Consider the following 55192-nt stretch of genomic DNA (forward strand, 5'->3'; position numbering starts at 1 on the left):
GGCAGGCGCGGGCTCTACGTGCGCGGCGACGTGCAGGTGCTGAGTGAGGCGGTCGGCAACCTCATCGCGAACGCGATCGCCTACTCGCCCCAGGGCTCGAGCGTCGGCGTGGGCGTGAAGTCCGTCGACGGCGTCGTGGAGATCGCGGTGACCGATCGCGGCATCGGCATCGCCGAGGGCGACCAGGACCGCGTGTTCGAGCGCTTCTACCGCGCGGATCCCGCCCGCGCCCGGCGCACGGGCGGCAGCGGACTCGGCCTGTCGATCGTCAAGCACGCCGTCCAGCGCCACGGCGGCGAGGTGCGGCTGTGGTCGCGCCCCGGGCGCGGCTCAACCTTCACCATCCGTCTTCCCGAGACCGCCCCGCCCGTGCGCGAGCCCGCCCCCAAGCGCGGTCGCAAGAAGAAGCGCGCGCAGGCCGAGGCATCCCGTCCCCCTTCGTCGAACGGAGAAACCGCATGACCCGCGTTCTGATCGTGGAGGACGAGCCCGACCTCGCCGACCCGCTCGCCTACCTTCTGCGCCGTGAGGGCTACGAGGTCGAGATCGCCGAGGACGGCCCCGCCGCTCTCACCGTCTTCCGCGAGCGCGGTGCCGACATCGTGCTGCTCGACCTCATGCTGCCCGGGATGCCGGGGACCGAGGTGTGCCGGCAGATCCGCACCACCTCGACGGTGCCGGTGATCATGCTGACGGCGAAGGACTCCGAGGTCGACATCGTCGTGGGGCTCGAGCTGGGCGCCGACGACTACGTGACGAAGCCGTACTCCGCCCGCGAGCTGCTCGCCCGCATGAGGGCCGTGCTGCGCCGGTTCTCGCAGCTCGACTCCGACCTGGACGACCGCGTGCTCGAAGCCGGCCGCGTCGTGCTCGACATCGACCGCCACACGGTCGCCGTCGACGGCGCGGAGATCAGCATGCCCCTCAAGGAATTCGAGCTGCTCGAGGTGCTGATGCGCAACGCGGGCCGTGTTCTGACGCGCGGACAGCTCATCGACCGCGTGTGGGGGAGCGACTACTTCGGCGACACGAAGACGCTCGACGTGCACATCAAGCGCATCCGCTCGCGCATCGAGGTGAACCCGAGCGTGCCCGAGATGCTGGTGACGGTGCGCGGGCTCGGCTACCGCTTCGAGGGCTGACTCAGCCGCTCACGACGAAGCCCGCCCCGCGTTCGCGGGACGGGCTTCGGATGTCGTGGGGCGAAGTCAGCCGCCGATGCCCGACGCCGCCGGGCTCGGCACGAGCGGGGCGAGGTACGGCAGCTCTCCGTCGAGCACGGGAACGGGGATGAGGGAGCCTTCGGCGTCACCCGACTGGAAGTAGCCGGGGATGTCGGCGCCCGGAAGGGTGTCGAGGTTCTCGACGAGGATGGGGTCTTCGCCCTCGGCACCGAGGCTGATCGTCGTCTTGGCGGGCACGCGCACCGTGAGGGGGATCGCCCCGGAGCCTTCGCCGAGCTCGATGCGCAGCGTGTGCGACTCGTCGGTCTGATTGACGATGGCGGCGACGAAATTCCCCGTCGACCCGTCCTCGTTCGCGACGATGAACGCGTTGCGCACATCGAGCGGACCGTCGTTGTGGACGTTCACGCCCTCAGCGGCGGAGTACTGGATCGTCGTCGCCTGCGGCGAGATCATGCTGCAGCCGGTCGTGCCCAGAGCCAGAGCGGCTCCGACGGCGATCGACGCGATGAGGCGGCGCGAGTTCACAGATCCTCCCAGGACGGATGACGGCTTCCTCAGCATTCTAGGGGGTCGCCGCGTCGGTCGTGGGCGCCGCCTCAGGGCCTGGGGTGGAGAACCTTAGCGTATGTCGCCTGTGGTATCCTAGAGGTTGCCGAAAGGACATAACTCCATGCTTTTTGAGGTTGGCGAGACGGTCGTTTACCCCCACCACGGCGCGGCGACGATCATCGAGGTCAAAGACCGGATCATCAAGGGCGAGACGAAGAAGTACCTGAAGCTCAACGTCACGCAGGGTGATCTCATCATCGAAGTTCCCGCTGAGAACGTCGACCTGGTCGGCGTCCGCGATGTGATCGGCAAGGAGGGCCTCGACAAGGTCTTCGAGGTGCTGCGCGCCCCGTTCACGGAGGAGCCCACGAACTGGTCCCGCCGCTACAAGGCGAACCTCGAGAAGCTCGCCTCCGGAGACGTCATCAAGGTCAGCGAGGTCGTGCGCGACCTGTGGCGCCGCGATCAGGACCGCGGCCTGTCGGCCGGTGAGAAGCGCATGCTCGCGAAGGCGAAGCAGATCCTCGTGTCCGAGCTCGCGCTCGCAGAGAAGACCGACGAAGAGAAGGCCGGCGTCATCCTCGACGAGGTCCTCGCCTCCTGACGGAGTGAGCCCGATGGAGCCCACCCGCTAGCGTGGGTGGCGTGACCATCGCACCCGTTCCCCGCGTCGGCATCATCGTGGTCGCGGCCGGTTCCGGCACGCGTCTGGGTGCCGGCGCGCCGAAGGGGTTCGTCGGCATCGACGGGCACACCATCCTGCGCCACGCGCTCGAGCGCGTCTTCGATGCGCCGTCCGCGCAGGTCGTCGTGGTCGCTCCGCCCGGACGCGAGGGCGACGCGCTCAGCGAGGCGCTCGAGGCTGCGGGCGACCGCCGAGACCTCGTGACCGTCGTGGCCGGCGGGCAGACGCGACAGTCGTCGGTGCAGGCCGGACTCTCGGCGCTGTGGGCCGACGTCGAGATCGTGCTCGTCCACGATGCCGCGCGGGCGCTCACGCCTCCCGAGGTGTTCGAGCGGATCATCGAGGCGATCGACTCCGGCCGGGCGGCGGCGATCCCCGTCCTGCCCGTGGTCGACACGATCAAGCGCGTGTCCGGACCGGAGGTCGTCGGCGGCGTGGATCGCTCCGAGCTCTCCGCCGCGCAGACCCCCCAGGGGTTCCGCCGCGAGGTGCTCGACGCCGTGTACCGCGATGCGACTGCGGAGTTCACCGACGATGCGGCGCTCGTGGCCGAGGCGGGTCATTCCGTGGCGGCCGTGGCGGGGCATCCGCTCGCCTTCAAGATCACGACGGCAGCCGATCTCGACCGCGCCCGCGGGGTGGTCGCCACGCAGCCGATCCCGCCCGTTTCCGCGCGCCTCGATCATGATGCGGCGATTCCGCGGGTGGGTGTGGGCACCGACGTCCACGCGTTCGGCGGCGACGGCGCGCTGTGGCTCGCCGGCCTCGAATGGGCGGGGGAGCCCGCGCTTTCCGGCCACTCCGACGGTGACGCCGTCGCGCACGCCATCGTCGACGCGCTGCTGGCGGCTGCGGGGCTCGGCGATATCGGCACGCACTTCGGCACCGATCACCCGGAGTACGCCGGCGCGCACGCCGACGTCTTCCTCGCGCGCACGCTCGGAATCCTCGGCGAGGCAGGGTGGCGCGTCGGCAATGTGTCGGTGCAGGTCCAGGCGAACCGGCCGCGGTTCGCGGCGCGACGTGCCGAGGCCGAGGCTGTGCTCTCGGCCGCGCTCGGCGGGGCACCGGTGGCGGTGTCGGCGACGACCACCGACGGGCTCGGATTCACGGGTCAGGGCGAAGGGGTGTCGGCCTTCGCGGTCGCCCTCGTCGTGCAGGCCTGACGCCGCCTCAGAGCGCGCGGGTCATGAAGATCGAGAACGGGTCGAGCGCGTAGTCGCCGAACGGTCCGCACGGCGTGAACCCCTCGCTCTCGTAGAGGCGCTGCGCCGGGAGGAACTCCTCGGTGCTCCCCGTCTCGAGCCACAGGCTCGTCATGCCGCGCGCACGGGCGTCGGCCATGATGTGCCGCAGCAGTGCGCGTCCGACGCCGAAGCCGCGGTATCTGTCGTCGACCCGCATCGACTTCAGCTCGCCGCGCTCGGTGTCGATCGCCTTGAGCGCCCCGATGCCGGCCACATCCTCATGGACCCACGCCGACCAGAACGACACCGCCGGGTCTCGCAGCGCGTCGATGTCGAGCGCGTGGACGCTCTCGGGTGGCGAGGTGTCGAGCATTCCGGCGAGGTGGAAGGCGATGAGGCGCCGGGTGGCGTCGCCGCTCAGGTCGTCGGGCTGGATGCGGATCGTCGCTTGCATGTCGCGGTCAGTGTGCCACCCGCGCATTGCGGGCACGTTTCGTCAGGCCTCGACGGCGAACGGCCTCGGGTCGCGGGGTGCGCGCGAGCCCCACGCGAGCAGCGCGAGACCCGCCGCGAGCACTGCGAGACCGATGATCGCGAGCGCCGACAGGCGCTCGCCGAGGACGGTGATGCCCAGGATGCTGGCAGTCAGCGGCTCCCCGAGCGTGAGGGTGGCGGCGGTCGCGGCGGTGAGCCCGCTGAGTCCCCACGTGAACAGGACGTATGCGATCGAGATCGTCGCCAGGCCCAGCCACAGCGCCATGACGACGCCGCTCGTCGTGCCGAGCCAGGCGACGTCGACGAAGGGCAGCGCGAACGCGCACAGCACGGCCGACGAGGCGCCCATGGCGCCGACGACGGTGAACGGATCCCAGCCCTCGTCGAGCAGGCGTCGCTGCGCGTTGGCGATGACGGCGAACGACGCGCCCGCACCGACCGAGCCGAGGAGTCCGAGGGGGTCGGTGCCGCCTGCGCCGCCGGCCTCGCCGCCGGAGCCGAGGAGGATGACACCGAGGGTCGCGAGCGCTGTCGCTCCCATCCACGCCGGCGACGGCATCCGCCGGGTCAGCGCCCACTCCAGCAGGCCGGCGAGGATCGGCGCCGAGCCGAGGGCCACGACGGTGCCGACGGCGACGCCGTTGAGCGACGTGCCGAGGAAGAACAGCGGCTGGTAGATCGCCAGGCACGCGCCGGTGAGGACCATGAGCGAAAGCGGTCGCAGTCCCAGCCGGGGCGGGGGAGCGGCGTCGACGGGGCGGCGACGGGCGTGTCGCGCGGCGAGGAGGAACGCGATCGCCGCCAGGCCGGTGCCGCCGATGACCATGCGCATCACGCCGATCGACAGCGGAGTCGTGCCCTCCGGACCGAGCGCCTGCGATGTGCCCGTGGTGCCGAAGAGCATTGCGGCGGCGAGGACGGCGAGCACATGCATGACACTCAGTTCTAGCGGAAACCCGGCCGGTAGGCTGGTGCGGTGACGGTTCAGCTCTACGACAGCAAGGCTCAAGCCCTGCGCGACTTCGTTCCGCTCGACCCCTCCAACGTCTCGGTGTACGTCTGCGGCCCGACGGTGCAGTCCGGTCCGCACATCGGCCACCTCCGCGGTGCGCTGAGCTTCGACATCCTGCGTCGCTGGCTCGCCCATCGCTTCGGACGCGTCACGTTCGTGCGCAACGTCACCGACATCGACGACAAGGTGCTGGCGAACGCCTCGGACGGCGAGACCTGGTGGGCGCTGGCCTACCGCATGGAGCTCGAGTTCACCCGCGCGTACACGGCGATCGGCATCCTTCCTCCGACCTACGAGCCGCGCGCGACCGCGTCGATCCCGCAGATGCAGGAGCTGATCGGGCGACTGATCGAGGCGGGGCACGCGTACGCCGCGGCGTCCGGCTCGGATGCCGAAGGCGACGTCTACTTCGACGTTCGGTCGTGGCAGGGCTATGGCGAGCTCACCCGGCAGAGCCTCGACGCGATGGAGCCGGCGGCCGACGCCGACCCGCGCGGCAAGCGCGACCCGCGGGACTTCGCGCTGTGGAAGGGCGCGAAGGCGGACGAGCCGTCGTCGGCGGCCTGGGACTCGCCGTGGGGACCCGGACGCCCGGGCTGGCACATCGAGTGCTCCGCCATGTCACGCCGCTACCTGGGCCCCGAGTTCGACATCCACGGCGGCGGCCTCGACCTGCGCTTCCCCCACCACGAGAACGAGCTCGCCCAGTCGATGGCCGCGGGCGACCCGTTCGCGCGGTACTGGGTGCACAACGGTCTCGTGACGGTCAACGGGCAGAAGATGTCGAAGTCGCTCTTCAACTTCGTTCTGGCTGCCGACGCGCTCGAGGAGTTCGACCCTCTGGTGCTCCGCTACGCGCTCGCCGCGGCGCACTATCGATCGAGCCTCGACATCTCGCAGCGCGGCCTGGAAGAGGCCGAGGCGGCGGTCAGCCGAATTCGGACGTTCCTGGAACGGGTGCAGCGTATGCCGAGTCCGTTCATGTGGAGCGCTGAGCAGCCGGAGGGCTTCGACCCGGACGCCGACACCGTCGAGGAGCCTGAACCCGGCAGCCCGTTCTCCGACGAGCCGCCTGCAGCTTTCGCCGCGGCCCTGGATGACGATCTGGGCGTTCCGCAGGCGCTCGCCGTCGTGCACGAGGCCGTGCGCGCCGGCAACTCGGCCCTCGACGCGGGAGACGACGCCGCTGCGTGGGAGTGGTATCTGCAGGTGCGGAAGATGACGGGCATCCTCGGCATCGACCCCCTCGACCCGCACTGGGCGGCGACGGATGCCTCGGCCGAGGCATCCGCTCTCGATGCCCTCGTGCAGACCATGCTGGTCCAGCGCGCCGACGCGCGCGCCGCCAAGGACTGGGCCGCGGCCGATCGCATCCGCGACGCCATCGCGGCGGCCGGCATCACCCTCGAAGACGGGCCTCAAGGCACGCACTGGACACTCGGCTCGCGGTAGCGGGCACGCCGGGCACGACCCGGCCGGAAAGGAAAACCATGGCCAAGCCAGGACGCCCCGGCGCCGCAAAGGGCAAGAAGGGCCCCACCAAGGGCACCGGCGGCAAGAACAAGCGCTCTCTCGAGGGCCGCGGACCGACCCCGAAGGCGGAGGACCGCGCCTGGCACCCCGCCGGCAAGCGCAAGGCCGCCGCTGAGCGCTACGCCGCCGCGGGCGGCAAGGGCGGCAAGCCCAGCGGATCGGGCCAGAACCGCACGTCGCGCAAGAAGGACGACGACACCGAGACGGTGACCGGCCGCAACTCGGTGCTCGAGGCGCTCCGCGCGAAGATCCCCGCGACGGCGTTCTACATCGCCCAGCGCGTCGAGATGGACGACCGCGTGAAGGAGATGCTCTCGATCGCCACGCACCGTGAGATCCCGGTGCTCGAGGTGACCCGTCCCGAGCTCGACCGCATGGCCGGCTTCGACGGCGTGCACCAGGGCGTCGCGCTCAAGGTGCCTCCGTACGAGTACGCGCACCCGCAGGACCTCCTCGAGCAGGTCATCGACACCGGCGAGACGCCGCTGTTCGTCGCCCTCGACGGTGTGACCGACCCCCGCAATCTCGGCGCGATCATCCGGTCGACCGCCGCCTTCGGCGGCCACGGCGTCATCGTCCCGCAGCGGCGTTCGGCGAGCGTGAACTCGGCGGCGTGGAAGACGAGCGCCGGAGCTGCCGCGCGGCTCCCGGTGGCGATCGCGGCGAACCTCACGTCGATGCTCAAGGAGTTCAAGAAGCAGGGCGTCTTCATCCTCGGCCTCGACGGCGGCGGCGACGTCTCGCTGCCGAGCCTCGAGCTGGCAGACCGGCCCGTCGTCATCGTCGTCGGCTCCGAGGGCAAGGGTCTCTCGCGCCTCGTCACCGAGACGTGCGATCAGATCGTGTCGATCCCCATCTCGGGCGCCACCGAGTCGCTGAACGCCGGGATCGCGGCATCCGTCTCGCTCTATCAGGTCGCGACGCTGCGCGCACAGAAGCAGAACTGAGCGGATGCCGCAGCCGGCGTGTTCGCGGGAATGAAGCGACGGCAGCCCGGCTTGGCCCTCAGGTAACCGTCGAAAGGGAGAACATGGCACGCATCGCCGTCATCGGGGGGACCGGCTACGCCGGCAGCCACATCGTCGCGGAGGCGGTGAGCCGCGGCCACACCGTCGTGTCGGTCGCACGCTCGGTACCCGCCGAGCGCATCGAGGGCGCGACCTATCTCGAGGGCACGCTGCTCGACGCTCCCAGCCTCGTGGCGGAGCTCGAGGGCGTCGATGTCGTGGTGCTGGCGGTACCCGCGCGCGGAGACATGGAGGGCAACGTGCGCTCCAACGTGGCCGAGCTCGTCGCGGAGCTGCCCTCGGACGTGCGGCTCGGCGTGATCGGCGGAGCGGGCGGCAGCCTGATCGCCCCCGGTGGCGAGCGCCTCGTCGACCAGCCGTCGTTCACCGAGGAGTACAAGCCGGAGGCGCTCGAGGCGATCGGGATCCTCGAGGACCTGCAGGCGGGCCCGGCGTCGCGCGACTGGTTCTACGTGCACCCGGCCGGCGGGTTCGGCTACTGGAACCCGGGGGAGCGCACCGGCACCTACCGCGACGGCGGCGACGTGCTCGTGACCGATGCCGACGGCGAGTCGTACATCTCCGGAGCCGACCTGGCCGTGGCCGTGGTCGACGAGATCGAAGAGCCTAAGCACTCGCGCGAGCGCTTCACCGTCGGGTACTGAGGCCCGGCGCGCCGGGGCGCGTTTCGTCTCGTCGCTTCGCTCCTCGCTCAACGACCCGCGCTACCGGGTCGCTTCGCTCCTCGCTCAACGACCCGCGGGGTCGGCGACCGGGGCGCGTCAGACGAGGTCGCGCCAGTCGATGTCGTCGTCCTCGTCGTCGACCACCGGCATGCTCGACGTGATCACTGAGAGCGACACGGTCTCGGTCGGGGGCCCCATGAGCGTGGCCTCGTCGCGGCGGTGCCGCAGGACTTCGTCGATGTAGCTCGTGAGCACCTCGGCCAGGGGAACGGAGCGTCCGCGCGCCTGCGACATGTACCAGCGGTGCTCGAGCACCTGATGGAACACCTCGGCGGGCTCGAGCTTGGCCCGCAGGTCCCACGGGATCGCCTTGATGACCGGCTCGAAGACGCGCGTGAGCCACTCGTGCGCGACCATCTCCTCGTCGTCGCCCAAGCGTGAGATTCGCACGCGGAACTCGTCGAGGTCGTTGAGGAGACGGCGAGCCTGGTTCTCCTCGACATCGAGGCCGGTCAGCCGGATGAGCCGGCGCGTGTGGTGCCCGGCGTCGACGACCTTGGGCTGGATCGACACCCGTGTGCCGTCGGCCGTGGTCTGGATCGACATCTCGCCGATGTCGAACCCGAGGTCGTTCAGGCGCTGCACCCGCTCGGTGAGGCGCCAGGACTCGTCGACGCCGAACGACTCCTTGTCGTGCAGCGCCGCCCACAGCGAGTGGTACGACGAGACGATGCCGTCGGCGATGGCGATCGCGTCGACGCCGCCCTCGAGCCTTCCTCCGGCCTCGAGGTCCATGATCTCGCCCGCGATGTTGGTGCGGGCGACGTCGAGGTCGTGCGCGCGCTGCCCGGGCGTCAGGCCCGTCTCATGCAGCTCGCCGGTCTCGGCGTCGACGAGGTAGGCGGCGAAGGCGCCCGCGTCGCGACGGAAGAGCGTGTTCGACAGCGACACGTCGCCCCAGAAGAAGCCCACGTTGTGAAGGCGCACGAGGAGAGCCGCGAGGGCGTCGACGAGACGCGTGGCGGTGTCGGGGCGCAGCACCTGCGTGAAGAGCGCGCGGTAGGGGAGCGAGAACTTCAGGTGGGCGGTCACCAGAGCCGCCGGGAGCGGCCGGCCCGCGACATCCGTCCGCCCCGCGATGACCGCGATGCGCTGCACGCACGGGACGTCGAGGCGGTCGAGGTTGCCGAGCATGTCGTACTCGCGACGGGCCATCTGCTCGGTCGTCTCCTTGATCGCGACGACGCGGCCCGACAGGTTGGCGAAGCGCACGAGGTGACGCGAGATGCCCTTGGGCAGGTAGACGATGTGGCTCGAGGGCCAGTCCGCGAGAGTGGTCGACCACGGCAGCGTGAGGAGTCCGGGGTCCACGCTGCTGGCGGTGATGCTCAACGACTCCGGCACGATCATCCTCCTGGAAATGCGCAACGGCGCGGGGGGATTCTCCCACCCGCGCCGTTACGACCGGAAATCGGTTATGCCGAGACGACCGGCTTGTCGTTGAGGCGCTCGCCCGACTCGAGGTCGAAGGCGTGCACGTGGCCCGCCGACGCCGCGAGCGTGACCGTCTCACCCGCGTTGGGGTGGCTGCGGCCGTCGACGCGGGCGACCAGGTCGGTGCGCTTGCCGGCGATGTCGGTGTGGCCGTAGAGGTAGCCGTCGGCGCCGAGCTCCTCGACGAGGTCGACGACCACCGAGAGGCCCTTGCCGTCGGACGGGCCGACCACGATGTCCTCGGGGCGGACGCCCACGGTGACCTGGCTGCCATGCGCCCGGCCCACGGTGTCGCGGTCGAGCGGAACGACCTCCGAGCCGAACTGGACGCCGCCCTCGGCGAGGTCGGCCGGGAACAGGTTCATGGCAGGGGAGCCGATGAAGCCGGCGACGAACACGTTGTTCGGCTTCTCGTACAGGTCGCGCGGGGTGCCGACCTGCTGGAGCAGGCCGTCCTTGAGCACGGCGATCCGGTCACCCATCGTGAGGGCCTCGGTCTGGTCGTGCGTGACGTACACCGTCGTGACGCCCAGGCGGCGCTGCAGCGACGCAATCTGGGTGCGGGTCTGCACGCGGAGCTTGGCGTCGAGGTTCGACAGCGGCTCGTCCATGAGGAAGACCTGCGGCTGGCGGACGATCGCGCGGCCCATGGCGACGCGCTGACGCTGGCCACCCGAGAGCGCCTTCGGCTTGCGCGTGAGGTAGTCCTCGAGGTCGAGGAGCTTGGCGGCCTCGAGGACGCGCGCGGCGCGCTCCTCCTTGCCGACTCCGGCGATCTTCAGGGCGAAGCCCATGTTCTCGGCGACCGTCATGTGCGGGTACAGCGCGTAGTTCTGGAAGACCATCGCGATGTCGCGGTCCTTCGGCGGGACGTCGGTGACGTCGCGGTCACCGATGAGGATGCGGCCCGAGTTGACCTCTTCGAGGCCGGCCAGCATGCGCAGCGAGGTGGACTTTCCGCAGCCCGACGGGCCGACGAGGACCAGGAACTCGCCATCGGCGATCTCGAGGTCGAGCTTGTCCACAGCGGGACGCGTGCCCCCGGGGTACAAGCGGGTTGCGTTGTCAAACGTGACGGACGCCATGTTCTCTTCTCCTTCACCGGCAGGTACGTGCCGGACGATCCGTAGTGATGGAATGAGCGGGGGCTAGACCCGCACGCCCTTCTTCGGGCGCAAGGACCAGTATGACACGGCGCGCGTGGAGGCTCCGTCTGGGCATTTCACAGGGTGGCTGGCTAGCATCGTCAACGGCCGTTCCCCCGGATGGTCACGCCCATCCCGGCCCCCGAATCCGTCCCGAGAGGTTCCATGTCGAGCGACGAGTCATCGAACGCCGCTGCCCCCAGCGAGCGGCGTGACGCTGTGCGGGAGAAGGCGCTGCAGGTCCAGGCGCGCCAGTCCCGTGCGCGACTGATCCGCGGAGCGACGATCTCCGCCGTGGTCATCGCCGTCGTCGCGGTCGCCGCGCTCGTCGTCACATGGGCCGTCTCCTCGGCAGCGTCCAAGCCGATGCTGAGCCCTCACAACGTGAGCGAGGGCGGGTTCGTCGTCACCGGCGTCACCGGCGTCGGCCTCACCACTGAAGACCCGGCGAGCACCGGCACGCTCGAGGGCACGGCGACGCCGACGCCGACGCCGACCGTCACCCCGACCCCGACCCCAACCCCGACGCCTACGCCGACCGAGCGGCCCGCCGCCGACGTCCGCGTGTACGTGGACTACCTCTCGACCGGTTCGCGCGACTTCCAGCTGGCCAATGTGCAGCAGCTGTCGAAGTGGGTCAGCGAGGACGCTGCGACGCTCACCTACTACCCGGTGGCGATGCTCACGTCGAAGTCGAACGGCACCAAGTACTCCCTGCGCGCCGCGGGCGCCGCGGCCTGCGTTGCGACGCACTCGCCCGACTTCTTCTTCGCGTTCAACAACACGCTCCTCACGCAGCAGCCCGAGGTCGACTCCGACGGCTACACCGACAGCGAGCTCGCCGCGATGGCGATCGCGTCGGGTGCCGACGGTGCCAAGGTCGTCCGCGCCTGCATCGAGGACCAGGACTTCACGTCGTGGGCCAAGAGCTCGACCGAGCGCGCGCTCGGCGGGCTGCCCGACACCGATGGCCTGGCTCTGACGGGTACGCCGATGGTGCTCGTGAACGGCATGCCGTACGTGGGTGCTCTCGACGACCCCAAGGAGTTCGCGCAGTTCGTCCTCACGGTCGCGAGCGACTCCGACGAGGAGACGCCGTCTCCGACGCCGACCCCGTCCACCACCCCGTAATCGAGCGGTGTGCGCAGTTGGCCGCCGGTAGACTGTGTGGCCTGCCGGCTTGGCGCAATTGGTAGCGCACCTAACTTGTAATTAGGGGGTTACGGGTTCAAGTCCCGTAGCCGGCTCGATGACATCCGCTTCCTCGCCGCCGGCGCGCATGCCCGTGTGGCTTGCCCTCGGCCTCGCCGGCGCCATCGGCATGATGACCGCCGTGCAGGCCCGCGTGAACGGACAGCTCGGCGTGCGCCTCGACGACGGGTTCGTCGCGGCGGTCGTCTCCTTCGGCTCCGGACTGGTCATCCTGGTTCTGCTCTCCGCGGTGCTGCCCTCGGGTCGCGCCGGGTTCGGCCGGCTCGTGGCGGGGGTGCGTGGCCGGAAGATCCCGTGGTGGATGCTGGCGGGCGGCGCCGCGGGCGCGCTCACGGTGGCGACGCAGGGCCTGGCGGTGGGGCTCATCGGCGTCGCGCTGTTCACCGTCGGCGTCGTCGCCGGGCAGACGGTGAGCGGCCTGCTCCTCGACCGCATCGGCTTCGGGCCCGCCGGAGTCGTCGCGGTGACCGTGCCGCGACTCCTCGGCGGCGTCCTCGCGCTGGCCGCCGTCGCCCTGGCTCTCGTCGGCGACGGCCTCGCAGGCGTTCCGGTGTGGATGCTGGTGCTGCCGCTCCTCGCCGGCATCGCGATCGCGTGGCAGCAGGCGACGAACGGGCGCCTCCGGCAGCGGGTGGGTACGCCCCTGACGGCCACGCTGGTCAACTTCATCGGCGGGACGCTGATCCTGGTCGCCGCGGCCGTCGTGCACGTCGCGGTGGTCGGCCCCCCGCGGCCCTTCCCGACGGAGGCGTGGCTGTACATCGGCGGCGCGCTCGGAGTGGTCTACATCTTCCTGTCGGCGACGATCGTGCAGTACACCGGAGTGCTGCTGCTGGGACTCGGAGCGGTCGTCGGACAGCTGCTGATGTCGTTCGTCCTCGACACGGTCTGGCCGGCTCCCGCGAGCCCGGGCCTCGTGCAGGAGCTCGCGATGGTCGTCGTCGCGCTCGCCTCGGTCGTCGTCGCGACCGTGCCGTGGCGCCGCCGCCGCTGAGTCGCGGCCGCGCGCTGAACCTCCGCCGCCGGCGTCAGTCCTTCTTCGACTTCGGCATGCGCGAGACGTGCGTGCGCGCCTCCACGCCCTTGCGGCGTCCGAGCCGCTCGCGCGGCGGCTTTCCGCCCACGTAGAGCCAGCCGAGGAGCTCCTCGTTCTTGTCGAGTCCGTGCGCCTTGGCGACGGGCTTCGACCGCGTGTAGTGCCCGGTGCGCCAGATGACGCCCCAGCCCGCCTCGTCGAGCAGCAGGCTCAGCATGTGGGCGACGCCGGACGCGACGGCCTCCTGCTCCCACCGCGGCACCTTGTCGCTCTTCTTGTAGCTGGCGACGACCGCGATCAGCAGCGGCGCGCGCAGCGGCTTGGTCGACGGGGTCTTGTCGCCCTGGGTCTTCGCGATCGCCCGGCCGAGCCGCTCGCGGTCGGTCCCGCGCAGCTCGATCAGCCGCCACGGCCGCAGCGACGAGTGGTCCGCGACCCGGCCAGCCGCAGTGACGAGGGTGAGCAGCTCGGCGTGCGTGGGCGCGTCGTCGGTGACCTTCGACCACGATCGCCGAGCCCGCACCGCCTCGAGGGCGGTGCCCGGGGAGTCGGTCACTCGGGCGATCCCTCCGGGGTGAACGCGAGCGAGACCGAGTTCATGCAGTAGCGGTCGCCGGTCGGGGTGCCGAACCCGTCGGGGAAGACGTGCCCCAGATGGGATCCGCATGACGCGCACCGCACCTCGGTGCGCACCATGCCGTGACTGTTGTCCTCGATGAGCTCGACGGACTCGGGGCGGATCGACTCGTAGAAGCTCGGCCAGCCGCAGTGCGAGTCGAACTTCGTGCCGCTCTTGAACAGCTCCGCGCCGCAGGCCGCGCACGTGTACAGACCCGCGCGGCTCTCATCGAGCAGCTCGCCCGTCCAGGCCCGCTCGGTGCCCGCCGCGCGGAGCACGGCGTACTGCTGCGGAGTGAGCTCCTCGCGCCACTGGTCGTCGCTCTTGTCGACGGTGTACGTCATGACTCCTCCGTGCCTCGTGCGTGTGGAACCCTTCCATTCAACCCCAGTCTCGGCCGCCCGGCGCCGTGCGGGGTGCACGCGGGCGGCGACAATGGGGGAGTGAGATCGGATGCCGCAGCCGTCGCCGAGCGCTACGACCGCTTCGCTCGCGAGGAGGCCCCCGGCCGCTCCGCGCTCTACGAAGAGTGGGCGGCGGGAGTGGCCGACGACCCCGTGACGGCGGGGATCCTCGCCCGGATCGAGCCGACGCACCGCCAGCCGCCGCTCGTGTTCGCGGTGACGCGCATGCTCGGCGCACCGGGGACGGGCTTCGCGACCTGGTCGGCGTGGCTCGCCGACCATGCGGACGACGTGGTGGCCGAGGCATCCCGCCGCCGTCTTCAGACCAACGAGCCGCAGCGATGCGCCGCGCTCCTGCCTGCGCTGAGCACGATCGAGGGGCCCATCGCGCTGCTCGAGCTCGGCGCGAGCGCGGGCCTGTGCCTGTATCCCGACCGCTACTCCTATCGCTACCGGGGCGGGCCGTCGCTCGACCCCGCTACCGGGCCGTCTCGGGTCGTGCTCACGTGCGACGTCAGCGGCGACCCGCCGCTGCGCCTTCCGGAGGTCGTGTGGCGCGCCGGCATCGACCTCGCGCCGCTGAATGCGGCGGACCCCGGCGACCGCGCCTTCCTGACCGCGCTGGTCTGGCCGGGCGAGACCGGGCGTGCGGAGCGGATCGAGGCCGCACTCGACGTCGTCGCCGCCGACCCGCCGGCCCTGATCACGGGTGACGCCTCCGACCCCGCGGTGCTCGACGCAGCCGCCGCCCGCACCCCGGGGGGTGCGACGCTGGTCGTCACGACTCCCGGGGTGCTGCCGCACATCCCGCGCGCGGGGCGCGAGCGTCTGCTCGCAGCGCTGCGCGAGCTCGATTCCGTCTGGATCTCGATCGACCCGCCGGGGCTGCACGACGCCTGGCGACCCGCGGTCTCCGCCGAGTCGTGGGGCGGGTTCGTGCTCGGCCGGGACGGGGTTCCGCTCGCAGCCGTAGACCCACTCGGCGCTTCCGTGGAGTGGCGCGGCGGGGAAGCCCCGGTCGGCCGTTAACGTGAGGTCGTGCCCCTCTCTGACCGCGACCTCGCCATTCTCGGCTTCGAGAGCGAATGGCGCCGGCACGCCGGGGCGAAGGAGGAGGCGATCCGCGCCGAGCTGGGCCTCTCGCCGGCACGGTACTACCAGCTGCTCGGCCGCCTGATCGACACCGCCGAGGCACAGGCCCACGATCCGATGCTGGTCAAGCGTCTCCGCCGGCTTCGCGACGCCCGCGCACAGGCCCGGATCGGCCGCGCCGCCGGCGACCTCGGTTAGGTGCGCCCCGCCGTCCGCCTGGACGGCCGGAGGTGCGCTCCCTTGTAGCATCGTGAGGTGCCGAAAACGACCTTCCCCCGGGATCGCTTCGACGATCTCCCGGAAGCGGGTCGGGTCGGCGCCCACCGAGCCGAGAATCCTCGGATGCGCGGCTGGGTCGTGCTGCTGTGGGCCGCGCTCGCCACGATCGTGCTCGTCGCCGTCGGAATCTTCGGCACTCTTCTGGCCGCCGGACGCATCGAGCTCTTCCCCACGCCTGAGCCGACCACCCAGCCGACGGTCCAGGTGACGCCGGTCCTCGACACGACGTTCCAGGTCGCCATCCTCAACGCGACGCCCGAGCGGGGCCTCGCCACGCAGCTGAAGGACGTGGTGGTCGCCGCGGGCTGGCCGGCCGCGCAGGTGCTGCCCAGCGACGCCAGCAGGGACGACTTCCCCGAGACGACGGTGTTCTACCTCGACGCCGAAGACGAGGCCGCTGCGGCGGGTCTCGCCGAGGCCATCGGCGGAGCGCGCATCGAGCAGAGCGAGGCCTACCAGCCCGCAGACCCCGAGACTCGCCAGCTCACCGTCGTGATCGGGCTGAACAGCACCGACGCGGGTGGCAGCACCACACCCACGCCCTGACCCGGTGGCGCGTGTTTCGCGGGGGTAAACACTTGTGTCTCCGCGTGTCAACAAGTGCTCCAACGCACTGCGGGCGACTCTCCGCCGTGAATACGATGAACCTCGTCGCACCAGCTACAGGAGATTCGCAATGACTCAGGGCACCGTCAAGTGGTTCAACGCCGAGAAGGGCTTCGGCTTCATCACGGCGGAAGGACAGGACGTCTTCGTCCACTACTCGAACATCGACATGACCGGCTTCCGCGTGCTGGAAGAGGGTCAGGCCGTCGAGTTCACCGTCGGCACCGGCCAGAAGGGTCCGCAGGCGGAGTCCGTGCGCGTGGTCTGATCGCGCAGACTCCGCGGGAGGACGGAACGGGATGCCGCGGCATCCCGTTTCTGCGTGTGTCGACCCTCCTCGCGGCGGCTTGCACTCCCCAGGGGTGAGTGCCAGAATGGATTAGCACTCCGGTTCGTTGAGTGCTAATCCATAAGCCCCGTCCTGGGAGGACGAAACACACATGGCAAAGATCATCGCTTTCGATGAGGAGGCCCGTCGCGGTCTCGAGCGCGGCCTCAACATCCTGGCCGACGCCGTCAAGGTGACGCTTGGCCCCCGCGGTCGCAACGTCGTGCTCGAGAAGAAGTGGGGCGCTCCCACGATCACGAACGACGGCGTCTCCATCGCCAAGGAGATCGAGCTCGACGACCCGTACGAGAAGATCGGCGCGGAGCTCGTCAAGGAGGTCGCCAAGAAGACCGACGACGTCGCCGGTGACGGCACGACCACCTCGGTCGTCCTCGCTCAGGCGCTCGTGCGCGAGGGCCTGCGCAACGTCGCGGCCGGCGCCGACCCCATCTCGCTCAAGAAGGGCATCGAGAAGGCCGTCGCGGCCATCACGACCCAGCTGCTCGCTGACGCCAAGGAGGTCGAGACCAAGGAGGAGATCGCCGCCACGGCTTCCATCTCCGCCGGCGACCCCGAGATCGGCGCGCTGATCGCGGAGGCGATCGACAAGGTCGGCAAGGAGGGCGTCGTCACCGTCGAGGAGTCGCAGACCTTCGGCACCGAGCTCGAGCTCACCGAGGGCATGCGCTTCGACAAGGGTTACATCAACCCCTACTTCGTCACGGACCCGGAGCGCCAGGAGGCTGTCTTCGAGGACCCGTACATCCTCATCGCGAACCAGAAGATCTCGAACATCAAGGACCTTCTGCCGATCGTCGACAAGGTGATCCAGGACGGCAAGGAGCTCCTGATCATCGCTGAGGACGTCGAGGGCGAGGCGCTTGCGACTCTCGTGCTCAACAAGATCCGCGGCATCTTCAAGTCCGTCGCCGTCAAGGCTCCGGGCTTCGGCGACCGCCGCAAGGCTCAGCTGCAGGACATCGCGATCCTCACGGGTGGCCAGGTCATCACCGAGGAGGTCGGTCTCAAGCTCGAGAACGCCACCCTCGACCTGCTCGGCCGCGCGCGCAAGGTCATCATCACCAAGGACGAGACCACCATCGTCGAGGGTGCCGGCGACGCCGCTGCCATCGAGGGACGCGTCACGCAGATCCGTCGTGAGATCGAGAACACCGACAGCGACTACGACCGCGAGAAGCTCCAGGAGCGCCTCGCCAAGCTCGCCGGCGGCGTCGCCGTCATCAAGGCGGGTGCAGCGACCGAGGTCGAGCTCAAGGAGCGCAAGCACCGCATCGAGGACGCCGTCCGCAACGCGAAGGCAGCCGTCGAGGAGGGCATCGTCCCCGGTGGTGGCGTCGCGCTCATCCAGGCCGGCAAGACGGCGTTCGAGGGCCTCGAGCTCTCGGGCGACGAGGCGACCGGTGCGAACATCGTTCGCGTCGCGATCGAGGCTCCGCTGAAGCAGATCGCTCTCAACGCCGGTCTCGAGCCGGGCGTCGTGGCCAACAAGGTCGCCGAGCTCCCCACCGGCCAGGGCCTCAACGCCGCCACGGGCGAGTACGTCGACATGCTGGCTGCCGGCATCAACGACCCGGTGAAGGTCACCCGTTCGGCGCTGCAGAACGCAGCCTCGATCGCCGGTCTGTTCCTCACCACCGAGGCCGTCGTCGCCGACAAGCCCGAGAAGGTCTCGGCTCCGGCCGGCGACCCGACGGGTGGCATGGACTTTTGATGCGGCACGGGTCAATGCGGCGAAGCCGCGTTGACGCGTGACGGATCAAGGTTGAGCGAGCCCCGCGAAGCGGAGCGAGTCGAAACCTACTCCACGAACGAAGGGCCCCTCCTCCGGGAGGGGCCCTTCGCCGCTCCGCCGTCAGCGGAACAGACTCGTCGTCGCCTGCTCGGCTTCGGCGTACTGACGGCCGGCCGCGGCCAGGGCCACGCTGATACCCGCCAGCGAGTCTTCGACCTGGCGCTGCGTCGCGCGCCACTGATCGGCGACGGTGTGGAACGCGACGGACGCCGAGCCGGTCCACGAGGACTGCAGCTGCGTGAGCTGCGTCATCATCGCGGTCGACTCGGCCTCCAGCCGCTCGATCGTGCCGCGCACGGACGCGGTGGTGGCGAGGACGGCATCGCTGTCGACGGAGAAGACGGCCATGGGTGCTCCCTTCGTCGGGCCGACCGGATGCCGCGCCCTGGTGTCCCGCCACGCTATGAGCTACGGGGCGCCGTCGGTCGCGTCGCACCTGCGCGCGTGGAGACCCCTCGGCGGGCCGCGGGTGGGGAGGAGCGCCGGTCAGCCCTCGTCGAGCTCGAGCCGCTCGAGCGGCTGGGTTTCGATGTGCAGGTGCTCCGCGGCATCCCGCTCCTCCGCCAGAGGGAAGGAGACGCGGAACGTGGCGCCCCCGCCCGGGGTGTCGGTGACGCCGACCGAGCCGTGGAGGGCCTCGACGATCGACGCCACGATCGACAGACCGAGTCCCGAGCCGCCGGTCTCGCGGGTGCGCGACGTGTCGGCACGCCAGAACCGCTGGAAGATCTTGTCCTTGATCTGGTCGGGCACGCCCTCGCCGTGGTCGATGATCTCGACCCAGCCCATGCGCGTGCTCGCGTCGGCTCCGACGCGCAGCTCGATCGGCGAGTCCTCTGCGGTGAACCGGCGGGCGTTGCCGAGAAGGTTGGTGACGACCTGCCGGATCCGGTTCTCGTCGCCGAGCACGACGGGAAGCGCCGCGCCCGCAGGCGCCGCCGGCTCGTCGACGGGTGTCAGGGGAGGCACTTCGCGCGCGGCGGTCGCGCTCGTCGCCGGCACCGGGCGGGGACGGCGGCGGAGCAGCGAAAGCGTGGCTCCCGCCCTCGTGAGTGCGGTCACAGGCGGTCGCCGCTTCTCCGGCGCGTCGGTGGGCTCGTCTCCCGGCTCGGCCGGGGAGACGGGTGCGGGGCGCTCGTCGCCGATCATGTCGATCACCGTCACCGGCCTCATCGGAGCGGACGCGCGGAGGTCGAGGGCCGCGTCGCGCGCGATCGGGCGCAGATCCACCGGCGCGATCACGACGTCGCGCCGCTCGTCGAGGCGCGCGAGGGCGAGGAGGTCCTCGACGAGCACGCCCATGCGGATGGCTTCCTTCTCGATGCGCTCCATCGACTGGGCGACATCCTCGTCGCCGCGGATCGCGCCCATCCGGTACAGCTCGGCGTAGCCGCGGACCGTCACGAGCGGCGTGCGCAGCTCGTGGCTGGCGTCGCCGACGAAGCGGCGCATCTGGCGCACGGTCGAGTCGCGCTGCGAGATGGCGGCGTCGACACGGTCGAGCATCGCGTTGATGGCTGTCTTGAGCCGGCCCACCTCCGTCGAGGTGGGCTCGATGTCGGTCATGCGCAGGCTGAAGTCGCCTCCCGCGATCGCATCGGCGGTCGTCTCGACCTGCCCGAGGCTGCGGAACGTGAGCGTGACGAGCCAGCGCGTGGCGACGGCTCCGATGAGCAGCGTGATGATCGCCAGGATCGTATAGATACCGAGGAAGGTCGCGACGACCTGATTGACCGGCGCCACCGGCAGCGCGACGAGCTGCGGCAGCAGAATGCCGCCCGACACTTCGAGCGGGGCGACGCTCGCGCGGAAGCGCGCGCCGGTCTCGGCGTCCTTCAGCTCGAACGCCTGTGCGCCGTCCGTGTAGGCCTTCTCGAGGGAGAACTTCACGGGGAAATCGGGCTGGGGCTCGCCCCCGCCCGCCGCGACGATGAACTCGCCCTCCGGCTGGTACAGGGCGACGTGGTAGTCCGTGCGGGGAACGCCCTCTTTCTCACTCGCGTCGACCACGCCGTTGATGATGTCGATGTCGAAGAGGTTGGCGCCGATCTCGGTGCCGGCGACCTGCGTGACGGTCGTGTCGAGGTTGACGATCAGGGCGTTGCGGAGGAAGAGCGTCGCGCCGGCACCCGTGGCCACGAGACCCATCGCGAGCACGGCGACCGTGACCCCGGTGACCTTCGCGCGCAGGCTGGTGCCGCGCCACCACCGGGTGATCGCGTCTGTCTTCTGCGCCAGGGTGGCCCCCTCGATGTGCCGCGGTTACGCGGTCTTGCCCGCCTTGAGCATGTAGCCGAAGCCGCGCTTGGTCTGGATGAGCGGCTCGGACGAGTGCGGGTCGATCTTGCGGCGAAGGTAGGAGATGTAGCTCTCGACGATGCCGGCGTCGCCGTTGAAGTCGTACTCCCACACGTGGTCGAGGATCTGGGCCTTCGACAGCACGCGGTTGGGGTTGAGCATGAGATAGCGCAGCAGCTTGAACTCGGTCGGGCTGAGATCGATGCTGGCGTCGCCGACCTGCACGTCGTGGGTGTCCTGGTCCATGGTGAGCTCGCCGGCGCGGATGATGGACTCCTCGTCGGCCTGCATCGTGCGGCGCAGGATGGCCTGGATGCGCGCGACGATCTCGTCGAGGCTGAAGGGCTTCGTGACGTAGTCGTCGCCTCCGGCGTTGAGGCCGGTGATCTTGTCCTCGGTCTCGTCCTTGGCGGTGAGGAAGAGGATCGGGGCGGTGTAACCGGCGCCGCGGAGGCGCTTGGTGACGCTGAACCCGTTCATGTCGGGCAGCATCACGTCGAGGATGATCAGATCCGGCTCCTCTTCGAGGACAGCCGAGATCGTCTGAGCCCCGTTGGAGACGGCCCTCACCTGGAACCCCGCGAAGCGGAGGCTCGTGATGAGCAGGTCGCGGATGTTCGGCTCGTCGTCCACGACGAGGATGCGAGGTGCTGTCATGCCCTCATTATGGCCAGGGATCGCACGCGGTGTCTGGATATCCGGGGAAGAGTCCCGGATCGGGCCCGCACGCGGTCCGTCACGCGGCGAGGCAGCCGTGCACCGCGACCGCCACGCTCGGGCGGACGGGAGCGTTCGGATCGACACTCAGCCGATGGAGGATGATGCCGTCGCCGAACGCCATGAAGGCATGGAGTGCGGTGTCAGGATGCCGCGCCCCAAGTGTCACCAGCAGGTTCCGCGACCATGCGGCCATCGCCTCGCGCTGGGCGCTCAGGGGGGCGAAGAGCTCAGGCTCGGCAGCCGCGTCGAGGAAGAGCGCGTAGCGCGCGCGGGTGCGCACGGCATGGGGTCCGGTGAGCAGCTCGATTGCGGAGCTGAACACGTCGATGAACCCGTCGAGGTCGTCGAAGGGCTGGGCGAGGACGGCGCCGAGATCATGCCTCTCCTGCTCGGCGATCCACTGCGTCACCCCCGACAGCAGCGCGTCGCGCGTGCGGAAGTGGTTCGACGTCGAGCCGCGGGGGAGGCCCGCCTCTGTGTCGATCCTGGCGTGGGTGAGCGCACGGATCCCCTGGGTGCCGACCAGGTGGACGGCCGCGCTGAGGCTCCGTTCGCGGGTGGTGCTCATCGGTGGGAGCCTATTCGATGTTCCACACTACGATCATAGTGACACGGTACTATGAACGTAGTACATTGTCGCCATGACCGAGACCACCGGCATCCGCTCGCGAACGGTCACCGCGAACGGACTGAGGATGCACGTGACCGACGCCGGCACCGGCTCGCCGGTGCTGATGCTTCACGGGTTCCCGCAGAGCGCTCGGGAATGGAGGCGCGTGATGGCAGCGCTGTCGGACCGCGCGCACCTGATCGCGCCGGATCTGCGCGGTGCGGGCGAGACGGATGCGCCGTCCTCCGGCTATGACTCGCCGACCGTCATGCGCGACCTCGTCGCCCTCCTCGACGAGCTGGGGCTCGAGCAGGTCGACCTGGTCGGTCATGACTGGGGAGCGCTCGTCGGCTTCGACCTGTGCCTGGCTCATCCGGACCGCGTGCGACGATACGTCGCCATCGCCGTGCCCGCGCCCTACTTCCGCATGAGTCGAGCGCTCGCGGCGGGGCTCATGCGGGCCATGCCGCATCTCTGGTTCCAATGGGTCATCGCGACGCCCGGGCTGGGGCCGATGGCGTTGTCGCGGGGGAGGCAGCGATTCGCCCACTGGCTGCTGCGCGGCTTCGAGAAGCGATCGATGGACGCCGACGACGTTGCGGCGTACGTCGAGGCACTGCGGGACCCTCGTCGCGCACGGGCGGCATCCAAGCTCTACCGCGGTCTCATCCTGCCGGGCTTCATGAACGCACTCCGCGGCCGGTACATCGGTCGCGTGCTGCACACGCCCACCCTCGTGCTGTTCGGAGCCGACGACGCGCTTCTGCCGAAGGACGCGCTCGCCGTCAGCCCGGATGACGCGCCGAACACGACGGTCGAGTTCGTCCCTGACGGCGGTCACTTCCTCGTCGACGACAATCCAGACGCCGTCGCTCAGCGGATCGGCGACTTCCTCCGCTGATTCCCTCCATCGACGTGGCCGCCAGGAAGTCAGGCGGCAGGGGCTCCATCGATGGCGACGCAGCAGCGCCCGGCAGCAGCATCGAGGCGCGGGGTCCGCTCGTCGCCTGTCGCGTCGACCAGCCCCTCCACGAGGGAGAGGTTGGCCCCGCACACGAGCGGCGTGTGCCGGGTCGCCAGGGCATGGAAGGGGCAGTTCTCGAGCGTGACGCGTCCGGTGCCGTCGTCGGACGGGGAGTACCCGCACCGGGTGAGTGCGTCCTCCAGGCTCGGCTGCGCACGTCCGAGCGCGAGCCCGAGCGCTCGCGCCTCGAGGCTCACGGCATCCCGCACCGTCGTCCCCTCACGCTCCGCGCGCTCGATCGCGGCCGCGAACAGCTCGCCGACGAGCTCGTAGTGGCGCTCCGGCATGCTCGCGATCACGTCGACGTGTGCCGCCCGGTAGAGCTTCGCCGGCCGCCCGGCGCCGGGCCCGGAGCGGCCGCTCAGCCGCCTGTGCTCGACCGTCACCAGGCCGGCGTCGGCCAGCCGGTCGAGGTGGAAGGCGGCCGTGCTGCGCGGGACGCTCGCCGCCGCGGCGACGTCGTCGCGGGAGAGCGGGGAATCGGATGCCGCGACCAGGCCGTAGATCTCGCCGCGAAGCCGATCGCTCAGCACCCCGACCGCATCGACCCGGTTCTCGGCGAATGCGTCCATGGCAGGAGTGTAGCTCTAAAACAGCGAACCTTGACAAAAGAACTGCCCAGATCTATGGTCAGGGCAACCGAGGCGAGGAGCAGGCGATGACACTGACTCTCACGGAGCACGCCGTTGCACGGCTGGTCCCACGCGGTCCGGGCGGGTTCGACCGCAGCCGGGCCGAGGCGGCCGTCGCCGAGCTGCTCGCGGCCCTGGGGCACGGCACCGATGACGCCCATCTCGCCGACACGCCCCGCCGGGTCGCCGAGGGGCTGCGCGAGCTGCTCACTCCCCGCGACTTCGACTTCACCACGTTCCCCAACGACGACGGCTACGACGAGGTGGTCGTGGTGCGAGGCATCCGCTTCACCTCCCTCTGCGGCCACCATCTGCTGCCGTTCCAGGGGGTGGCCGATGTCGGGTACCTGCCGGGCGACCGGCTCGTCGGACTGTCGAAGCTGGCGCGAGTCGTCGACGCGCACGCCCGGGCACCGCAGGTGCAGGAGCGGCTCACCGTGCAGATCGCCGACCACCTCGCACAGCGCCTCGACGCGCGAGCCGTGGGCGTGGTGATGCGCGCGGAGCACCTGTGCATGTCGGTGCGCGGCGTGCGCGCCCAGGGGACGACGACGGTGACGTCGGCATTCCGAGGCGAGCTGGCGACGGATCCCGCCTTCCGCGCGCACTTCCGTCCCGGCGCGCCGCTCGAGGAGGAACCATGGCGCACATCGTGATCGTGGGCGGCGGGATGGCCGCCGGCACCGCCGCCCAGACGCTTCGCAAGGAGGGATTCGACGGAGACGTCACGGTGGTCGCGGCGGAGCCCCACGAGCCGTACCAGCGGCCCCCGCTGTCGAAGGGATACCTGGCCGGCTCCGACGACCTCGACGCCGTCATCCTCCACCCCGCTGCCTGGTACGCCGAGAACGACATCGACCTGCGCACCTCCACGCGGGCGACCGGGCTGGACGCACAGGCCGGGCGGCTCGAGACGGACGGCGGCGTGCTGTCGTACGACGCGCTGCTGCTGGCGACCGGGGCTCTGCCGCGAGCGCTCCCCATCGACGGACACGACCTCGCGGGCGTGCACACGCTCCGACGGCTGGATGACGCCGACACCCTCGCCGCGCAGCTGCGCGGCGGTGGGCGCAGCCTGGTCCTGATCGGATCGGGCTGGATCGGCATGGAGGTGGCCGCGACGGCGCGGACGCTCGGCAACAGCGTCACGGTCCTCGAGCGAGATCCCGTGCCGCTCGCGCTCGCCGTGGGCCCGCGCATGGGCGAGATGTTCCGCCGGCTGCACCTCGAGAAAGGCGTGGATCTGCACACCAGCGTGGGGGTCGAGCGCATCACGGGGCGCGATCATGCGGACGGCGTCGTCGTCGACGGCGAGACGGTGCCCGCCGACCTCGTGCTGATCGGGGTGGGGGCGGTTCCCGACACCGTGCTCGCCGAGCAGGCCGGGATCACCGTGCAGAACGGCATCCTGACCGACGCGTCGCTGCGCACGAGCGCTCCCGGGGTCTACGCGGCGGGCGACGTGGCCAACGCGTACCACCCCGTGATCCAGCGTCATCTGCGCAGCGAGCACTGGGACAACGCGCTCAAAGCCGGCAAGGTCGCCGCCCGCGGGATGATGGGCCGACCGGCGAGGCACGACGGCATCCCGTACTTCTACACCGACCAGTACGACCTCGGCATGGAGCTCTCCGGCTACCCGCCGCTCATGGCCGACGCCGAGCTCGTGGTGCGGGGCGACCTCGAGGCGCGCGAGTTCATCGCGTTCTGGGTCTCGGACGGTCGCGTCGTCGGCGGCATGAACGTCAACGTGTGGGACGTGCAGAAGCAGATCAAGTCCCTGATCAGCAGCGGTGAGCGAGTGGATGCCTCGGCCCTGCGCGACCCGGACACCCCGCTGGACAGCCTGCTCCCATGACGATCCCGCTGACCCTTCCGCTCGCTTCTCCGGTCGGCATCGGCCAGGAGGCGCTCGACCTGTCGCGACGGGTAGCGGTGATGGCGATCGTCAACCGGACGCCCGACTCGTTCTACGACCGCGGTGCGACGTTCGCGCTGCGGGCGGCCGTCGCCGCGGGCGAGGAGGCGATCGCGGAGGGGGCCGACATCGTCGATGTCGGGGGAGTGAAGTTCGCGCCCGGCCCGCCGCTTCCCGTGGCCAAGGAGATCGCGCGCGTCGTGCCCGTCGTGGAGGCGCTGGCGCCATACGCTGCGGTCAGCGTGGACACCTTCCAGCCGGCGGTGGCCCGTGCAGCGATCGACGCCGGCGCGACGATCATCAACGACACCACGGGTCTGCGCGATCCGGCGATGGCCGACGTCGTCGCCCGGGGCGGAGCCGCCATCGTCATCGCGCACAGCCTCGCCGCTCCGCGGACACCCTGGCCGCAGCCGCGCTACCGCGATGTCACGGGCGAGGTCACCGAATTCCTGGCTGAGCGCCGTGCCCTCGCGCTGGCGCACGGCATCCCCGCGGACCGCATCATCCTCGACCCCGGCCACGACCTCAACAAGAACACGCTCCACTCGCTCGAGCTCACACGACGCTTGGGCGAGCTGACGGCGCTCGGCGCTCCCGTGCTGGTCGCGCTGTCGAACAAGGACTTCGTGGGCGAGACGCTCCGGCGCGACCGCGACGGACGCGTGGCCGGCTCGCTCGCCGCGGCCGTGCTCTGCGTGCTGCAGGGCGCGCGGATCGTCCGCACCCACAACGTGCGCGCGACCGTGGACGCGGTGCGCATGACCGAGGCGGTGCTCGGCTGGCGGGAGCCCGCCTACCTCCGGCACAACATGGGTCCGGAAGGGGACGACTGAGTGCCGACCAGAGACGAGCTCTTCGCCGCGTACGATCCGCCGGACCGCACGCGAAGGCGCGTGCGGATGAACTTCGTGATGAGCGCCGACGGGTCGGCGACGCTCGACGGCCGCAGCGGCTCCCTCGGCAACCGCACCGACCGCGAGCTGATGCATGCGCTGCGCGCCATGGCCGACGTGATCGTCATCGGCGCCGGGACGGTGCGCGTCGAAGGATACGGCGGTGTCGGCGTCGACGCCGAGGCGGTGGCGTGGCGTCGTGAGCGCACGCTGGCGGAGCAGCCTCGCCTCGCCGTCGTGAGCAGGGCGCTGCGCCTCGCACCCGGTGACTCGGTGTTCACCGCGGCGGAGGTGCCCCCGGTCGTCGTCACGTGCGCCGAGGCACCGGCATCCCGACGCGAAGCGCTCGCCGACGTCGCGGAGGTCGTCGTGTGCGGCGAGCACACGGTGGATCTCGCGGCGATGCTCGCCACGTTCGCCGACCGCGGCTGGACGCAGGTGCTGTGCGAGGGTGGACCGCACCTGTTCGGGTCGCTCCTCGACGCCGGGCTCGTCGACGAGGTGTGCCTGACCCTGGCGCCTCGCTTCGCCGGCGGCGACGCCGGCCGGATCGTGCAGGACGCCTCCGAGCGCGACCGGCGCTTCTCGCTCGTCCACGCGCTCACCGACGACGAGGGCTTCGTCTTCCTCCGCTACGCCGCCGGGTGATCAGGCGGGATCAGGCCGCGATCCCGTCCGCGTCGAGGATCGTGTACGCGTACCCCTGCTCGGCGAGGAACCGCTGGCGGTTCTGCGCGAAGTCCTGGTCGACGGTGTCGCGGGCGATGAGCGTGTAGAAGCTGGCCGTGTTGCCCGACTCCTTGGGGCGCAGCAGGCGTCCGAGGCGCTGAGCCTCCTCCTGGCGCGAGCCGAACGATCCCGACACCTGGATGGCGACGGATGCCTCGGGCAGATCGATCGAGAAGTTCGCGACCTTCGACACCACGAGCAGCGAGATCTCGCCGACGCGGAACGCCTGGTACAGCTGCTCGCGCTCGTCGACGGGCGTCGCACCCGTGATCTTCGGCGCATCGAGCGCCTCGGCGAGCACGTCGATCTGGTCGAGGTACTGCCCGATGACGAGGATCCGCTCGCCGGCGTGGCGCTCGACGAGCCGGCGCACGACGCCGATCTTGGCCGGTGCGGTCGCGGCGAGCCGGTAGCGCTCGTCGTCCGCGGCCGCGGCGTACTCGAGCCGGTCGCCGGTCGGGAGGTCGACGCGCACCTCGTAGCAGACGGCGGGCGAGATGAAGCCCTGGGCCTCGATCTCCTTCCACGGCGCGTCGAATCGCTTCGGTCCGATCAGGCTGAACACGTCGCCCTCGCGGCCGTCCTCGCGCACGAGGGTGGCGGTCAGTCCGAGTCGACGGCGCGCCTGGAGGTCGGCGGTGAGCTTGAACACCGGCGCGGGCAGCAGGTGCACCTCGTCGTACACGATGAGGCCCCAGTCGAGGGCGTCCAGCAGGGCGAGGTGGGCGTACTGACCCTTCCGCTTCGCGGTCAGGATCTGGTACGTCGCGATGGTGACCGGCTTGATCTCCTTGGACTGCCCCGAGTACTCGCCGATCTCCTCCGCGGTCAGCGACGTGCGCTTGATCAGCTCGTCGCGCCACTGCCGTGCGCTCACGGTGTTGGTCACGAGGATGAGGGTCGTCGTCTTCGTGGCGGCCATCGCCCCCGCGCCGACGAGCGTCTTGCCCGCGCCGCAGGGGAGCACCACGACTCCCGAGCCGCCGTCGGTGAAGATGTCGACGGCATGGCGCTGGTAGGGGCGCAGGCTCCAGCCGTCTTCCGCGAGATCGATCGGATGCGGCGTCCCCGGCGTGTAGCCGGCGAGATCCTCGGCCGGCCAGCCGATCTTCAGCAGCTCCTGCTTGATGTGCCCGCGGGCCCAGGCGTCGACGATGAACACGTCCGGCGAGGGGCGCCCGATGAGCAGCGGCTGGATGCGCTTGTTCTTGGACACCTCGGCCAGGACCGCGGCATCCGTCGATCGCAGGATCAGCTCGCCGCCGGAACCGTCCTCGGCGACCGGCGCGCGCTCGATCACGAGCCGGCCGTACCGCCCGACGGTCTCGGTGATGTCGATCGACACCGACGGCGGCACCGGGAAGCGCGACCAGCGGTCGAGCGTGGCCAGCATGTCGGTGGCGTCGTGACCCGCCGCGCGGGCGTTCCACAGCCCGAGCCGCGTGATGCGGTAAGTGTGGATGTGCTCGGGGGCGCGTTCGAGTTCGGCGAAGATCGCGAGCTCGTGTCGCGCGCTCTCCGCATCCGGATGGGCGACTTCGAGCAGCACGGTGCGATCGCTCTGGACGATGAGGGGGCCGTCAGCCATAACGAGCCAGTCTACCGGGGCTGACCGGACCCCGGCGGTCGCGGGCGCGCAGGCTCAGGCGGGACGCACGCTGACGATGCTCGACACCGGCAGGGTCCGCTCGATGTCTGCGGCCCGGTCTCGCCCGCGCAGGCGGCCGCCGCCGAGGCCGGACGCCTCCAGCGTCAGGGTGCGCTCGGAGCCGTCGGGCATGCGCACGACGACGACGATCTCGGACCGGGCGCGCACCGCCTGCTCGAGCTCGCGGCCGAGCCAGCCCTCTTCGCCCTCGGTGCCGTGCCCGCTGCGCAGCAGGCTCAGCAGTCGCGCGTAGGTGTCGGCGGGAGCCGCCGGCGACGCCTCCACCACGCCGGCCGCCCGGCGGTGCACCGGCTCGGGAGCCCCGTCCTCGTCGAGGGCGACGACGGGGTAGCGGGCATCGGCGAGGGCCCAGTAGACGGCGTCGCGGGTGACCCGCGAGAGCAGGGTGTCTCCGTCGCGGAGGAGTCCGAGGGGCCGCAGCGCCTGGTCGATCGCGATGGCCTCGAGCAGCGAGGCATCCGTGCTCTCCACACGCGTGCGGCCCGACGCATCGCGCACCCGGACCAGGCCGTGCCGGGCGGCGGTGCTGTCGATCAGATAGTCGAGGGGCTGCGGGATACCGGTCAGCGACAGCTCCGTCAGGAAGGCCCGGATCGACCCCGCCGTCTCGCCCTCGGTCATGCCGGAACCGAGCGAGTGCGCGGTGAACCGGTACGTCGAGGCCTGGGCGCGGGACTCGCGCACGGCGATGCTGCGGAGCCGGAGGTCGAGCGGGGGCGCGAGCGGACCGGGCGCGATGGCCGTGAGGTCGGCCTGGAGGTAGACGCGGTCGATCTCGGCAGGCAGGTGCGCCACCAGCGCGGACGCGTCGGCGGGCTCGCCGCGGCGCAGAGCCGCCGTCCACACGAACTCGGTGCGGTCGTCTCTGCTGAGGAGCCCCCAGCTCTCGCCCACACGGCGCAGACGTGCAAGCCGCGCCGGCCAGTCGGGGTCGAGCGGATACGCGGTGGCCCAGGTCGCCGGAGCGGCGAAGCCGCCGTCGGGGGTGCGCACGCCGTCGGGCAGCGCGGCACGGAACCCGGTCGCGATGATGGTCCAGCGCTCGGCGGTCGGCGCCTCGAGCCACGATTCGCCCTGCGTCGTCACGACCCACTGCCGCTCGCGGGGGAGCGCCAGTCCTGCCATCGCGGCGGCAGCCAGGAGGTCCTCGACGTCGTCGGCATCGCCTAGCGCGCCGGTGTCGAGGAGACGCTTGCGCTCGGCGGCGCTCACCGAACCGGCGCCGGTGCGGGCGAACGGCGCGTGCAGGCATGCCAGGAGCACGTCGGCCAGCGAGCCGGCCGTGGTGAACGCGCGCTCGGCGGCGGCCGCCGCGTGCTGCTCGTCGGCCGGAACGGGGGCGGGTGCCGCCGGAGCGGCGACGAACGCGCCGGGTTCTCGGGACTGCAGCTCGGCCAGCCTCTCGGTGACCGAGGTGTACGGGACGCCGGAGCCGTTCACCAGGGCCAGGTGCTCCAGCGCACCGTCGATGGCCGGCGGGTCGGCGACGAGGCCGACGAGGGCCGAGCGGGGGAGCCGCACGAGGGCGCGGTCGATGGATGCGGCATCCAGCAGCCCCTCCGCGGCGTCGAAGAAGTCGTGCCACGCAGAGGAGGCAGGCACGCCGCGCGCTGCCAGCGTCACCGCGAGGGCATGGTCAGGACGACCCGCCAACCAGGTCGCCATCGCCCGCTCGTCGGAGACCACTCAGCCGCCTCGGTTCGCCCGAGCCCTCCGCACGAAGCTCATGATGAGGACCGCGAGGATCATGGCGAACGCGATGATCGGGGCGATGTAGACCAGCACGCCGACCAGGGGCCAGATGCCGGTGCGCATGTCGGCGCCCGACGACGAGGCGATCATGATCGCGAAGAAGCTGACGATCGAGAGCACGAGAAGACCCAGCGACATGAACGCCAGAATCCGGTCGATCCGGCGGACCGGGATGTCCTCACCGGGCGTGTTCGTACTCATCCGCCTCAGCCTAGCGGCTGTGCCGCTGGACGCGGGGACGGGGTGACCCCGGTGCCGTAGGCTGGGGGACAGGGATCCGCGGATCCCTGTTCCGTCATGCCCGCCGCCCATCCGGCGCCGTACACAGCGAGGTCTCGATGCCCACCGGCAAGGTCAGGTTCTACGACGAGGAGAAGGGGTTCGGCTTCATCGCCACCGATGACGGCCAGGACGTCTTCCTGCACGCCACCGCCCTGCCCGCGGGCACTCCTGCGCCCAAGGCGGGCACCCGGCTCGAGTTCGGCGTCGCCGACGGCAAGCGCGGGCTGCAGGCCCTGTCGGTGCGCGTGCTCGAAGCTCCGGTGAGCCTCGCGAAGCGGTCCCGCAAGCCCGCCGACGACATGGCGATCATCATCGAAGACCTCGTGAAGCTGCTCGACGGCACCGCCGACGACCTGCGCCGGGGCCGCTACCCCAGCAGCGCGCAGTCCAAGAAGGTGGCGGCCGTGCTGCGCAAGGTGGCGGATGAACTCGACGCCTGAATCCGACCCGACGCCCGACGTCGACGTGTCGCCGCTCGGCGACGCGCCGTCCGACGCACCCGAGACCGTCGAGGACGATGCTCCCCAGGCGACGGAGATCGTGACGGATGCCTCGGCCGACGACTCCGGTGAGGTCGACGCCGCCGAGGCCGAGGTCGCTGAGGCCGTTGAGCCTGCGGAGCCCGCTGAGGCTGAGGTCGCAGAGGCCGAGGTCGTCGCGCCCGCTCCCGAGCCCGATCCCGAGCTGATCGCCGCGCACGACCTGGCGCTCGCCGCACTGCGCGAGATCACGCCGGCGACGAGCATCGGCGACGCGGCCGACTACCGCGCGGAGGCCGACGGCGTCGTGTCGCTGCGCTTCCACAACCGTCTCGCCGGCTACCCCGGGTGGTTCTGGACCGTGAGCCTCGCGCGCGTCGAGGGCGCTGCCCCGACCGTGCTCGAAGTTGAGCTCCTTCCCGGTGACGGCGCCCTTCTCGCCCCGGACTGGGTGCCGTGGGCCGTGCGGCTCGCCGAGTATCAGGCCGCGCAGGTGGCGCTCGCCGAGGCCCCGCACGCCGCTGCCGACGAGGAGGACGAGGACGACGACGAGGAGCTGGACGACGTCGACGACCTCGACGCCGCCGACTTCGACGACGACGGCTCGCCGATCCTCCACGCCGGCGACCTCGACGGCGTCGACATCGACGAGCTCGACGACTCGGGCGACGAGGACGACTCGGACGAGGATGAGTCCGACGACGACTCGGATGACGACTCGGATGACGACGACGAAGACGACGACTCCGATGAGGACGACTCGGACGACGACGACGACTCCGATGAGCACGACGACGACGACGACTCCGATGAGCACGACGACGACGACGACGACTCGGACGAGGGCGACGACGAAGAAGACTCGGACGACGACGAGTCGGACAACGACTCCGACGACGAGGATGAAGACGACGACGACGACTCGGACGACGAAGACTCCGACGAGGGCGACGACGCGAAGGAGTGACTCGCCGCGCCGCCGCCCCCGGGGTTCAAGGGGTGAGCGCCGCAGCCGTCAGCGTCTCGACCGTGCGCTCGGCACGTCCGGCCGACACCGTGAAGCGTGCGCTCAGGAGCGCCTCGTCGCGTGACGACGGGCCCACCAGCAGCTCGAACTCGCCGGCCTCGACGACACGGCGGCCTTCGGCATCCACGATGGTGCAGTCGGCGACTGCGATCGTGAGCTCGACCGTCGCCTCGGCGCCCTGCTCGACGTCGACGACGGTGAACCCCTTGAGCTCCTTGTCGGCCCAGCTGACCGACGTCACGCTGTCCCGCACATAGGCCTGGACGACCTCGCGCGCGGGCCGTGAACCGGTGTTGCGCACCGTGACGCTCGCGCGCACGGTGTCGCCGACGTCCAGGGCGGACTCCTCGATCCGCAGGTCGGAGTACTCGACGGTCGTGTACGACAGTCCGTCGCCGAACGCGTGCGCGGGACTCTGCGTGAGGTCGGCGTAGCGCGACCCGTGCTGCCCGCGCACCTGGTTGTAGTAGGTCGGCTGCTGGCCGGCGTGGCGCGCGAAGGAGATCGGCAGACGCCCGGAGGGCTCGATGAGTCCGAGCAGCAGTTCGGCGATCGCGCGACCCCCCTGCATGCCCGGGTTCGCCGCCCACACCAAGGCCGCGGCATCCGTCACCGATCGTGGAAGCACGAGCGGCTTCGACGCGAGCAGGACCACGATGAGAGGCTTCCCGGTCGCCGCGAGCGCCTCGAGGAGCGCCTGCTGACCGCCGAGCAGTTCGAGCGTGGCTGTCGAACGGCCCTCGCCCACGAGCTCTACCCGGTCGCCCACGACGGCCACGACGTAGTCGGCGGCCTCGGCGGCCGAGACGGCCTCGGCGATGAGGTCGGCGTCGGGCGCGACCGGCACGACGATCTGCGGCCGGGGCTGACCGTCGGGGAAGAAGGCGCCGTCCGGATCCTCTTCGAGGGTCAGGATCTCGGCGCCGCGCGCGAACGCGACCTCCCACGTCGGCGGAACGTGCGCGCGCAGTCCGTCGAGCACCGTCGTGATGAGGTCGCGCGGCTGGCCGTCGGGCAGCCAGTCGACCTGGCCGGACGATCCGGCCCAGTCTCCGAGCTGGGTCTGCGCGTCGTCGGCGAGGGGTCCGACCACGGCGATGCGCCGGGGCGCCTCCCCTACGCCGAGGGGAAGGGTGCCGTCGTTCTGCAGGAGCACGAGCGAGCGCCGGGCGACCTCGAGGTTGAGCGCGGCGTGCTCGGAGCTGCCGATGACCGTCTCGATGCGCTCGGCGTCGGGAAGGCGCGGGTTCTCGAACAGCCCGAACTCGAACTTGAGATGCAGGATGCGCGACACCGCGCGGTCGAGATCGCGCTCGTGCATGAGCCCGCGCTCGATCGCGAGGAGCGCGCCGTGGAAGAAGCCGGGCGTCGTCATGACCATGTCGTTGCCGGCCTTGACGGCGGCGGCGGCAGCGTGGGCGTAGTCGGGCTGAACCTTCTGCTCCCAGACCATGCGTCCGACGTTGTCCCAGTCGGTGATGAGGGTGCCGGTGTAGCCCCACTCGCCGCGCAGCACGTCGTTGAGCAGCCAGTCGTTGACCGTGATCGGCACGCCGTCGGTCGTCTGATAGCCGAGCATGAAGGTGCGGCATCCCTCCTTCGCCACTCTCTCGAACGGCGGAAGGAACCACGACCGCAGCTTGCGGCGCGAGATATCCGCCTCGCTCGCGTCGCGGCCGCCCTGGGTCTCGGAGTACCCCGCGAAGTGCTTGGCCGTCGCGAGGATCGCGTCGGGGTCGTCGAGTCCGCCGCCCTGGTAGCCGCGCACCATGGCCGAGGCGAGCTCGCCGATCAGGTGCGGGTCTTCGCCGAACGTCTCGTCGATCCGGCCCCAGCGCAGATCGCGCGCGATGCACAGCACGGGAGAGAACGTCCAGTGGATGCCGGTGGCCGACACTTCCGCGGCGGTCGCGCGTGCCACCTGCTCGACGAGCGCGGGATCCCACGTCGCCGCCATGCCGAGCTGCGTCGGGAAGACGGTGCCGCCATCCCAGAACCCGTGACCGTGGATGCAGTCCTCGCCGACGAGCAGGGGGATGCGCAGGCGCGTCTGCAGCGTCAGGTCCCGCGCGCGCAGGACCCGCGCGGGCGAGGCGTGCAGGATCGAGCCGGCGTGCATCCGCAGGACCTGGTCGTCGAGATCCTCGCGGGCGTCGAGCTGCAGCATCTGCCCGACCTTCTCCTCGAGGGTCATGCGGCCCAGCAGGTCGGCGATCCGCTCCTCGACCGGAAGCTCGGGGTCGAGGTAGGGGGCGTCGTGGGTCACTGCTTCTCCTGTCGGGATGTCGCGGGCTCGGTGCGGACGGCCGTGACGGTGTCGTTCACGTTCATGCCCTTCTTCTTGAGGGCGCGGGCGCGCTCGCCGGCCGACCGCAGGCGCGGGTTGACGTACTCGTCGATGCCGAAGTTGATCAGCGAGAGGGCGACGCCGATCGCGGCGATGCACAGCCCCGGAGGCATGAACCACCACCACTGGCCCTGGCGGAATGCGCCCTGCGCGCTCGCCCAGTTGAGGATCGTGCCCCAGTTGTAGGTCGTGACCGGGATGATGCCGATGTACGACAGGGTCGTGAGGCCGATGATCGCGGCCGTCACGGTGCCCACGAAGCTCGCGGCGATGAGGGCCATGAGGTTCGGCAGCATCTCGACGGTGATGATGCGACGAAGCGGCTCGCCATTGGCGCGGGCGGCGAGCACGAAGTCCCGGCTGCGCAGCGACATCGTCTGAGCACGGAGGACGCGCGCGCCCCAGGCCCAGCCGATGAGACCGAGCACGCCCGCGATGAGGATGAGGGGCGGATCCTCGAACATCGACGCCACGATGATGATCAGCGGGATGCCGGGAATCACGAGGAACACGTTCGTCAGAGCCGACAGGCCCTCGCTGCGCCATCCGCGCAGGTAGCCCGACATCACCCCGATGACGATCGCCAGCAGGGTGGCGATGATCGCGGCCAGGAACCCGACGACGATGACGCCGCGGGTGCCGTGGATGACCTGGCTCAGGACGTCCTCGCCGATGTGGGTGGTGCCCAGCCAATGCGCAGCCGACGGCGGCTGGAAGCGCGCCGTGTGGTCGACCTTCGTGGGCGAGAAGGGGGCCAGCACGTCGGCGAAGATCGCGACGAGCACGAAGAAGCCGAGGATCGACAGCCCCGCGATCGACTTCCGGTTGCGGAACATCGCGAAGGCCGAGCCCAGCTTCGACCAGAAGGCCGGCTTCCGCGGCGCGCTGCCGGTGGGGGCGGGGTTGCGGACGGTGGCGGTCGCGGGCGTGTGCGCCGGGCGCTGCGCCGAGGTCTCGTTGACGATGGTCGTGTCCATGCTCAGGCCTCCGTCTGGCGCGTGCGCGGGTCGAGGAATGCGTAGGCCACGTCGGCCAGGAGGTTCGCCAGCAGCACCGAGATGGTGAGGACCAGGAACACTCCCTGCATGAGGGCGTAGTCCTTCGCGTTGGTGGCGTCGAGCAGCAGCTTGCCGACGCCGGGATAGCTGAACACCACCTCCATGACGATCGTCCCGCCGACGATGAAGCCGAGCGCGAGCGCGAAGCTCTGGATCTGGGGCAGCACCGCGTTTCGGGCGGCGTAGCGCCAGAGCACCCGGCTGTTGGGCATGCCCTTCGCCTGCGCGACCATGACGTAGTCCTCGTCGAGCACCGTGAGCATCATGTTGCGCATGCCGAGCATCCAGCCGCCGATCGAGGCGATGATGATCGTCGCGGCGGGGAGGAAGCCGTGGTGGACGACCTCGCCGATGAACTCCCACGACCATTCCGGTGCGACTCCGACGCCGTACGCCTTGCCGATGGGGAACCACCCGAGCATCACCGAGAACACGGCGATGGCGACCAGTCCGAGCCAGAAGTACGGGATGGTGCTCAGGAAGGTGGTGATCGGGATGAGCGCGTCCAGCCGGCTGCCGCGGCGCCAGCCGACGATCGCGCCGCCGATCGTGCCGATCGCGAACGCGATGAGCGTCGCGAAGCCGACGAGGCCCACCGTCCAGATCAGCGACTGGCCGACCACCTCGGTCACCGGGCGCATGCCGTGCAGCAGCGAGATGCCGAGGTCGCCGCGCAGGAGCAGCCCCCAGTAGTCGAGGTACTGCTGCCACAGGGAGGTGTCCGTGTCGAGCCCGAGCAGCGCGCGCAGCGCCTCCGCCGCCTCCGGGGTGACGTTGCGATTGCGGGCGAGGTACGCGGTCACCGCGTCGCCCTTCATCAGCCGCGGCAGGAAGAAGTTGATCGTGATGGCCGCCCACAGCGTGAACAGGTAGAACAGGGCGCGGTTGCCCAGGAAGCGCCACGGAACGCGGACGCGACTCTTGACGGCGCCGGTCGCCGTCGTGCCGGCTTCGATCGCGTCGAAGTCGGGGGCCGGGAGCTGGGGGGCGACGGCGCTCACTTCTCACCTCCGAGGATGCCTGCGGCGTGCGCGAAGTAGGAGTCGGGATCGGGTGATGCCGCGCGCAGCTCTTGGGTGTACGGGTTCTGGGGACGCAGGATGACGTCATCGGCGGGGCCCCGTTCGACGACCCGCCCCTGGTTGAGCACGAGGATCTCGTCGCTGAAGTGGCGGGCGGTGGCGAGGTCGTGGGTGATGTAGAGCACGCCCAGCCCCTCCTCGCGCTGCAGGTCGGCGAGCAGGTTCAGCACCCCGAGACGGATCGAGACGTCGAGCATCGAGACGGGCTCGTCGGCGACGAGGAGCTTCGGGCGGGATGCCAGAGCCCGGGCGATCGCGACGCGTTGACGCTGCCCGCCCGAGAGCTCGTGCGGCCGGCGGTCGATCACTGCGTCGGCGTCGAGGCGGACGCGGCCGAGCAGGCGGCGCACCTCGTCGTCGAGCTGGTCCTTGGGCACGACGTCGTCGAGCTGGAGCGGCCGCTGGATGGCGTAGCGGATCGAGTGGTACGGGTTCAGCGACGCGAACGGGTCCTGGAACACCATGCGCAGCTGCTGGCGGTACGCGCGCAGTGCCTTGCCGCGGCGGGGGAGCGGTGCACCGTCGAGCCGGACCTCGCCGCTCGTGGGCCATTCGAGCTGGGTGAGGATCTTCGCGATGGTCGACTTGCCGCTGCCGGACTGGCCGACCAGGCCGATCGTCTGGCCCGAGCGGAGCGTGAAGCTCACGTCGTCGAGGGCCTTGATCTGCCCCGCGCCGCGCACCGAGTACACCTTGGTGACGGCGTCGAATTCGAGGACGGTCATCGGTGGACCACCCCCCTCTCTCCGGTGAGTCGTGGGAACGAGGCGAGCAGCGTGCGCGTGTACTCGGTCTGCGGGTCGGTCCAGATCCGCTCCGCGGCGTCGAGCTCGATGATCTCGCCGTCGCGCATGATCGCGATGCGGTCGCTGATCTCGAGCAGCAGCGGGAGGTCGTGGGTGATGAAGATGACCGAGAAACCGAACTCGTGCCGCAGGTGCGAGATCTGACGCAGGATCTCGCGCTGCACCAGCACGTCCAGGGCCGTCGTCGGCTCGTCCATGACCATCAGCTGCGGACGCAGCGCGAGCGCCATGGCGATCATGACGCGCTGGCGCATGCCGCCCGACAGCTCGTGCGGGTACGAGCGGTGGCGCTGCGCGCCCACCTTGACGATCTCCAGCAGCTCGACGGCTGCCTCACGTCGCTGCGAACGGGAGAACTGCGGGCGGTGGACCTCGAAGACGTCCTCCAGCTGGGAGCCGATGGTGGCGATCGGGTTCAGCGAGTTCATCGCGCCCTGGAAGACCATCGAGATCTTGTCCCAGCGGAAGCGGCGCATCACCTCCGGCTCGAGGCCGTTGATGTCGATGTCCTCGCCGGACGCGTCGTGGAACACCACGGAGCCGCTCGTGATGACGGCCGGCGGCTTGAGCAGGCGCTGGACGCCGTAGGCGAGCGTGGTCTTGCCGCATCCGCTCTCACCGGCGAGTCCGAGGATCTCACCGCGCTGGAGTTCGAGGGTGACGTTCTTGACCGCCCGCACGGGGGGATCGACGTCGTAGACGATCGAGAAGTCGTGGACCGAGAGCAGGGGGTCTCTCATCGAGGCTGGTTCGCTTTCGTGAAGGCTGACGAGCGGGCGGGACGGATGCCGCGGGAGCAGTGCTGACTTCGGGCGGGACGGATGCCGCAGCAGCAGTACTGACTTTGGGCGGGACGGATGCCGCAGCATCCGTCCCGCCCGGTGGATCAATCGGCGGGCTGCAGCTGCGTGAGGATCTGCACGACGGCAGGCTGCGTCGGGTCCGCCGAGGCGTACTGGTCCTCCTCGGAAGGCCAGCCGACGTAGTTGCGCGTGTTGAACTCGCCCAGCAGCGGGTGCGCACCCAGCGGGATCGCCGGCACGTTCTCCACGAAGGCCGTCTGCATCACTGCGAGCGCGGCTTCACGGTCGGCGTCCGACGCCGCGTTCGCGTAGGTGTTCAACGCGTCGGTGACCGCCGGGTCGTCGAAGCGGCCGAAGTTGAAGGCCGCCTTGCCGTCGACGATCCACTTCGGGTCCATCGTCGACGTGTACAGGCCGTACGCGTTGCCGGTGTCCTCGAGCCAGTGGATGATCGCCTGGAAGGTGCCTTCCTGGCGCGCGGCATCCCAACCGCCCCAATCGGGCTGGTCGACCTTGACCTCGATGCCGAGGCCCTCCTTGAGCTCCTCGGCGATCAGCGCCTGCTCCGTGTTCCAGTCGCTCCAGCCCGCGGGGACCGAGATCGAGAAGGTAACCGCTGCGCCGTCCGGGTCGATGAGGGTGTCGCCGTCCCAGGTGTAGCCGGCGTCGGTGAGGATCTGACGCGCCTTGTCGACGTCGACCGAGTACTCCTGGCCGGCGTACTCGGGGAGGATCTCGTCCTCGAGCAGGGCGCCCAGACCGGTGACGCTCCAGACGGCCTCGCTGGCGCCTTCGCGGGCGATGTCGACGTAGGCCTGGCGGTCGATCGTCCAGGCGAGCGCCTGGCGGAGTGCGGGGTCGTCGAACGGCTCGGCCTGAAGGTTCATGAACAGCGTTCCCGCGCCCGCAGTGGGGGAGACGAGGAACTTGTTGTCGGGGTCGGCCGACAGGTAGCTGTCCTCGATCTGGGGGATGAACGCCTGCGCCCAATCTGCCTCGCCGGTCGCGAGGGCGGTCGTGAGGGCGGCGTTGTCGCCGTAGGAGACGTAGTGCAGCTCGGGCACGGCGAGCTCGCCGGCCCAGTAGTCGGGGTTGGCCGTGAGGGTGACCGACTCGGTCGTCCACGAGTCGAGCACGTACGGACCGGTGCCCACGGCCTGGCCCTCGCCGGTGAGCGGGTCGGTGTTCGGGTCTTCGATGTCCTTCCAGATGTGCTCGGGCACGATCTGGAAGTGGAGCACACGGGCCTGCTGGGTGAACTTCGAGCTGTTGAACTCGATCGTGACCGTGTCGCCGTCGACGCTCACGCTCTTGAGGTCGAGGGCGTTGGTGTCGTTGAGCTTGCCGTCGAGCACCTGGTTGAACGAGAAGGCGATGTCTTCGGCGGTGAAGTCCTCGCCGTCGCTCCATTTGACGTCGCTGCGGGCCACCGCGGTGAGCTGCGTGTAGTCGTCGTTCCACTCGACCGACTCGGCCAGCCACGGCGTGGTGCCGAGGTCGCCGGTCGGATTGACGAGGGCGAGGGACTCGAAGATGACCTTGCCGTAGCTGTACTTCGAGGCGGACGAGTCGCCGAGGTACGGGTTGTTCGACTCCGTGGTGATGGCGCCGTCGGGCTTGGCGATGGTGAGCGCCGCGCCCGTTTCGGAATTGCCCGAGTCCGAGCCGGCTGCGCAGCCGGTCAGCACGATCGCCGCAGCGATGCCGACGGCGGCGAGGGAAGACCTAAGCCTCATTGCTTCTCCTTCGTGATGTGACGTCGGCGTACTCACGCGAGCCACCACGACGTCGTGGGGGGTGATTGCCGGATAAACTTACAACCAAGTAAGTAACCATCGCAACCGTGTCGGCAGGGTCCCGCGTTCGGCCGGTGCGTAGAATCTTGATCCGCCAGATGAGTCGAGGGGGCGCACGCCATTGAGTGAGCAGCGCAGACAGCCGCGTTCGCGGCCCGAGACTCTCGCGCGCCGCCGCGACATCCTCGACGCCGCGAGTGAGATCTTCGGCGCGAAGGGCTTCACCGGGGGAACGCTTCAGGAGATCGCCGACCAGGTCGGCATGACCCACGCAGGTATCCTGCATCACTTCGGCTCGAAGGATGCCCTCCTGCTCGAGGTGCTGCGACATCGTGATGAGACCGATGTGGCCGACCTCGAGGAGCAGCACATCCCCGACGGCATGGACCTGTTCCGCCACCTCGTGCGCACCGCGTTCGCGAACGCGGAGCGACCCGGGATCGTCCAGGCCTACGCCGTGCTCTCGGCCGAGTCCGTGACCGACGACCACCCCGGCCGCGCGTTCTTCCAGAAGCGGTACGAGACCCTGCGGGGCGAGGTCGCCCACGCGTTCGCCGTCGTGTGCGCCGAGCGCGGCATCAGCGAGCCCGAGACGGTGGCATATGCCTCGACGAGCATCCTCGCCGTGATGGACGGCCTTCAGGTGCAGTGGCTGCTCGACCCGACGGCGCTCGACCTCGGGCGCGCGTCCGAGTTCGCGATCGAGGCGATCGTCGCCTCGGTGCTCGAGCCCGCCCCGTCGCCGCTCGTCTGACGCGTTTCGTCTCGCTCCGCTCGCTCAACGACCGGGCTCTTCCCGGCGTTGAGCGTCCAGGACACGCCGTCCTGCGCGGCCGCGCCGCGGCACGTCCTGGACTCTCAACACAGAGGGCTGACCCTCGGGTCGTTGAGCGAGCCCGCGGAGCGCTGACCCCGGGTCGTTGAGCGAGCCCGCGAAGCGCGCGAGACGAAACGCGTCACGCTGCCCCCCGGTCGTTGAGCGAGCCCGCGCAACGCTGCCCCGGGGTCGTTGAGCGAGCCCGCGAAGCGCGCGAGACGAAACGCCTCACGCTGCCTGCGGGTCGTTGAGCGAGCCCGCGAAGCGCGCGAGACGAAACGCCTCGAACGTCCGAGTGAGCTAGAGGCGCTCGATCGTGTAATCGATCGCCTTGATCAGCTGCCGCACGTCGTCGGGGTCGATCGACACGAACGTCGCAACGCGCAGCTGGTTGCGGCCCAGCTTGCGGTACGGCTCGGTGTCGACGATGCCGTTGGCCCGCAGGCTCTTCGCGACCGCGGCGGCGTCGACGCTGTCGTCGAAGTCGATCGTCGCGACGACGGGGGATCGGTCGGCGGGGTCGGCGACGAAGGGAGTGGCGAAAGCGGATGCCTCGGCCCAGTCGTACAGCGCCTGCGACGACTCCCTCGTGCGGGCGTCGGCCCACTGCAGCCCGCCGTTGTCGCGGATCCAGTCGAGCTGCCGGTCGAGCAGGAACAGCGTCGCGAGGGCCGGGGTGTTGAGCGTCTGGTTCAGCCGCGAGTTGTCGAGGGCGTTCTTGAGGCTCAGGAAGTCGGGGATGTACCGGCCGGAGGCGGCGATCCGCTCGATCCGCTCGATCGCGGCGGGCGAGACGAGTGCGAACCACAGGCCGCCGTCCGAGCCGAGGTTCTTCTGCGGGGCGAAGTAGTACACGTCGGCCTCGTGGACCGAGAAGTCGATCCCGCCCGCGGCGCTCGTCGCGTCGATGACGGTGAGCGCGCCGTCGTCGCCGGTCACGCGCTGCACCGGCGCCGCGACGCCGGTGGACGTCTCGTTGTGCGGCCACGCGTAGACGTCCACACCCTCGACCGCCTCCGCCGAGGTGCGGGTGCCCGGGGCGACCTGGCGCACGTCGGGGGCCTCGAGCCACGGGGCCTTCGCGGCGGCGGCGAACTTGCCGCCGAACTCGCCGAACACGAGGTTCTGGCTGCGCTTCTCGATGAGGCCGAAGGCCGCGGCATCCCAGAATGCGGTCGATCCACCGTTGCCGAGGATCACCTCGTAGCCGGCGGGGAGCCGGAACAGCTCGGTGAGACCGGCTCGCACCTGCCCCACCAGGTCTTTGACGGGAGCCTGTCGGTGCGACGTTCCCATCAGCGCCGCGCCCGGGCCGGCGAGGGCCTCGAGGTGCTCCGGGCGGATCTTCGACGGTCCGCAGCCGAAGCGTCCGTCGGCGGGCAGGATCTCGCGGGGCAGCAGGACGTGGGCCATTGCTCGATTCTAGGTCGGTGTCCCTATGGCCCGCGGCTGCATGACAACCCATGACCCCGACCGCCGAGCGCCGCTGTCTCACCGCCAAGATAGGCTGGCCTAACCGGCTTTCACCGATTCGAGGACCCTCGCGACATGACCGATCTCATCGACACCACAGAGATGTACCTGCGCACGATCCTCGAACTCGAAGAGGAGAACATCATTCCTCTTCGCGCACGCATCTCCGAGCGACTCGGCCACTCCGGCCCCACCGTCTCGCAGACGGTCGGGCGCATGGAGCGCGACGGGCTCGTCGTCGTCTCCGAAGACCGCAGCCTCGAGCTCACCGATGCCGGCCGTCAGAAGGCCGTCGACGTCATGCGCAAGCACCGCCTGGCGGAGCGCCTTCTCTCCGACGTGATCGGTCTTGACTGGGCGTACGTCCACGAAGAGGCGTGCCGGTGGGAGCACGTCATGAGCGAGCAGGTCGAGCGTCGCCTCGTCGAGCTGCTCGGTCACCCGACGGAATCGCCCTACGGCAACCCGATCCCCGGTCTCGACCAGCTCGGCGACATGCCGGCGACCCAGTTCGAGCAGGGCGTCGTCGGCCTCGTGCGCCGCCTCAACGACGCCGGCGAGCCGATCACGGGCACGGTCCGGCGCCTCGCCGAGCCTGCGCAGGTCGATCCCGAGCTGCTGCAGCAGCTCAAGGGCGCCGGGGTGCTGCCGGGCGCCTCGGGCGACTACCGCTACAACGAGGGCTACGTGCTGGTGCAGATGCACGGCAACGACGAGGGGCTCGAGCTTCCGGTCGAGGTCGCCTCGCACATCTTCCTCGTCGACGACCGCCGCTGACGCGCCGGAAGTACAGCGAGCGGATGCCGCGTCCGGCGGTTGCGGATGGACCGGTCAGCGAACTGCCAGCCGATGAACGTGACAGATTCGTTACCTTCAGGTAGCCTCGAACGGTCCACTAGGCGAGAAGCCCGCCGACGGATCCCGCGTAGATTGCCTCTCTGGCTCGTCGTCCACGCGGTGTAGCCCGCATATCGTGCCCCGACACCGAATGCCGACGAGCCAGCGCCACCGGCGCAGAGGCGCCGGAGGACCAGTTTGGCTGAACAGATCGATTCGCTCGCGAACGAGCCCGAGACCGACGCGACGAGTCTGACCCGTCGCACGCGTGTGCGACGCCCGGTCGGACACCGCCCCCAAGCGGTCGCGAAGGTGGCTCCGACCCCTGCCGTCGCTCGCCCCGCGTCCGCGCCCAAAGGCGCGAACCGCATCGTCAAGCCGCTGAAGAGCCTGGTGATCCTGAGCATGGTCGGGGGTCTCATCGCGACCGTCGCCCTTCCCGCCTTCGGCGCCGCCCTTCCCGTCGAAGAGGCCAAGACCATCCAGCAGCTGGCCGTCGATGATGCCCAGTCGCTCGTCGTCGCGTCGGACGCGGCATCCACTCAGATCACTCGTGAGAGCTACGCGGCCACGACCGCCGAGGAGATCGCCAAGAAGAAGGCCGCCGAGGCCGCTGCCGAGCGCGCCCGCCAGGCGGCGAGCGTCGCGGCGGCGCAGTCTCGCGTGAAGGTCGACCTCAGCATGGTCGCCGCCGGATCCGGGGCTGTTCGCTGGCCCCTCGCCGGCTACACCCTCGGCCAGGGCTTCGGCACACGCGGCGGCGCTCACATGGGCGTCGACATGCTCGCCCCCGCGGGCACGCCGATCTTCGCCGCCGCATCCGGTGTCGTGAAGGTCTCGCAGGAGAGCTTCGGCGGCTACGGCGTCGCGGTCACGATCGATCACGTCATCAACGGCCAGCGCGTGGGCACGCTCTACGGGCACATGATCTACGGCAGCCGTCAGGTCGTCCCCGGTCAGACCGTCGAGGCAGGCCAGGTCATCGGCCTCGTCGGAAGCACCGGCCGCTCGACCGCGAACCACCTGCACTTCGAGACCTACATCAACGGCTCGAACGTCGATCCGTACGCCTGGCTGCAGCAGAACGCCGGCTGACTGGGTCGCGCTCAGACTCACCGATCCCCTCGGCGCCACGGTGTCGGGGGGATCGTCCGTTCGCCGACACGCCTCGCGTCGTTCACTCGCGGCTGCGACCCCTGCCCGGTGTGCGTGCGTTAGCCTGAAACCCGACGCTGAGAGAAGCGGAGGGAGCTGATGGGCATCACACCACGCATCCGAACCACGGATGCGCTCGGACGCCTTGTCCTTCGGCATTGCACGAGCGGATGCCACGGCCAGACCGTGGCGCCATGGCGCTGTCTATAAGACAGCGCTTTTTTCGTGCCCCTGCGCACTTCGATCGTCACCGCAAGTCGAATACCGAGAAGCCGTCCCGGCCATTCGAGAGGATGATCAATGCGCACTCTGGTGCTGAATGCGGGCTATGAGCCGCTCGCGGTCGTGTCGTTCAAGAGGGCCCTGGTGCTCGTGATGAACGAGAAGGCCACCGTCATCGAGCACACCGATGGAGATCCGGTGTGGGGGACCCGACGATCGTACGACCGTCCGGCGGTGATCATCCTGACGAGATACGTCCGGGTGCCCGGCGGACGCCGGGTGCCGGTCACGCGGCGCGGAGTGCTGCGCCGCGATTCGCACCGCTGCGCCTACTGCGGATCTGCGGCGTCGACGATCGATCATGTGCTGCCGCGGTCGCGCGGGGGCGGGGACTCCTGGGAGAACCTCGTCGCCTGCTGCCTGCGCTGCAACAACATGAAAGGCGATCGCACCCCGCAGGAGATGCACTGGGAGCTGCGGTTCACGCCTCACCCGCCGCGGGGTGGGCAGTGGACCGTGCGCGGCACCGAGCGCACCGACCCTCGATGGGAGCCGTATCTCGCCCTCGCTGCATAAGCCCTGAGCCGTTCGCGCCGGATGCGCGCGATGTCGTCGGTTAGAGTTATCTTCGATTCCTGCGATTGAAAAGCTAGAACATCTGTTCTAGTCTGTGGGAATGAGGGCGACCGTGCAACTTACGGCGGTGCACGCGCAAGAGCCGGCCAGAACCGGGCCTCACAGCGAGGTGGCCCGGCTGCGGGCCCAGCTCGAGCGGGTGCAGGGGCGCAAGCTCGACGCCCCGGTGCTGCCGGTCCATCCCGCCCTCGCCTCGCTGCTTCCCGGCGGGGGCCTGCGGCCGGGGGCGGCGTACTCGCTCCCGCGCTCGACGTCGCTGCTGCTGGCTCTGCTGTCGCAGCCGTCGCGATCGGGGTCGTGGTGCGGGGTGGTCGGCATGCCGCGGCTCGGTGCCGAGGCCGCCGAGGGGCTCGGGGTCGATCTCTCGCGTCTCGTGCTCATCCCCGATCCCGGTGCCCGGTGGCTCACGGTCACGGCGACCATCGCCGAGGTCCTTCCCGTCGTGGCGGTGCGCCCTGCCGGCCGCGCGGCCGACGGTGAGATCGCGCGTCTGGCGGCCCGGCTGCGCGATCGTGGGGCCGTGCTGCTGGTGCAGGGGCCGTGGCCGCAGGCCGAGGCGGTGCTCGAGATCGGCGACCCGGCGTGGACAGGCCTGGGTCGCGGCCACGGCTACCTCGCCGGACGCGAGGTGACGGTCACCTCCTCGAGCAGGCGGTGGCCGCGATCGCGTCGGTCGAGAGTGCTGCTTCCGGATGCCTCGGGCCAGGTGTCGCCCGCACCCGAGACGGTGCGCGGCGTCGAGCCCCTGCGGTCGGGCGATGAGCGGCGGCCGGGCGACGAGCGGTTCGTCCCCCTCGAAGCGAGGGCGGTGGGCTGACATGGCGGTGCAGTCTCCCGTGCGCAGCCTCGTGCTGTGGTTCCCCGACTGGCCCGTCACGGCGCTGACGCGCGACGGCGGGGGCCTCCCCGGCGGCGTGCCCCTCGATCCCCGCCGCGCGGTGGCGGTGATGGAGCGCAACCTGGTGGTGGCGTGCTCGGCGTCGGCGCGCGCCGAGGGGGTGCGCCGGGGGCAGCGCCGGCGTGATGCGCAGGCGCGGTGTCCGGGGCTCACGGTCGTGCCGGCCGATCCGGTGCGCGATCATCGGGCCTTCGCGCCCCTCGTGTCGCGCATCGAGGAGCGCGCTCCCGGCGTACAGCTGGTGCGGCCCGGCTTGTGCGCGCTGCGGGCACGCGGCCCGGCGCGCTACTACGGCGGCGAGATCGAGGCGGCGCGCGTGCTGCTCGACGAGATGCACGCACTCGGGGTCGACGACGTGCGTGCGGGCATCGCCGACGGTCCGTTCACGGCCGAGCAGGCCGCCCAGGCGGGGGCGAGCGCGGCCGAGCCGGTCTTCTCCGTCCCGTCGGGCGGAGCCGCCGGGTTCCTGGCGCCGCTGTCCGTGGCGGTGCTCGACGCCTCCTCGCTCGGGGCCGGCCCGTCGGGGGCGCGCGTCAGCAAGCCGGGGGTGTGGGGCGGAGCCCCATTGGGTGCGGCGCCCGCCTCGGCCGACCTGGTCGGCCTGCTCGCCCGCCTCGGGGTGCAGACGCTCGGCGAGTTCGCGGCGATGCCTCCCGACCGGGTGCGCGAGCGGTTCGGCGAGCGCGGCATCCGTCTTCACGCACTCTCCGGCGGGCGCGATTCGCGTCCCGTCGAACCCCGCACGCCGCCGCCCGAGCTCCACCGCGAGATCGCGTTCGAGCCGCCGCTCGAGATCGCCGACCAGGTCGCGTTCGGCATGCGCGTCACCGCCGACGAGTTCATCGCCGGCCTCGGCGCGATCGACCTCGTGTGCACCGAGCTGCGGGTCGAGCTCGTCGGCGACCGGGGTGAGCGCAGCGAGCGGGTCTGGCTGCACCCGGGGTCGTTCGACGCGGGGGCGGTGGTCGACCGCGTGCGGTGGCAGCTGGCAGAAGACGTCGGCAAGCCCGGTGAAGGTGGGCTCGAGGGCGGGCTGCTGCGCAGCGGGGTCGCGCTGGTGCGCATCTCGCCCGAGGCGGTCGACGCGGCATCCCATCACGCTCCGGCGATCTTCGGCGGCGGGCCGGAAGAGCGCGTGCACCACGCCCTGTCGCGCGTGCAGGCGATGCTCGGGCACCGGGGCGTGCTGACTCCCGAGATCAGCGGCGGCAGGTGGCTGGTCGAGCGGCAGGTGCTCGTGCCCTGGGGCGACCGGCACGCCACCGGCAAAGACGGCCTCGCGGCGCAGCGCGCGCGCCCGTGGCCGGGCAGCCTGCCCGATCCGCTGCCCACGACGGTGTTCGCCGAGCCGGTGCCGGTCGACGTGCGCGCGCTCGGCGGCGAGACGATCGACGTCGACGAACGGGGCGTCGTCTCAGCGGTGCCGGCGGTGCTGGTCGAGAGCGGCCGCCGCCGCGTGATCGAGGCGTGGGCGGGGCCGTGGCCGGTCGTGGAGCGCACGTGGGATCCGATGCGTGCTCGGCGGGCGCACCGGTTCCAGGTCGTCGACGCCGACGGCGGTGCGTGGCTGCTGGTGTGCGAGGGCGACGTCTGGACCGCGGAGGCCTCCTATGACTGAGCGAGCCGCCCCCTCCCGGTCGTTGAGCGAGCGAAGCGAGACGAAACGCCCCGACCCGACGAGAACGGTCGGTGACCCCTGATGGGCTTCAACAACCCCTCGGTGCCGTGGTCCGAGATCGAGCGGGTGCTCAGCGACCGCCGTCGCCCGACCGGGCGTCCGGCAGGAGCCGACGGCGGCGACAGCCCGGCCTGGTCGCACAAGCGCGGACCCTACGTCGCCCCGGGCATCGAGCGCCCGGTCGAAGCCATCCCGTACGCCGAGCTGCATGCGCACTCGTCGTTCTCGTTCCTCGACGGGGCGTCCTCTCCCGAGGAACTCGCCGAAGAGGCCGAGCGTCTGGGCCTGCACGCTCTGGCGATCACCGACCACGACGGGTTCTACGGCATCGTGCGCTTCGCCGAGGCGGCCGAGTCGCTGCAGCTGAAGACGGTGTTCGGCGCCGAGCTGTCGCTCGAGCTGCCCAAGCCGCAGAACGGTGAGCCCGACCCGGTCGGCTCGCATCTGCTCGTGCTGGCGCGCGGAGAGGAGGGCTATCACCGGCTCGCCGGCGCCATCACCCACGCGCAGCTGCAGGGCGCCGAGAAGGGGCGTCCGCGCTACGACCTCGACGAGCTCGCCGCGCAGGCAGGCGGCGAATGGGCGGTGCTCACCGGCTGCCGCAAGGGGGCGGTGCGCCGCGCGCTCGCCGACGGAGGAGCGGATGCCGCGTCCCGCGAGCTCGATCTGCTCGTGAGCCTCTTCGGGCGCGATGCCGTGCACGTCGAGCTCATCGACCACGGCAACCCGCTCGACACCCGCGACAACGACATCCTCGCCGGGCTCGCACGAGAGCGCGGCCTGCCGCTCCTCGCGACCAACAACGTGCACTACGCCGCGCCGAAGCGACAGCTGCTCGCCGCCGCGGTCGCCGCGGTGCGTGCCAACCGTGGGCTCGACGAGCTCGACGGCTGGCTGCCGTCGCACGCCGGTGCGCACCTGCGGTCGGGGGCCGAGATGGTGGAGCGGTTCGTGCGGCATCCCGACGCCGTCGCCCGCACGGTCACGCTCGCCGACGAGCTCGCCTTCCCGCTGCGACGCGCCAAGCCCGCGCTGCCCAAGCAGGAGGTTCCCGAGGGTCACACGCCGATGTCGTGGCTGCGGCACCTGGTGTGGGAGGCGGTGCCCCGCAAGTACCCCGACCTGAGCGAGAAAGACCGCGCGCGCATCGAGAAGGAGCTCGGGGTCATCGAGCTGAAGGACTTCCCGGGCTACTTCCTGATCGTCTACGGCATCGTGCAGGAGGCGCGGCGCCGAGGCATCCTGTGTCAAGGTCGCGGCTCCGCCGCCAACAGCGCCATCTGCTACCTGCTCGACATCACCGCGGTGGACGCGATCGCCTACGACCTGCCGTTCGAGCGCTTCCTGTCGAGCCTGCGCGACGAAGAGCCCGACATCGACGTCGACTTCGACTCGGATCGCCGGGAGGAGATCATCCAGTGGGTGTACGGGGAGTACGGGCGCGAGCGGGCCGCGCAGGTCGCGAACGTGATCCAGTACCGGCCCAAGAACGCCGTGCGCGACATGGCGAAGGCGCTCGGGCATTCGCCCGGACAGCAGGATGCCTGGTCCAAGCAGGTCGAAGGATGGGGGGCGCACCTCGAGACGGGGCCGGGCCACGACATCCCGAATCGCGTGCTCGAGTTCGCCGGTGAGCTGCTCAAGGCGCCGCGGCACCTCGGCATCCACTCCGGAGGCATGGTGCTCACCGACCGGCCCGTCGGAGAGGTTGTGCCGATCGAGCACGCCCGCATGGACAACCGCACGGTGATCCAGTGGGACAAAGACGACGCCGCGTGGATGGGGCTCGTGAAGTTCGACCTGCTGGGGCTCGGGATGCTCGCGGCCCTGCAGTACTGCTTCGACATGATCCGCGCCTCGACGGGGGAGGACTGGGAGCTCGCGACCCTGCCGAAGGAGGAGAAGGCGGTCTACGACATGCTGTGCCGGGCCGACTCGATCGGGGTGTTCCAGGTCGAGTCGCGCGCGCAGATGGGACTCCTGCCGCGCCTGCAGCCGCGCCGGTTCTACGACCTCGTGATCGAGATCGCGCTGATCCGTCCCGGGCCGATCCAAGGCGGCGCGGTGCACCCGTTCGTCAAGCGCAAGCTCGGCCTCGAGAAGGTGACCTACGCCCATCCCAAGCTCGAGCCGGTGCTCGAGCGCACGCTGGGCATCCCGGTGTTCCAGGAGCAGCTCATGCAGATGGGCATGGCCGTCGGCGGGCTGAGCGGAGAAGACGCCGACCTGCTGCGGCGGGCGATGGGGTCGAAGCGGGGTGTCGAGCGGATCGAGTCGCTGAAGGAGAAGCTCTACGCCGGCATGGCCGAGAACGGGCTCGTCGGCGACGACGCCGATGCGATCTACGCCAAGATCCAGGCGTTCGCGAACTTCGGGTTCGCCGAGTCGCACTCGCTGTCGTTCGGGCTGCTGGTCTACGCGAGCTCGTGGATCAAGCTGCACTATCCGGCGGCGTTCCTCGCCGGGCTGCTCCGCGCGCAGCCGATGGGGTTCTACTCGCCGGCGTCACTGGTGAACGACGCCCGCCGGCACGGCGTGGAGGTGCGCCGCCCCGACCTCCACCTGTCGGGAGTCGAGGCCCTCCTCGAGCCCGTCGCCCCCTCACCGGTCGCGCCCACCGGTCTCGACTCCTGCACCCACCGCGTGCAGCCGCCGGTCGGTCTCTTCGACATCGACGCGCCCGACGAGTCCGCCGCCCACCGGCGCGACGGGCACTTCTCGGTGCGGCTCGGCCTCGCGGGGGTCAAGGGGATCGGCGCGAAGGTCGCCGAGCGCATCGTCGCCGCGCGCGACGCCGAAGGGCCGTTCCGCGATCTGCGCGACCTCGTGCGCCGCACCAGCCTCACCGCCGCCCAGCTTGAGGCGCTCGCGACGGCGGGCGCGTTCGACGGGCTCGGACTCACCCGCCGCGAGGCGATCTGGCTCGCCGGTTCGGCGGCGCTCGACCGGCCCGAGTTCCTGCCCGACTCGCTCGTGTCGGTGCAGCCGCCGCTGTTCGCCGACCCCACCAGCTACGAGCAGCTGGCCGCCGACCTGTGGGCGACGGGCATCTCGACCGACGACCACCCGATGACCCACTACCGCTCCGGGCTCGATGCGCGGGGCGTCCTCACCTCGCGCGAGGTTCGGGCGCACGAGACCGGCCGTCGCGTCGAGGTCGCCGGACTCGTGACGCACCGGCAGCGGCCGGCCACGGCATCCGGTGTCACTTTCATCAACCTCGAAGACGAACACGGCCTCGTGAACATCATCTGCACGGTCGGGGTCTGGAATCGCTACCGCCGCGTGGTGCGCGACTCGCCGGCATTGATCGTGCGAGGGATGCTGGAGCGCTCGGTCGAGGGAGTCACGAACATCCTCGCCGATGGGTTCGAAGACCTGCGCGTCGGGGTTCACCACCAGTCCCGGGACTTCCGATGAGGCGGCCTGTGGCATCCGCTCGTGGATCTGGCGCCCAGCCGGGGCGAGTACCCTCAGAGAGGCGCTCTGTTCGAGCGGCGGTGTCTTGCCGCCGGTCCGGAGCCATCGAAGGGAATCATCATGAAGGTCGTCGCATCATCCGACTGGCGGGACGACCTGGCCTTCGACACCCCGACCCTCGTCTCCGACGTCATCCCCGGCGACGACACTCGCTGCTCCGTCTGCGGCGGCGACTCCGAGCTGCTTCCGCGCACCGAGCTGTGGGCGGTCAAGCACCGCCACCCCAAGCAGCACGACGGCTATGTGCGCTTCTACTGCCTCGCTCACCGCCCCGCCGTGCTGGCACCGCCGATCGCTCCCGCCGCGCCGGCACGCAAGACCGCGAGCCGCAGTCAGCGCATCGCGGCTCCGCGCCGGCCCACCTCGGTCGAGGATCGCCCGCGCGCGGTGTGCCCCACCTGCTGGGTCGAGGTTCCGTCGACGGGTCTCTGCGGAGTCTGCGGCGAAACCATCACGCTCTGACCGGGCTTCGCGTTTCCGCTAGACCGCCTGCCGCTGCTCGAGCAGCGGGCACGCGAACGGATCGCGCTCGCCCAGCCCGACGCGGTTGATGTAGCGCACGACGATCCCGTACGACTGCCACAGTCCCGTCTGCGTGTACGGCACGTCGTGCTCGCGGCAGAAGGCGGCGATCATGCCCGATGCCGCGCGCAGGTGTGGTCGCGGCATCGACGGGAAGAGGTGGTGCTCGATCTGGTAGTTGAGCCCGCCCATCGCGGTGTCGAGCCACCGGCTGCCCCGCACGTTGCGGCTCATCAGCACCTGGCGGCGCAGGAAGTCGACCTTCACATCGGCCGGAACCAGCGGCATCCCCTTGTGGTTCGGCGCGAACGCCATGCCCATGTACACGCCGAACAGACCGAGCTGCACGCCGAGGAACGCGAACGCGATCCCCGGCGAGAGCACGAGGAACACCAGCGCGAGGTAGCCGACGATCCGCACGGTGATGAAGGCGATCTCGACCGGGCGGCGGCGCAGCGGCTCGCGCACGAACACCCGGCGCACGCTCGATGCGTGGAGAGAGAGGCCCTCGAGCAGCAGGATCGGGAAGAACAGCACGCCCTGGTGCGCGATCAGCCAGCGCAGCGGTCCGGAGCGGCTGGCGCGCCGGCGGTCAGCCTGCTCGGGGGTGAACGAGATGACGGGCAGCTCGATGTCGGGGTCGCTGCCGACCTTGTTCGGGTTCGCATGGTGACGGGTGTGCTTGTGCTGCCACCAGCCATAGCTCATGCCGACGAGCAGGTTTCCGATGACGAGGGTCGTCCAGTCATTCCACCGGCCGGAGCGGAAGATCTGCCGGTGAGCGGCGTCGTGGCCGAGCATCGCCACCTGAGTGAGCACGACGGCGAGAACGGCGGCCGTCACCAGCTGCCACCACGTGTCGCCGATGACGACGAAGAGGACGAGCACGCCGGCGAGCACGAGCGGCGCGGCGATGAGCTTCGTCCAGTAGTAGCCGTAGCGACGGCGCATGAGCCCACTCGCCGTGACCAGCTGCGACAGCTCGGTGTAGTGATTGGGCGTCTTCGGCGCCGTGGATCGCACGGTCGACCGGACGGGCCCGGAAGGGGTGATGGTCATCTCGAGACACCTGTCATGGGGGAGCGCGCACAAAGCGTGCCCGCAATGACGGGGTCCAGGCCACCTGTGTCAAGGGTACGTCCGACAGGCCGTAAGCGCATCGGGGTGAACGTCCCCTCCGATCTGCGTCAGCCGCGCGGCTACGTCAGATCGTGGCCCGATCTCAGACCGCCCGTGAAATGACGGGCGTCTGCTGATAGGACGCCAGTCTGATGCCGTGCTCGTGCTGCACATAGACGCTCGCCATCAGCGCCTCGAACGCTGCGTCGTCGCCCTCTCGAGTGGCGACGCCGCGATACACCAGCACCGCCGAATCAGTGCCGGCCGTCACCAGCCGGGGCTCCTCGATCCGGTAATCACTCCACGGGGGAGCGCTCGCCAAGGACGCCGCGACCTCGTCGCGGTTCAGGATCGCGCCGTGGGCGAGCAGCATGACGGCGTCCTCCGTCATGATCTCGCCGTAAAAGCGATCACCCGTTCCGTCGCACAACGACCGCCAGCCTCGATGCTCCAACTCCACCAGGTCCTCGATGTCCATGGGGCAACGCTATGAACCGCGCAGGGCAGAAGCGATTCCCTTGACAGCCGGCGGGTGAAAACCCGTGCCTACCGCGCTCAAAGACTCGGGAGCAGAATGGGGCAGACGATGGTCGAGCGGATGCTCCGTTCGACGGGCGGCGGGAGAGGCATCCGATGATCGATCACTGGTCCGGCAGCGGTATGCCCGACGATCCGTGGCGGCTGAAGACGCCGCCGCTGACGTCGGACTACACGATCCACCGCGATGACGAAGCGGATCCACCGCTGCTGATCTGCCAGGTCGGATCGACGAAGCTCACCTACCTGTCACGCGCGGTCGACGATCTGCACGAGATGCTCATCGCACACGACGACTGGATGCCGCTCGGCGCCGCGGACGAGCAGAAGGAGCCGGCGCCCGGCACCGTCGAGGCATGGGGGCGGTCGCCCGACAATCTCGTCGGCGGCTGGTACGGGCAGCGCAAGGGCTACCGCGGGCGCTTTGCGATGTACCTGCCGCCGCTGCTCGAGGCGCTCGGCCTGGTCGAACTGGAGCACAACGCGCGCAACAACCGCGTGCGGGCCATCGTCCAGCCGGGGTAAGCGGGAGGATCGTCGCGTTCCGGCAGCCATATCGCTCGGAACGCGATCGCGCTATGCTCCGGTCGAACATCTCTTGTCTGGGGATCGGGGTGTGACATGCCGGAGTTCGCCAATGGCCGGATTCCCGAGTCGAAACTCGTCTCGCTGGGTCGCGGGCGCAACGGAGACGGCGCGTGGAAGCATCTCGCGCCGCCCGGCACCGCCGCGCGGTGGAACTGGATGGTCGCGACCGGCCGTGCCAAGTACGGGGTCACGCTGCGGATCACCCCGGGCTGGAATCTCTTCCGCCCGTTCGACGTGCAGGTGCTCTATCGCGAACGTCTGGGGATCATGGCTGCCATGCCGGGGTTCTCCTCGCACGGGGGCATCTTCGGCGGGCGCGACTGCCAGGCGATCGATGTACAGAACTGGGGCGACCTCGCCCCGGGCAACGCCAACCTCGCCTGGGCGAGGTTCGTCGCACTGTGCCGCCTCGCCGGATTCCGTGTCGACTTCGTCAAGCCGCGTGAGACCTGGCACGTCGGCGACTTCGATCCCTGGAAGGTTCCGGCTGCGGCAGCGGCCTTCCGCGTCAATCCCATCACTGTCCACGACCAGGAGGACGACATGCCGATCATCGTCGTTGAACGAGCCGACTCCAAGCTGGCGAAGGGGCTGTTCGACCCGACCACGGGGAAGCTCCGTCGCGAGATCTCGAAGTCGGAGAACAACCTGTACCGGGCGGCGCAGAAGGCCAACCCGGGTTCGGTCATCTACGCCACCGTGAGCGACAAGGACTACGCGATCCTTCGCGGGTAGCCGTCTTCGCTCTCGGGCGAACCGGGTCAGTCCTGCGCGTGACGCAGCGCCCGGTGGGTGAAGTAGCCGACCTCGCCGCTCTCGTCCTCGACGCCGTAGATCCACTTGCCGGAAGGGGTGGCTCCGACGTCGATGATGATGCCCCGTGTGCGCGGGGTGACGACGTCGTCGCCGGGCTTGAAGGCCGTCTCGGTCATG

General features: G+C 70.3%; 56 protein-coding genes and 1 tRNA gene (1 of these 57 running past the window's edge). 32 read left to right on the forward strand and 25 right to left on the reverse strand.

What is annotated here, in order from left to right; genetic code table 11:
- Together JX005_RS05290 and JX005_RS05295 are read left to right on the forward strand one after the other, a co-directional pair.
- Positions 1 to 462, forward strand: the end of a protein-coding gene (locus tag JX005_RS05290) for a sensor histidine kinase (RefSeq protein WP_214466370.1). 756 nt of this gene lie to the left of the window's left edge; the window shows 462 of its 1218 coding nt (coding positions 757-1218); its start codon lies beyond the left edge, outside the window; its stop codon occupies positions 460 to 462.
- A complete protein-coding gene (locus JX005_RS05295) occupies positions 459 to 1142 on the forward strand; it encodes a response regulator (protein ID WP_214466371.1) in 684 nt (227 codons plus the stop codon). Before JX005_RS05290 ends, JX005_RS05295 begins: the two co-directional genes overlap by 4 nt.
- 66 nt (positions 1143 to 1208) lie before the next feature.
- On the opposite strand, the gene JX005_RS05300 is transcribed toward JX005_RS05295, so the two are convergent.
- Complete coding sequence (locus tag JX005_RS05300; RefSeq protein ID WP_307858500.1) at positions 1209 to 1712, reverse strand: DNA modification methylase; 504 nt, start codon at positions 1710 to 1712, stop codon at positions 1209 to 1211.
- Positions 1713 to 1857: 145 nt separating this feature from the next.
- Between JX005_RS05300 and JX005_RS05305 the strand changes: the two genes are divergently transcribed.
- Both JX005_RS05305 and ispD read left to right on the forward strand, forming a co-directional pair.
- Entirely contained in the window at positions 1858 to 2340 is a 483-nt protein-coding gene (locus JX005_RS05305; RefSeq protein ID WP_214466373.1) for a CarD family transcriptional regulator, read from the forward strand.
- 41 nt (positions 2341 to 2381) lie between these two features.
- Positions 2382 to 3587, forward strand: a complete 1206-nt coding sequence (ispD, locus tag JX005_RS05310; protein ID WP_214466374.1) for a 2-C-methyl-D-erythritol 4-phosphate cytidylyltransferase — start codon at positions 2382 to 2384, stop codon at positions 3585 to 3587.
- A 7-nt stretch (positions 3588 to 3594) separates the two neighbouring features.
- On the opposite strand, the gene JX005_RS05315 is transcribed toward ispD, so the two are convergent.
- Both JX005_RS05315 and JX005_RS05320 read right to left on the reverse strand, forming a co-directional pair.
- The gene (locus tag JX005_RS05315) at positions 3595 to 4062 is read right to left on the reverse strand and encodes a GNAT family N-acetyltransferase (protein WP_214466375.1); all 468 of its coding nucleotides are present in this window, start codon (positions 4060 to 4062) and stop codon (positions 3595 to 3597) included.
- 42 nt (positions 4063 to 4104) lie between these two features.
- Positions 4105 to 5037 carry a DMT family transporter gene (locus tag JX005_RS05320; RefSeq protein ID WP_214466376.1) on the reverse strand — a complete coding sequence of 311 codons (933 nt, stop codon included), beginning with the start codon at positions 5035 to 5037 and terminating at the stop codon, positions 4105 to 4107.
- Between the two features lie 42 nt (positions 5038 to 5079).
- Between JX005_RS05320 and cysS the strand changes: the two genes are divergently transcribed.
- From cysS to JX005_RS05335, 3 genes are all read left to right on the forward strand, one after another.
- Positions 5080 to 6567: a cysteine--tRNA ligase gene (gene cysS, locus JX005_RS05325; protein WP_214466377.1), complete on the forward strand. Its 1488-nt coding sequence runs from the start codon at positions 5080 to 5082 to the stop codon at positions 6565 to 6567.
- Between the two features lie 38 nt (positions 6568 to 6605).
- Positions 6606 to 7595 carry a 23S rRNA (guanosine(2251)-2'-O)-methyltransferase RlmB gene (gene rlmB / locus JX005_RS05330; RefSeq protein WP_214466378.1) on the forward strand — a complete coding sequence of 330 codons (990 nt, stop codon included), beginning with the start codon at positions 6606 to 6608 and terminating at the stop codon, positions 7593 to 7595.
- An 83-nt stretch (positions 7596 to 7678) separates the two neighbouring features.
- Positions 7679 to 8320, forward strand: coding sequence for an NAD(P)-dependent oxidoreductase (locus JX005_RS05335; RefSeq protein WP_214466379.1), 642 nt, complete (start codon positions 7679 to 7681; stop codon positions 8318 to 8320).
- A gap of 117 nt (positions 8321 to 8437) precedes the next feature.
- On the opposite strand, the gene JX005_RS05340 is transcribed toward JX005_RS05335, so the two are convergent.
- Together JX005_RS05340 and JX005_RS05345 are read right to left on the reverse strand one after the other, a co-directional pair.
- Complete coding sequence (locus tag JX005_RS05340) at positions 8438 to 9745, reverse strand: DUF4032 domain-containing protein (RefSeq protein WP_214466380.1); 1308 nt, start codon at positions 9743 to 9745, stop codon at positions 8438 to 8440.
- Positions 9746 to 9816: 71 nt separating this feature from the next.
- Positions 9817 to 10920, reverse strand: a complete 1104-nt coding sequence (locus tag JX005_RS05345) for an ABC transporter ATP-binding protein (RefSeq protein ID WP_214466381.1) — start codon at positions 10918 to 10920, stop codon at positions 9817 to 9819.
- A gap of 225 nt (positions 10921 to 11145) precedes the next feature.
- Here JX005_RS05345 and JX005_RS05350 point away from each other — a divergent pair, with 225 nt between their 5' ends.
- The 3 genes from JX005_RS05350 to JX005_RS05360 all read left to right on the forward strand — a co-directional run bounded on the left by JX005_RS05350 (position 11146) and on the right by JX005_RS05360 (position 13186).
- Positions 11146 to 12111: a DsbA family protein gene (locus JX005_RS05350; protein WP_214466382.1), complete on the forward strand. Its 966-nt coding sequence runs from the start codon at positions 11146 to 11148 to the stop codon at positions 12109 to 12111.
- Positions 12112 to 12154: 43 nt separating this feature from the next.
- A tRNA-Thr gene (locus JX005_RS05355) sits at positions 12155 to 12227 on the forward strand.
- 2 nt (positions 12228 to 12229) lie between these two features.
- A complete protein-coding gene (locus tag JX005_RS05360) occupies positions 12230 to 13186 on the forward strand; it encodes a DMT family transporter (protein ID WP_214466383.1) in 957 nt (318 codons plus the stop codon).
- A 34-nt stretch (positions 13187 to 13220) separates the two neighbouring features.
- On the opposite strand, the gene JX005_RS05365 is transcribed toward JX005_RS05360, so the two are convergent.
- Together JX005_RS05365 and msrB are read right to left on the reverse strand one after the other, a co-directional pair.
- A complete protein-coding gene (locus JX005_RS05365) occupies positions 13221 to 13793 on the reverse strand; it encodes a nitroreductase family protein (protein ID WP_372447324.1) in 573 nt (190 codons plus the stop codon).
- Positions 13781 to 14191, reverse strand: coding sequence for a peptide-methionine (R)-S-oxide reductase MsrB (gene msrB / locus JX005_RS05370; protein ID WP_214466385.1), 411 nt, complete (start codon positions 14189 to 14191; stop codon positions 13781 to 13783). The genes JX005_RS05365 and msrB overlap by 13 nt, the downstream gene beginning before the upstream one ends.
- A 99-nt stretch (positions 14192 to 14290) precedes the next feature.
- Between msrB and JX005_RS05375 the strand changes: the two genes are divergently transcribed.
- The 5 genes from JX005_RS05375 (at position 14291) to groL (ending at position 18288) form a co-directional block, all read left to right on the forward strand.
- Positions 14291 to 15280, forward strand: coding sequence for a DUF2332 domain-containing protein (locus tag JX005_RS05375; RefSeq protein WP_214466386.1), 990 nt, complete (start codon positions 14291 to 14293; stop codon positions 15278 to 15280).
- Positions 15281 to 15289: 9 nt separating this feature from the next.
- Positions 15290 to 15541, forward strand: a complete 252-nt coding sequence (locus tag JX005_RS05380) for a DUF3263 domain-containing protein (protein ID WP_214466387.1) — start codon at positions 15290 to 15292, stop codon at positions 15539 to 15541.
- A 144-nt stretch (positions 15542 to 15685) separates the two neighbouring features.
- On the forward strand, positions 15686 to 16168 hold the full coding sequence (locus JX005_RS05385) for a LytR C-terminal domain-containing protein (protein WP_246533560.1): 483 nt from the start codon (positions 15686 to 15688) through the stop codon (positions 16166 to 16168).
- Between the two features lie 130 nt (positions 16169 to 16298).
- Positions 16299 to 16496, forward strand: a complete 198-nt coding sequence (locus JX005_RS05390) for a cold-shock protein (RefSeq protein ID WP_214466389.1) — start codon at positions 16299 to 16301, stop codon at positions 16494 to 16496.
- A gap of 172 nt (positions 16497 to 16668) precedes the next feature.
- Entirely contained in the window at positions 16669 to 18288 is a 1620-nt protein-coding gene (groL, locus tag JX005_RS05395; RefSeq protein WP_214466390.1) for a chaperonin GroEL, read from the forward strand.
- 141 nt (positions 18289 to 18429) lie between these two features.
- Here the strand turns inward: groL and JX005_RS05400 are convergent, their stop codons facing one another.
- From JX005_RS05400 to JX005_RS05415, 4 genes are all read right to left on the reverse strand, one after another.
- Positions 18430 to 18717, reverse strand: a complete 288-nt coding sequence (locus JX005_RS05400; protein ID WP_214466391.1) for a WXG100 family type VII secretion target — start codon at positions 18715 to 18717, stop codon at positions 18430 to 18432.
- A gap of 138 nt (positions 18718 to 18855) precedes the next feature.
- The gene (locus JX005_RS05405) at positions 18856 to 20517 is read right to left on the reverse strand and encodes a sensor histidine kinase (RefSeq protein WP_214466680.1); all 1662 of its coding nucleotides are present in this window, start codon (positions 20515 to 20517) and stop codon (positions 18856 to 18858) included.
- A 114-nt stretch (positions 20518 to 20631) separates the two neighbouring features.
- Positions 20632 to 21324, reverse strand: a complete 693-nt coding sequence (locus JX005_RS05410) for a response regulator transcription factor (RefSeq protein WP_214466392.1) — start codon at positions 21322 to 21324, stop codon at positions 20632 to 20634.
- Between the two features lie 79 nt (positions 21325 to 21403).
- The gene (locus JX005_RS05415) at positions 21404 to 21955 is read right to left on the reverse strand and encodes a TetR/AcrR family transcriptional regulator (protein ID WP_214466393.1); all 552 of its coding nucleotides are present in this window, start codon (positions 21953 to 21955) and stop codon (positions 21404 to 21406) included.
- A gap of 73 nt (positions 21956 to 22028) precedes the next feature.
- On the opposite strand from JX005_RS05415, the gene JX005_RS05420 reads away from it, so the two are divergent.
- Positions 22029 to 22898 (forward strand): alpha/beta fold hydrolase, encoded by an 870-nt coding sequence (locus JX005_RS05420; RefSeq protein WP_214466394.1) that lies wholly within the window; start codon positions 22029 to 22031, stop codon positions 22896 to 22898.
- Positions 22899 to 22927: 29 nt separating this feature from the next.
- Here JX005_RS05420 and JX005_RS05425 read toward each other — a convergent pair whose 3' ends face one another.
- Positions 22928 to 23593: a helix-turn-helix transcriptional regulator gene (locus JX005_RS05425; protein WP_214466395.1), complete on the reverse strand. Its 666-nt coding sequence runs from the start codon at positions 23591 to 23593 to the stop codon at positions 22928 to 22930.
- 86 nt (positions 23594 to 23679) lie between these two features.
- Between JX005_RS05425 and folE the strand changes: the two genes are divergently transcribed.
- The 4 genes from folE (at position 23680) to JX005_RS05445 (ending at position 27115) form a co-directional block, all read left to right on the forward strand.
- A complete protein-coding gene (gene folE / locus JX005_RS05430; protein ID WP_214466396.1) occupies positions 23680 to 24309 on the forward strand; it encodes a GTP cyclohydrolase I in 630 nt (209 codons plus the stop codon).
- Positions 24294 to 25511 (forward strand): NAD(P)/FAD-dependent oxidoreductase, encoded by a 1218-nt coding sequence (locus JX005_RS05435; protein ID WP_214466397.1) that lies wholly within the window; start codon positions 24294 to 24296, stop codon positions 25509 to 25511. Before folE ends, JX005_RS05435 begins: the two co-directional genes overlap by 16 nt.
- Positions 25508 to 26407, forward strand: a complete 900-nt coding sequence (folP, locus tag JX005_RS05440; RefSeq protein WP_214466398.1) for a dihydropteroate synthase — start codon at positions 25508 to 25510, stop codon at positions 26405 to 26407. The genes JX005_RS05435 and folP overlap by 4 nt, the downstream gene beginning before the upstream one ends.
- A 66-nt stretch (positions 26408 to 26473) precedes the next feature.
- Positions 26474 to 27115 carry a pyrimidine reductase family protein gene (locus tag JX005_RS05445; RefSeq protein WP_214466399.1) on the forward strand — a complete coding sequence of 214 codons (642 nt, stop codon included), beginning with the start codon at positions 26474 to 26476 and terminating at the stop codon, positions 27113 to 27115.
- Positions 27116 to 27125: 10 nt separating this feature from the next.
- On the opposite strand, the gene JX005_RS05450 is transcribed toward JX005_RS05445, so the two are convergent.
- Genes JX005_RS05450 through JX005_RS05460 form a run of 3 tightly spaced genes read right to left on the reverse strand, consistent with a single transcriptional unit; the run spans position 27126 to position 30818 of the window.
- The gene (locus tag JX005_RS05450; protein ID WP_214466400.1) at positions 27126 to 28784 is read right to left on the reverse strand and encodes a DNA repair helicase XPB; all 1659 of its coding nucleotides are present in this window, start codon (positions 28782 to 28784) and stop codon (positions 27126 to 27128) included.
- Between the two features lie 54 nt (positions 28785 to 28838).
- The gene (locus JX005_RS05455) at positions 28839 to 30530 is read right to left on the reverse strand and encodes a helicase-associated domain-containing protein (protein ID WP_214466401.1); all 1692 of its coding nucleotides are present in this window, start codon (positions 30528 to 30530) and stop codon (positions 28839 to 28841) included.
- Positions 30531 to 30551: 21 nt separating this feature from the next.
- Positions 30552 to 30818 (reverse strand): multidrug ABC transporter ATPase, encoded by a 267-nt coding sequence (locus JX005_RS05460; RefSeq protein WP_214466402.1) that lies wholly within the window; start codon positions 30816 to 30818, stop codon positions 30552 to 30554.
- A gap of 137 nt (positions 30819 to 30955) precedes the next feature.
- Between JX005_RS05460 and JX005_RS05465 the strand changes: the two genes are divergently transcribed.
- A complete protein-coding gene (locus JX005_RS05465; RefSeq protein WP_214466403.1) occupies positions 30956 to 31339 on the forward strand; it encodes a cold-shock protein in 384 nt (127 codons plus the stop codon).
- Positions 31323 to 32345: a DUF3027 domain-containing protein gene (locus JX005_RS05470; RefSeq protein ID WP_214466404.1), complete on the forward strand. Its 1023-nt coding sequence runs from the start codon at positions 31323 to 31325 to the stop codon at positions 32343 to 32345. The genes JX005_RS05465 and JX005_RS05470 overlap by 17 nt, the downstream gene beginning before the upstream one ends.
- Before the next feature lie 25 nt (positions 32346 to 32370).
- On the opposite strand, the gene JX005_RS05475 is transcribed toward JX005_RS05470, so the two are convergent.
- The 6 genes from JX005_RS05475 to JX005_RS05500 all read right to left on the reverse strand — a co-directional run bounded on the left by JX005_RS05475 (position 32371) and on the right by JX005_RS05500 (position 40237).
- Positions 32371 to 34671: an exo-beta-d-1,3/1,6-glucosidase gene (locus JX005_RS05475; protein ID WP_307858502.1), complete on the reverse strand. Its 2301-nt coding sequence runs from the start codon at positions 34669 to 34671 to the stop codon at positions 32371 to 32373.
- Positions 34668 to 35729 carry an ABC transporter permease gene (locus tag JX005_RS05480; protein WP_214466405.1) on the reverse strand — a complete coding sequence of 354 codons (1062 nt, stop codon included), beginning with the start codon at positions 35727 to 35729 and terminating at the stop codon, positions 34668 to 34670. The genes JX005_RS05475 and JX005_RS05480 overlap by 4 nt, the downstream gene beginning before the upstream one ends.
- 2 nt (positions 35730 to 35731) lie before the next feature.
- Positions 35732 to 36811 carry an ABC transporter permease gene (locus JX005_RS05485; protein WP_214466406.1) on the reverse strand — a complete coding sequence of 360 codons (1080 nt, stop codon included), beginning with the start codon at positions 36809 to 36811 and terminating at the stop codon, positions 35732 to 35734.
- Positions 36808 to 37617 carry an ABC transporter ATP-binding protein gene (locus JX005_RS05490; protein ID WP_214466407.1) on the reverse strand — a complete coding sequence of 270 codons (810 nt, stop codon included), beginning with the start codon at positions 37615 to 37617 and terminating at the stop codon, positions 36808 to 36810. The genes JX005_RS05485 and JX005_RS05490 overlap by 4 nt, the downstream gene beginning before the upstream one ends.
- The gene (locus tag JX005_RS05495) at positions 37614 to 38438 is read right to left on the reverse strand and encodes an ABC transporter ATP-binding protein (protein WP_214466408.1); all 825 of its coding nucleotides are present in this window, start codon (positions 38436 to 38438) and stop codon (positions 37614 to 37616) included. The genes JX005_RS05490 and JX005_RS05495 overlap by 4 nt, the downstream gene beginning before the upstream one ends.
- Before the next feature lie 146 nt (positions 38439 to 38584).
- Positions 38585 to 40237, reverse strand: a complete 1653-nt coding sequence (locus tag JX005_RS05500; protein WP_214466409.1) for an ABC transporter substrate-binding protein — start codon at positions 40235 to 40237, stop codon at positions 38585 to 38587.
- A 181-nt stretch (positions 40238 to 40418) separates the two neighbouring features.
- On the opposite strand from JX005_RS05500, the gene JX005_RS05505 reads away from it, so the two are divergent.
- On the forward strand, positions 40419 to 41051 hold the full coding sequence (locus JX005_RS05505) for a TetR/AcrR family transcriptional regulator (protein WP_214466410.1): 633 nt from the start codon (positions 40419 to 40421) through the stop codon (positions 41049 to 41051).
- A 363-nt stretch (positions 41052 to 41414) separates the two neighbouring features.
- Here JX005_RS05505 and serC read toward each other — a convergent pair whose 3' ends face one another.
- Complete coding sequence (serC, locus tag JX005_RS05510; protein ID WP_214466411.1) at positions 41415 to 42527, reverse strand: phosphoserine transaminase; 1113 nt, start codon at positions 42525 to 42527, stop codon at positions 41415 to 41417.
- A 135-nt stretch (positions 42528 to 42662) separates the two neighbouring features.
- Between serC and JX005_RS05515 the strand changes: the two genes are divergently transcribed.
- From JX005_RS05515 to JX005_RS05545, 7 genes are all read left to right on the forward strand, one after another.
- A complete protein-coding gene (locus JX005_RS05515) occupies positions 42663 to 43364 on the forward strand; it encodes an iron-dependent transcriptional repressor DtxR (protein WP_214466412.1) in 702 nt (233 codons plus the stop codon).
- A 258-nt stretch (positions 43365 to 43622) separates the two neighbouring features.
- Entirely contained in the window at positions 43623 to 44519 is an 897-nt protein-coding gene (locus JX005_RS05520) for a M23 family metallopeptidase (protein ID WP_214466413.1), read from the forward strand.
- 360 nt (positions 44520 to 44879) lie between these two features.
- Positions 44880 to 45377: an HNH endonuclease gene (locus tag JX005_RS05525; RefSeq protein ID WP_214466414.1), complete on the forward strand. Its 498-nt coding sequence runs from the start codon at positions 44880 to 44882 to the stop codon at positions 45375 to 45377.
- A 100-nt stretch (positions 45378 to 45477) separates the two neighbouring features.
- Positions 45478 to 46254 carry a DnaE2-dependent mutagenesis accessory factor ImuA' gene (imuA', locus tag JX005_RS05530; protein ID WP_246533561.1) on the forward strand — a complete coding sequence of 259 codons (777 nt, stop codon included), beginning with the start codon at positions 45478 to 45480 and terminating at the stop codon, positions 46252 to 46254.
- A gap of 1 nt (position 46255) precedes the next feature.
- A complete protein-coding gene (locus JX005_RS05535; protein WP_214466415.1) occupies positions 46256 to 47953 on the forward strand; it encodes a DNA polymerase Y family protein in 1698 nt (565 codons plus the stop codon).
- Between the two features lie 81 nt (positions 47954 to 48034).
- On the forward strand, positions 48035 to 51433 hold the full coding sequence (locus JX005_RS05540; protein WP_214466416.1) for an error-prone DNA polymerase: 3399 nt from the start codon (positions 48035 to 48037) through the stop codon (positions 51431 to 51433).
- A 120-nt stretch (positions 51434 to 51553) separates the two neighbouring features.
- The gene (locus tag JX005_RS05545; protein ID WP_214466417.1) at positions 51554 to 51955 is read left to right on the forward strand and encodes a glucose-6-phosphate dehydrogenase; all 402 of its coding nucleotides are present in this window, start codon (positions 51554 to 51556) and stop codon (positions 51953 to 51955) included.
- A gap of 18 nt (positions 51956 to 51973) precedes the next feature.
- Here the strand turns inward: JX005_RS05545 and JX005_RS05550 are convergent, their stop codons facing one another.
- Positions 51974 to 53074 (reverse strand): fatty acid desaturase family protein, encoded by a 1101-nt coding sequence (locus JX005_RS05550; RefSeq protein ID WP_214466418.1) that lies wholly within the window; start codon positions 53072 to 53074, stop codon positions 51974 to 51976.
- 163 nt (positions 53075 to 53237) lie between these two features.
- The gene (locus JX005_RS05555; protein ID WP_214466419.1) at positions 53238 to 53612 is read right to left on the reverse strand and encodes a nuclear transport factor 2 family protein; all 375 of its coding nucleotides are present in this window, start codon (positions 53610 to 53612) and stop codon (positions 53238 to 53240) included.
- A gap of 155 nt (positions 53613 to 53767) precedes the next feature.
- Here JX005_RS05555 and JX005_RS05560 point away from each other — a divergent pair, with 155 nt between their 5' ends.
- The gene (locus tag JX005_RS05560; protein ID WP_214466420.1) at positions 53768 to 54196 is read left to right on the forward strand and encodes a DUF6855 family protein; all 429 of its coding nucleotides are present in this window, start codon (positions 53768 to 53770) and stop codon (positions 54194 to 54196) included.
- A 96-nt stretch (positions 54197 to 54292) separates the two neighbouring features.
- Positions 54293 to 54994: a hypothetical protein gene (locus JX005_RS05565; protein WP_214466421.1), complete on the forward strand. Its 702-nt coding sequence runs from the start codon at positions 54293 to 54295 to the stop codon at positions 54992 to 54994.
- A 26-nt stretch (positions 54995 to 55020) separates the two neighbouring features.
- Here JX005_RS05565 and JX005_RS05570 read toward each other — a convergent pair whose 3' ends face one another.
- The gene (locus JX005_RS05570; protein WP_214466422.1) at positions 55021 to 55191 is read right to left on the reverse strand and encodes a hypothetical protein; all 171 of its coding nucleotides are present in this window, start codon (positions 55189 to 55191) and stop codon (positions 55021 to 55023) included.
- Position 55192 lies beyond the last annotated feature (1 nt).

Origin of the sequence: Microbacterium flavescens (assembly GCF_018588945.1) — a bacterium.
GTDB classification, from domain to species: Bacteria; Actinomycetota; Actinomycetes; order Actinomycetales; family Microbacteriaceae; genus Microbacterium; species Microbacterium flavescens.

Excerpts from the sequence above, each read along its gene's own strand:
- JX005_RS05495 (WP_214466408.1), bottom strand. The coding sequence starts at position 38,438 with ATGAGAGACCCCCTGCTCTCGGTCCACGACTTCTCGATCGTCTACGAC.
- folP (WP_214466398.1), top strand. The coding sequence starts at position 25,508 with ATGACGATCCCGCTGACCCTTCCGCTCGCTTCTCCGGTCGGCATCGGC.
- JX005_RS05450 (WP_214466400.1), bottom strand. The coding sequence starts at position 28,784 with ATGGCTGACGGCCCCCTCATCGTCCAGAGCGATCGCACCGTGCTGCTC.
- serC (WP_214466411.1), bottom strand. The coding sequence starts at position 42,527 with ATGGCCCACGTCCTGCTGCCCCGCGAGATCCTGCCCGCCGACGGACGC.
- JX005_RS05545 (WP_214466417.1), top strand. The coding sequence starts at position 51,554 with ATGAAGGTCGTCGCATCATCCGACTGGCGGGACGACCTGGCCTTCGAC.
- JX005_RS05480 (WP_214466405.1), bottom strand. The coding sequence starts at position 35,729 with ATGGACACGACCATCGTCAACGAGACCTCGGCGCAGCGCCCGGCGCAC.
- JX005_RS05410 (WP_214466392.1), bottom strand. The coding sequence starts at position 21,324 with ATGACAGCACCTCGCATCCTCGTCGTGGACGACGAGCCGAACATCCGC.
- JX005_RS05425 (WP_214466395.1), bottom strand. The coding sequence starts at position 23,593 with ATGGACGCATTCGCCGAGAACCGGGTCGATGCGGTCGGGGTGCTGAGC.
- JX005_RS05435 (WP_214466397.1), top strand. The coding sequence starts at position 24,294 with ATGGCGCACATCGTGATCGTGGGCGGCGGGATGGCCGCCGGCACCGCC.
- msrB (WP_214466385.1), bottom strand. The coding sequence starts at position 14,191 with ATGACGTACACCGTCGACAAGAGCGACGACCAGTGGCGCGAGGAGCTC.
- JX005_RS05420 (WP_214466394.1), top strand. The coding sequence starts at position 22,029 with ATGACCGAGACCACCGGCATCCGCTCGCGAACGGTCACCGCGAACGGA.
- JX005_RS05515 (WP_214466412.1), top strand. The coding sequence starts at position 42,663 with ATGACCGATCTCATCGACACCACAGAGATGTACCTGCGCACGATCCTC.
- JX005_RS05305 (WP_214466373.1), top strand. The coding sequence starts at position 1,858 with ATGCTTTTTGAGGTTGGCGAGACGGTCGTTTACCCCCACCACGGCGCG.
- JX005_RS05460 (WP_214466402.1), bottom strand. The coding sequence starts at position 30,818 with ATGAGTACGAACACGCCCGGTGAGGACATCCCGGTCCGCCGGATCGAC.
- JX005_RS05535 (WP_214466415.1), top strand. The coding sequence starts at position 46,256 with ATGGCGGTGCAGTCTCCCGTGCGCAGCCTCGTGCTGTGGTTCCCCGAC.
- JX005_RS05555 (WP_214466419.1), bottom strand. The coding sequence starts at position 53,612 with ATGGACATCGAGGACCTGGTGGAGTTGGAGCATCGAGGCTGGCGGTCG.
- JX005_RS05470 (WP_214466404.1), top strand. The coding sequence starts at position 31,323 with ATGAACTCGACGCCTGAATCCGACCCGACGCCCGACGTCGACGTGTCG.
- JX005_RS05360 (WP_214466383.1), top strand. The coding sequence starts at position 12,230 with ATGACATCCGCTTCCTCGCCGCCGGCGCGCATGCCCGTGTGGCTTGCC.
- JX005_RS05540 (WP_214466416.1), top strand. The coding sequence starts at position 48,035 with ATGGGCTTCAACAACCCCTCGGTGCCGTGGTCCGAGATCGAGCGGGTG.
- JX005_RS05465 (WP_214466403.1), top strand. The coding sequence starts at position 30,956 with ATGCCCACCGGCAAGGTCAGGTTCTACGACGAGGAGAAGGGGTTCGGC.
- JX005_RS05445 (WP_214466399.1), top strand. The coding sequence starts at position 26,474 with ATGAACTTCGTGATGAGCGCCGACGGGTCGGCGACGCTCGACGGCCGC.
- JX005_RS05500 (WP_214466409.1), bottom strand. The coding sequence starts at position 40,237 with ATGAGGCTTAGGTCTTCCCTCGCCGCCGTCGGCATCGCTGCGGCGATC.
- JX005_RS05400 (WP_214466391.1), bottom strand. The coding sequence starts at position 18,717 with ATGGCCGTCTTCTCCGTCGACAGCGATGCCGTCCTCGCCACCACCGCG.
- JX005_RS05345 (WP_214466381.1), bottom strand. The coding sequence starts at position 10,920 with ATGGCGTCCGTCACGTTTGACAACGCAACCCGCTTGTACCCCGGGGGC.
- JX005_RS05350 (WP_214466382.1), top strand. The coding sequence starts at position 11,146 with ATGTCGAGCGACGAGTCATCGAACGCCGCTGCCCCCAGCGAGCGGCGT.
- JX005_RS05570 (WP_214466422.1), bottom strand. The coding sequence starts at position 55,191 with ATGACCGAGACGGCCTTCAAGCCCGGCGACGACGTCGTCACCCCGCGC.
- JX005_RS05455 (WP_214466401.1), bottom strand. The coding sequence starts at position 30,530 with ATGGCGACCTGGTTGGCGGGTCGTCCTGACCATGCCCTCGCGGTGACG.
- groL (WP_214466390.1), top strand. The coding sequence starts at position 16,669 with ATGGCAAAGATCATCGCTTTCGATGAGGAGGCCCGTCGCGGTCTCGAG.
- JX005_RS05490 (WP_214466407.1), bottom strand. The coding sequence starts at position 37,617 with ATGACCGTCCTCGAATTCGACGCCGTCACCAAGGTGTACTCGGTGCGC.
- JX005_RS05525 (WP_214466414.1), top strand. The coding sequence starts at position 44,880 with ATGCGCACTCTGGTGCTGAATGCGGGCTATGAGCCGCTCGCGGTCGTG.
- JX005_RS05295 (WP_214466371.1), top strand. The coding sequence starts at position 459 with ATGACCCGCGTTCTGATCGTGGAGGACGAGCCCGACCTCGCCGACCCG.
- JX005_RS05550 (WP_214466418.1), bottom strand. The coding sequence starts at position 53,074 with ATGACCATCACCCCTTCCGGGCCCGTCCGGTCGACCGTGCGATCCACG.
- JX005_RS05320 (WP_214466376.1), bottom strand. The coding sequence starts at position 5,037 with ATGCATGTGCTCGCCGTCCTCGCCGCCGCAATGCTCTTCGGCACCACG.
- rlmB (WP_214466378.1), top strand. The coding sequence starts at position 6,606 with ATGGCCAAGCCAGGACGCCCCGGCGCCGCAAAGGGCAAGAAGGGCCCC.
- folE (WP_214466396.1), top strand. The coding sequence starts at position 23,680 with ATGACACTGACTCTCACGGAGCACGCCGTTGCACGGCTGGTCCCACGC.
- JX005_RS05560 (WP_214466420.1), top strand. The coding sequence starts at position 53,768 with ATGATCGATCACTGGTCCGGCAGCGGTATGCCCGACGATCCGTGGCGG.
- JX005_RS05405 (WP_214466680.1), bottom strand. The coding sequence starts at position 20,517 with ATGGGTCTCGTGGCCACGGGTGCCGGCGCGACGCTCTTCCTCCGCAAC.
- JX005_RS05565 (WP_214466421.1), top strand. The coding sequence starts at position 54,293 with ATGCCGGAGTTCGCCAATGGCCGGATTCCCGAGTCGAAACTCGTCTCG.
- JX005_RS05415 (WP_214466393.1), bottom strand. The coding sequence starts at position 21,955 with ATGAGCACCACCCGCGAACGGAGCCTCAGCGCGGCCGTCCACCTGGTC.
- JX005_RS05390 (WP_214466389.1), top strand. The coding sequence starts at position 16,299 with ATGACTCAGGGCACCGTCAAGTGGTTCAACGCCGAGAAGGGCTTCGGC.
- JX005_RS05335 (WP_214466379.1), top strand. The coding sequence starts at position 7,679 with ATGGCACGCATCGCCGTCATCGGGGGGACCGGCTACGCCGGCAGCCAC.
- imuA' (WP_246533561.1), top strand. The coding sequence starts at position 45,478 with ATGAGGGCGACCGTGCAACTTACGGCGGTGCACGCGCAAGAGCCGGCC.
- JX005_RS05385 (WP_246533560.1), top strand. The coding sequence starts at position 15,686 with ATGCGCGGCTGGGTCGTGCTGCTGTGGGCCGCGCTCGCCACGATCGTG.
- JX005_RS05315 (WP_214466375.1), bottom strand. The coding sequence starts at position 4,062 with ATGCAAGCGACGATCCGCATCCAGCCCGACGACCTGAGCGGCGACGCC.